Here is a 56383-nt window from a genome sequence, read left to right as displayed (position 1 = left end):
CCAAACGGCTTGAGCTTGTCGGCCAGCGACGGGTCGGCGCTGAGATCGGCCGGCGCCTGCAAGCCGCTCGCCGCGGCCCACGCCTCGGCGCCGACCTTCTGCTCGACGGCGCGGCGCTGCTCCTCGATGCTCTGCGTCACCTCTTCGTCCGGCGTGGCCGACGGGGTGGGCGACGGGGTCGCCGACGGCGTCGGCGTCGGTGCGCCACCACCCTGACCGCCGGCGTCGGGCGACGAGGAGGCTTCGGCGTCCGGCGTGGGGCTCGCGGTGCCCGACGGGGTGGCCTCGGGGCTCGCGGAGCCGGACGGGGTCGCCGAAGGGCTCTCGCTCGGTGCCGGCGAGGGGATGGACCCGCTGCCGTCGGCGATCTTCAGGACCTTCCGGAACCGCAGCTCGGCGGCGCTGCCGACCTCGTTGAGCTCGCGGTTCTCGCCGGGCAGGGAGACGACGATGTTGCGGTCGCCCTCGGTGACCACCTCGGCCTCGGCCACGCCGTACGCGTTGACCCGGCTCTCGATGATCTGGCGGGCCCGCTCCAGGTTCTCCGCCGTGGGGGCGCGGCCGTCGAGGGTGTTTGTGGCCTCCAGCGTGAGCCGCGTGCCGCCGACCAGGTCAAGACCGAGGCGGGGTTCGAGCCGGTCCTTCCAGCCACCGCTGGCGCCGCCCGAGAAGAACACCAAAAGATAGAGGACGACGAAGATGGCCCCGAGCACGGCCAACTGCCGTCCCGGGCGCATCTGTCCCTGAGGTGGTGCCACGGCTGTCCTGTCTCCCTGTGGTCACGCCGCCGCGGGCGCGGCGGCGGGTCGGCCGGAATCCCCCGGCCGACGGTCTGCCTTCCGACGGCGCTCAGGCTGGCGCCGCCGCCTCCGGGGGTCGACGCGGACGCGTGGACCGGGTACGAGTCGGCGCGCCGGCGCCCGGCGTCGGCCTTCTATCCAATTGTCTCAATGCGCAATTAGCGGATGGCACCCACCCGGGGACGCGCGTGGGCACCCTCCCGCCCGAACCGCCGGGGGACCGGCGACCCGGTTGGGACGCGGCGTCAGTCCTTGACGGAGTCGGACTCCTCGACGGGCGACTCGACCGGGCGCTCCGCCGGGGTGACCACCCGGGCGATCGCCGGCCGGGCGTAGCGGGTCTGCACTCCGGGAGCGACCTCCAGCAGGACGCTGTCGTCCTCGACACCGGTGACCGTGCCGTAGAGCCCGCCGATGGTGACCACCTCGTCGCCCACGGAGAGGTTGGACTGCATCGATTCGGCCTCGCGGCGGCGCTTCTGCTGCGGACGGATCATCATGAAGTACATGACGCCGAAGAGCAGAGCGATCATGAGGATCGGCGTGAAGCCTCCCGCTCCGCCGCCTTCTGCTGCGTAGTGCACGGTTGTCGACCTTCCCATTGGCCGCCGGACCGGCGCGTCGGCGCCGCAACGGAGGCGGATTTTCACGTCCTGTACAGACCGCGGCGAGTCTAGTCGCTCTGTCTGGGAACGCCGAATGCGGCACAGATCACGAACAGATCACGGCTCGCCGACGTCCAGCGAGAACAGATCGGGCGCGGGAGGAGCTTCTACCGCAAATGTACCATTCGGTGGCGTACGGCCCAGATGGTGCCAGGCGGCTTCGGTGGCCACCCGGCCTCGGGGCGTACGCGCCAGCAGCCCCGCCCGCACCAGGAACGGCTCGCAGACCTCCTCGACCGTGTCCGGCTGCTCCCCCACCGCCACGGCCAGGGTCGACAGGCCGACCGGACCACCCCGGAACGAGTCCACCAGCGCGGTCAGCACCGCCCGGTCGAGCCGGTCCAGCCCGAGGGCGTCCACGTCGTACACGGTCAGGGCCGCGCGGGCGGTCGCGACGGTGACCACACCGTCGGCGCGTACCTCGGCGAAGTCGCGCACCCGGCGCAGCAGCCGGTTGGCGATCCGGGGCGTGCCCCGGGACCGGCCGGCGATCTCCGCCGCCCCGTCCTCGGTGATCGGCACCCCGAGGATCCGCGCCGAGCGATGCAGCAGCGTCTCCAGGTCGGCCGGCGCGTAGAAGTCCAGATGCGCCACGAAGCCGAACCGGTCCCGCATCGGGCCGGTGAGCAGACCCGACCGGGTGGTCGCGCCGACAAGCGTGAACGGCTCCACGTCGAGCGGGATGGCGGTGGCGCCCGGCCCCTTGCCGACCACCACGTCGACCCGGAAGTCCTCCATCGCGCTGTAGAGCAGCTCCTCCGCCGGCCTGGCGATCCGGTGGATCTCGTCGATGAAGAGCACGTCCCCCTCGGCCAGGCTGGTCAGGATCGCCGCCAGGTCACCGGAGCGTTCGATCGCCGGCCCGCTGGTCACCCGGATCCCGGCACCCAGCTCGGCGGCCACGATGTTGGCGAGGCTGGTCTTACCCAGGCCCGGCGGGCCCGAGAGCAGGATGTGGTCGGGCGGCGAGCCACGCCGCATGGCGCCCTGAAGCAGCAGGTCGAGCTGGTCGCGAACCCGGTCCTGGGCAATGAATTCGGAAAGGCGCCTCGGCCGGACGCTGACCTCCGCGTCCAGCTCCGCGTCGCTGACGTACGCCGAGACCAGGTTCTCGTTGCTCATCGGGTCCGACCCAGCAGTCGGATGGCCTGCTTCAACAGCACCGGCACCGGCGGGGTGGGACCGTCGACGCTCTCGGCGACGGCGGCCACCGCCTGGTCGGCCTGGCCCGCCGTCCAACCGAGCCCGATCAACGCCTGACGGACCTGATCCGGCCAGCTGCCGCCGGTCACCCCGGCCGCGCCGTCGGCACCCACCGGCACCGGGCCGATCCGGTCGCGCAGCTCCAGCACCAGTCGCTCGGCACCCTTCTTGCCGATGCCCGGCACCCGGGTCAGCGCCGCGGTGTCGGCATTGGCGACGGCCTTGCGTACCGCATCGGGCGTGTGCACCGCGAGCACCGCCTGGGCCAGCCGCGGGCCGACCCCGCTGGCGGTCTGCAACAGCTCGAACAGCACCTTGGCGTCGTCGTCGGCGAAGCCGTAGAGGGTGAGCGAGTCCTCCCGGACGACCAGGCTGGTGGCCAGCCGGGCCGGCTGGCCGACCCGCAGGTCGGCGAGCGTGCCGGGGGCGCACTGCACCGCCAGGCCGACCCCGCCGACCTCGATGACCGCGTGGTCCGGGCCGGTGGCGGTCACCACGCCACGCACACTGGCGATCATCTCGCTCCTCCTCGTCTGACCCGGTCCGCCGCGGCGGCCAGTTTCGAGCGGGTGCCGCCGCGCCACACGTGGCAGATGGCCAGCGCGAGGGCGTCCGCGGCGTCCGCCGGCCGGGGCGGCTCGGGCAGCCGCAGCAGCCGGGTGACCATCGCGGTCATCTGGGCCTTGTCCGCCTGGCCGGAACCGGTCACCGCCGCCTTGACCTCGCTCGGGGTGTACGTCTGCACCGGCAGCCCGGCACGCGCCCCGGCCAGCACCGCGATCCCGCTGGCCTGGGCGGTGCCCATCACCGTACGCACGTTGTGCTGGCTGAACACCCGCTCCACGGCCACGCTGTCCGGCCGGTGCTCGGCGACCAGCTCGGTAAGCGAGCGGTCCAGGTGCAGCAGGCGGGTGGGCAACTCGTCGGCCGGGTCGGTGTAGACGACGTAGTAGGCGATGAGCGTGCAGGGCCGACCGGGCACCCCCTCCACCACGCCGACGCCGCACCGGGTCAGCCCCGGGTCGACGCCGAGCACCCGCACGCCGCCTCCCTCCGACCGCCAGCCAGTACGTGTGTTCGACACCCTACCGATGCGTCCGCGACGGCGCGCCACGGGACACGCCCGGCACGCACGCCTGGCGACACACCCGACGCGGCGTTGTGCCGGGCGGGACGCGACCGCCGTGGCGGGCACGGCCGGGATGTAGCGGACGGCCACACAGTACGGCGGGAGTATGTGCCGCCATCCCATGTGCGCCCGACCACACAGCTCGTAACTTCATGCGCCATGACGGCAGAACCCGTGGCGGTCCCCCACGTCGTGAACGTCGACCTGGCCGGTCGTACCGCCCTCGTGACGGGCGGGGGCGGCGGCATCGGCCGGGCCTGCGCCCTGCGGCTGGCCGCGGCCGGCGCCACGGTCGTGGTGGTGGACCGCAACGTCGAGGCGGCCAAGCAGGTGGCCGCCGAGGCCGGCGGCCGGGCCGAGGGGGTGGACCTCGCCGATCCGGCGGCGGTGGACGCGCTCGACGCCGACGTCGACATCGTGGTCAACAACGCCGGGCTACAACACGTCGCACCGCTCCAGGACTTTCCCGTCGAGCGGTTCGAGTACATCCAGCGGGTGATGGTGGAGGCGCCGTTCCTGCTGATCCGGCGGGCACTGCCCCACATGTACGCCCGCGGTTGGGGTCGGATCGTAAACATCTCCTCGGTGCACGGGCTGCGCGCCTCGCCGTACAAGGCCGCCTACGTCTCGGCCAAGCACGCGTTGGAGGGGCTGTCGAAGGTGGTGGCGCTGGAAGGCGCGGCGCACGGGGTGACCGCCAACTGCATCAACCCGGCGTACGTGCGCACCGCGCTGGTGGAGAGCCAGATCGCCGACCAGTCGACCGCCCACGGCATCCCCGAGTCCGAGGTGATCGAGAAGATCATGTTGGCTCGTGCGGCGGTCAAGCGACTGATCGAGCCGGAGGAGGTGGCGGAACTGCTGGCGTACCTCTGCTCGCCGCCGGCCGGGTTCCTCACCGGTGCCTCGATCGCGATCGACGGGGGTTGGACGGCGAACTGACGCCGGCCACCCGCAGAATGTCCGTCATGTCGTCGCCGGTGGAGTTCCTGGAACTGCTCGCCCGGGAGGCGGCCGCGGTCGAGTTCGAGGGACCGCTGGTCGCCGCCCGCTCGGCCGGGCTGCCCGCCGAGCGACTCGCCGAGTTGGAGCAGGCCAAGACGGTGGCGCTGCGGGTGCGGGCGCTGCTGGAGCGCCGCCGCCGCCGGGAGAGCGAGCTGTCCGGCCTGTACGACACCGTCAGTGACCTGGCGGGGCTGCGCGACCTGGACGAGGTGCTGCGGGCAATCGTGCACCGGGCCCGGCACCTGCTCGGCGCGGACGTCGCCTACATGACGCTCGACGACGCCGAGCGCGGCGACACCTACATGCGGGTCACCGACGGCTCGGTCTCCGCCCGGTTCCAGCGGCTGCGGCTGCCCATGGGCGCCGGACTCGGCGGTCTGGTGGCCCAGTCCGGCGCCCCGTACGTCACCGCGAACTACCCGGAGGACGAGCGGTTCCACCACACCCGGGAGATCGACGCCGGGGTGGGCGAGGAAGGGCTGGTGGCCATCCTCGGGGTGCCGCTGCGGCTCGGCTCGACAAGCATCGGCGTGCTCTACGCGGCCAACCGCTCGGCCCGGCCGTTCGCCCGCGAGGAGGTGGCGCTACTGCTCTCGCTGGCGGCCCACGCCGCGGTGGCGATCGACACCGCGCGGCTGTTGGCCGAGACCCGCTCGGCGCTTGAGGAGCTGTCCTCGGCGAACACCACCATCCGCGCGCACAGCAGTTCGGTGGAGCGGGCCGCAGCGGCGCACGACCGCATGACCGCGCTGGTGTTGCGCGGCGGCGGGGTGGAGGACGTGGCCGCGGCGGTCACCGACGTGCTCGGTGGCGCGCTGCTGGCGCTGGACGCCGAGGGGCGGCGGCTGGCCCAGGTCGGCGAGATCGACGAGCCGGACCGGGCGGAGATCGTGGAGGCGGTCGCGGCGTCGCGGACCGAGGGACGCAGCGTACGCCGCGGCAGGTTGTGGTACGCCGCGGTGGTGGCGGGCGCGGAGAACCTGGGCGTGCTGGTGCTGCGTCCCGAGGGCGAACCGGCCGACGCCGACCAGCGGATCCTGGAACGGGCGGCATTGGTGACCGCCCTGCTGCTGCTGTTCCGGCGGACCGTCGCCGAGGCGGAGGGACGGGTCCGGGGCGAGTTGCTCGACGATCTGATCGCCCGGCCGCTGCGCGACACCGACGCGCTGCGCAGCCGGGCGCGGCGGCTGGGCGTGGATCTGGACGCGCCGCACGTGCTGGTGGCCGTCGGCGACGACGCCATCGCGGCGACCGGCTCCGCCCGGCAGCGGGTGCTCTCCTGGGCCACCACGTACGCCTCGACCCGGGGCGGGCTGGCCGCGGCGCGGGACGGCCGGGTGGCGCTGATGCTGCCCGGTCAGGACGCCGGTGGCAGCGCCCGGGCGGTGGCCCGGGACCTGTCCCGGATCACCGGCCGGCCGGTGACCGCGGGCGCGAGCGGCCCGTCGACGGGCCCGGCGTCGCTGGCCGCCGCGTTCCGGGAGGCGGACCGTTGCCTGACCGCGCTGGGCGCGCTGGGCCGGGCCGGGCAGGGGGCGAGCAGCGCCGAGCTGGGTTTCGTCGGACTGCTGCTGGGCGCCGTCGACGACGGCGGCGACGCCGACGTGAGCCGGTTCCTCACCGCGACCATCGGGCCGGTGATCGAATACGACGCCCGGCGGGGCACCGCGTTGATACGGACCCTGGAGGCGTACTTCGGGGTGGGTGGCAGCCTGGCCCGGGCCGCCGAGCAACTGCACGTGCACGTCAACACGGTGACCCAGCGTCTGGAGCGGGTCGGGCAGTTGCTCGGCGCCGACTGGCAGCGGCCGGATCGGGCCCTGGAGGTGCAACTGGCCCTGCGCCTGCACCGGTTGCGTACGCCGGCCGGCTGAGCGACCGTCGGTCACCTTGCGCCGCGCGACGTGTCGGCGGCGGGGGTCAGCGAGCGCGAATACCGGCCAGCACGCCGTCAACCACCTTCTCCGGCAGGGTGGCCTCGTCGAGGTCCGGGTTCCAGTTCAGCACCCGCTGGATGAGCATCGGGCCGGTGAGCATCGCCATCGTCACCTCGATGTCGATGTCGGTGCGCAGTTCGCCCTCGCGGACGCCACGGCGCAGCACCTCCCGCATCGCGGCCCGGCGGGGCTCCACGATGCTCTGGTAGAACGCGTACCGCTCGGGACTGCGCTTCATCTCCGGCACCAGACAGGGCATGATCTGCGCCGCGCGCGGGTCGACGTTGTGACCGATCGCGGTCACCAGCATGATCAGGTCTTCGCGGACGGACGCGCCGGACGGCTGCGGCGGATCGCCCTTGAGCCGGCGCAACGCGTCGCGCAGCAACGCGTCCTTGCCCGACCAGCGGCGGTAGATGGTGGCCTTGCCCACCCCGGCCCGCGCAGCGATCGCCTCGACCGAGATCGTCTCGATGGTGCTGCCCTCCGCGAGCAGATCCAGGGTGGCCTCGATGATCGCCTCGTCCGCGCGGACGCTGCGTGGCCGCCCGGGTGGTCGTGCGGCGTCCGCGGTGCTGGTCATCCCCTCATTGTCCCTGCCCGGGTGCGGCAGCGGCCAACCCGGGTTCGCCGATCGTCGCCGGCCCACCGGGGGCGGCCCGGCCGGGCATGAATCGCAGGGCCACCAGGATGCCGGCCGCGGCGACCAGCGCGGCCAGCGCGGCCGACAGATGCATGGCCGAGACGAAGGAGTCGTTGGCCGCCGCGATCAGTTGCGGGCCCGCCGGACCGAGCTGGCCGGCTGCCGCGTACGCGCCGGCGAGGGACTCACCGACTGCCGCGCCGGCTGCCGGTGGCAGATCCACCAGGGCCGGTTCGATCCCGTTGCGGTAGCCGGCGGCCAGCACCGAGCCGATCACCGCGACGCCGAGCGCGGCGGCCACCTGCCGGATGGTGTTGCTGATCGCGGAACCCACGCCGGCCTTCTCCCGGGGCAGCGCCGACATGATCGACTCCGTGGCCGGCGGCATGATGTTGGCCATCCCGACGCCCTGTAGGAAGAAGGCGACAAGCACCAGCCAGATCGGCGTGTCGGCGTCGACGAAGGCGAACGCGCCCAACGCCACCGAGGTCAGCACCAGCCCCACCACCGACACCGCCCGGCTGCCGTACCTGCGGACCATGGTGGCGCTGCGCGGGGCGAAGACGAGTTGGGCGACCGCGAAGGGCAGGAAGAGCAGGCCGGTCTCGAGCGGGCTGTACCCGCGCACCAGTTGCAGGTAGAACGAGCTGAAGAACATCACGCCCATCGCGGCGAAGAAGACCAGCCCGATCATCGCCACCGGGGCGGCGAACCGGGGCACCCGGAACAGTCGGACGTCCAGCGCCGGGTGGCTGCTGCGTCGCTCGTGCAGGACGAACCAGGCCAGCACCGCGACGCCGCCGAGGATCGAGGCCCAGACCAGGGGTCGACCGAAACCGTGCTCGCCGCCGTCGATGATGCCGTAGGTGAGGGCGCCCAGGCCGACCACCGAGAGCAGCACCCCGAACGCGTCGATGCGGCCCGGTTCCGGGTCGCGCGACTCGGGCACCAGCAACGCGACCAGGGTCACGCCGAGCGCCACCACCGGCACGTTGATCAGGAAGACCGAGCCCCACCAGTAGTGTTCCAGCAGCAGTCCGCCGAGGACCGGCCCGATGGCCACCGCCAGACCGACCGCGCCGGCCCAGATGCCGATGGCGCGTCCTCGTTCCCGGGGGTCGAAGACGTTGGAGATGATCGACAACGTCGCCGGCATGATGGCCGCGCCGCCGACTCCCATCAGCGCCCGGGCGGCGATCAACTGGCCGGGCGTCTGCGCGTACGCCGACAGCAGTGACGCCAGGCCGAAGAGCGCGAGCCCGATCAGCAGCATCCGGCGGCGACCGGCCCGGTCCCCCAACACGCCGAAGGTGAACAGCAGCCCGGCGAAGACCAGGGTGTAGGAGTTGATGGACCACTCCAGCTCGCCCTGGCTGGCCCCGAGCCCGTGCACCGGGTCGGCGAGCGTGCGTAGCGCGACGTTGAGAATTGTGTTGTCGAGGACGACCACGAGCAGGCTGATCACCAGCACCCCGAGGATCGCCCACCTCCTCGGATGTCCGGTGTTCTCGTTCGGCTGCATCCCCGCCCCCGGTTTCGCTCGGTCCCGTCCGCGTCGACTCCTGAGCGTAGGGCATTTACGATACGGTACGGGTCCGTATCGGTATGACCCGCGTCACCATGGGGGCGGCGACTACCGAATGCGTACCCCTTGCCCACAACACCTCGATGGCGGCGGAGAGGGAATCGAGACGCGTCACGGGTGGGGCGAGCGGCTCGACCCAGCCCGGCCCGGCACCGTACACCCGGACCGCCGGGAACTCCCGGGCGAAGCGGCCGATGCGGTACGACCGGCCGGTCACCGGCGACTGGGACCAGACCGCGACGGCGTGTGGCCGGGCCCGACCGACGGCGCTGGCCAACGCCGCCCACGGCAGCGCCGGCCCGACCAGCAGGCAGCCCCGGCCGCGTTCACGCAACGCGGCGGCGAGCGCGTGCAGTCCGAGACCGTGTTCCTCCTGTTCCGCCCCGGCCAGCAGCACACCGTCGGCGGCAGGACCGACGCCCGGATCGCGGCGGAACACGTCCAGGCCGACCCGGACGCCTTCGGACAGGGCGTGCTCGACGGCGATCCCGGCGGCGGTCCGCCCGCTCAGCGCGGCGAGCACCGGCACGCAGACGTCGTCCCACAGCCGCACCACCCCCCACTCCTCGGCCAGCTCGACCACAAGCGCGGCGACCCGGTTGCCGTCGAGTTCCTCGGCGGCGGCCGTCAGGCGCTTGCCCGCGACCTGCACGACCTCGGCGGGTATCGGTACCCCAGACACCAGACTTCCTCCCAGTGGACAGGTCTCCACCGGGGGATTCGTCAGCACGGCCCGCCACGGATGCGCTCGCCACGGCCTTGACCCGGACAGCTACGTTGATGATCAACTCAGCAAGGCCGTTTCCGGAAAGGTCCCGTCATGCCCTTCGGCTTCATCCTGGCGATCGTCGCCGCCGTCATCGCGATCATCGCGGTCGCCGTCGCCCTGTTCAGCTCGCAACGCCAGGTGCGGCAGATCGGCGTCCTGACGGCGGTCGGCGCCCTGGCCGGTACGGCGATCCTCACCGTCGCGTCGAGCGCCCACTCGGTACCGATCCGCTCGGTCGGCATCGTCACCAGCTTCGGCAAGCCGACAGGTGAGGTCACCGGTTCCGGCCTGAAGTGGGTCACCCCGTGGCAGCGGGTCGGCGAGTGGGACGCCGGGCGGCAGAAGTACGACCACATCGGCAGCGACAAGTGCGTGCGGGTGCGTACCGGCACCCTCGCGGACGCGTGCGTGGAGGTGCTTGTCGAGTGGCAGGTCCAGCCCGAGAACGCCCCACAGCAGTTCATGGACTACAAGGGCGACTTCGAGAGCTTCCGGGGGCAGCGGGTCGGCGTCCAACTCGACAGCGCGGTGAACGACGCCTTCGCCACCTACAACCCGTTGGAGCGTATCGACTCGAAGACCGGCAACCTGAACGTCGACCTCAAGCCCTTCTCGGCGAGCATCAAGTCCAACGCCGAGGGAAGGCTGGCCGACGACGTCGAGATCCTGTCGGTCACCATCACCCGGGTCAACCACGACGACAAGACCGAGGGCAACATCAAGGCGTTCCAGGACAAGCTCGCGCAGACCCGCAACCTCGAACAGGACCGTCTCAACGCCGAGATACAGAAGCAGGTCACCGAAACCAACGCGACGGTGGACAAGGTGACCCGCTGCCTGGAGATCGCGGACAAGCACGGCAGCTCGCCGGGTCTGTGCATCAACCCGGGCATCATCACCGGCAAGTGAGCCGGCGGCGCCGTCGCGGACCGGTCCCGCACCCTTCCGGGGCCGGACCCGAGACCGGAACCTAGGGCCCCGGGGGTGGCGGGAGGCCGGCGGACCTGGGCCGAGGGACAGCGCCGCCCGCCCTCACCGGTCAGGTGATGAGGGCGGGCGGCGAGCGCCGGCCGCACACCGGCGAGCCAGCCGGTGCGGCGTTGGACGGCGCGGTCAGGAGGTGAGCGCGTCGAGGGCCAGGTCGACGTCCTCGGTGGTGGAGTAGAGGTGGAACGAGGCCCGGACCCGACCGGCCCGCACCGCCGCGCGTATCCCGGCGCGCGCCAACTTCTCCTGCGCGCCGGGCACCTCGACGGTGACGATCGCGCTGTGCCCGGTCGGCTGCCCCAGACCGGTGAGGAACCGGTTGGCCAGCGCCACGTCGTACGCCCGCACCTGCTCGACGCCGATCTCCAGCAGCAGTTCCAGCGCCGGAGCGGCACCCACCCAGCTGAACCAGGCCGGCGAGAGGTCGAACCGGCGGGCGTCGTCGGCCAGCCGCAGCGGCGGCCCGTAGTAGGAGGCGTGCGGATCGCGACCCGCGTACCAACCGGCGGCGTCCGGTCGCAGCCGATCCCGCAGCTCGGGCGCCAGGTAAGCGAACGCGGTGCCCCGGGGCGCCATCAGCCACTTGTATCCGCCGGTCACCACGACGTCCGCGCGGGCCGCGTCGAACGGCAGCCAACCGCACGCCTGGGTGGCGTCCACCGCGACGAGCGCGCCGTGGGCCCGGGCCGCCGCGACGATCTCGTCGTACGCGGCGATCGTGCCGTCGGCGGACTGCACCAGGCTGAACGCCACCAGATCGGTGTCACCGTCGATGGCGACGGCCAGCTCGTCCAGCGGGACGGTGCGCACCTCGACGCCCCGTTCGGCCTGGACGAGCCAGGGAAACAGGTTGGAGGTGAACTCGACCTCGGGCACCAGCACCCGGGCGCCCGCGGGGAGCGCGGCGGCGACCGGCGCCAGCAACTGGGAGACGGTGGCACCGACCGCGACGTCGGCGACCGGTACCGCGACCAGTTGGGCGAAGGCCGTCCGACACCTGTCGGTGGACGCGCCCCAGTCCTCCCACGATCCCTGCCCCACCCGCCAGGCGGCCAGCGCGTCCTGCAAGGCGTCCCAGGCCGGGTCGGGCGGCAACCCGTAGCTGGCGGTGTTCAGCCAGCCCGGCTGCGGTTGCCACAGCTTCTGCGCCTGCTCCAGATCCACACCCCGACGCTAACCGCCCCGCCGCCCCGCCCCGAAGCGCCAATCCCACCCCAGTGGCCCACTCCCGTCCCCCGCCCCCTTGCGGAGGTGACCGGGGGTACGGGTCAGGTGACGTTGGCGGGGCCTAGGACGCTTTTCAGGTCGGCCATGAGGGCGGTGGTGGCGGCCACCCGGACCGGGCTCAGGCGCAGGGTGGTGGTGCGGGTGCCGTTGAGGAGTTTGACGTGCACCTCGGCGTCGCCGGGGTGCAGCACCAGGGTCTCCTTGAGGCGTTCCACAAGCGGCGGGGTGCAGCGGGTCACCGGGATGGTGAGGGTGACCGGCTTGTTCGCCGTACTGGTGCTGATGTCCGGCAGGGACATGTCCATCGCCATGATGCGCGGGGTGTCGTCGCGCCGGTCGACCCGACCCTTGACCACCACGATCGCGTCCTCGGCGATGTACTGCCCGATCACCTCGTAGGTGTTCGGGAAGAAGAGCGTCTCCACGCCACCGGCGAGATCCTCCAGGGTGGCCGAGGCCCACGCCCGCCCCTGCTTGGTGACCCGTCGCTGCACGCCGGAGAGGATGCCGGCGAGGGTGACCACCGCGCCGTCGGGCACGGTGCCCTCCTCCGAGAGCGCCGCGATGGTGGTGTCGGCCGCCGCGCCGAGAATGTGCTCCAGGCCGAACAGGGGGTGGTCGGAGACGTACAGGCCGAGCATCTCGCGCTCGAAGGCGAGCTTGTCGCGCTTGTCCCATTCTCCCTCGGCGATGACCGGCATGACCGTGGTGTTCGTCGCCACCTCGGCGTCACCGAAGCCCGCGCCGAACAGGTCGTACTGCCCGACGGCCTCCTTGCGCTTGACGTCGGCGTACGCGTCGATGGCGTCGGCGTGCACGGCGAGCAGGCCCTTGCGGGGATGCTTCAGCGAGTCGAACGCCCCCGCCTTGATCAGGGATTCGATGGTCTTCTTGTTGCAGACCACCGCGTCCACCTTGGACAGGAAGTCGTAGAAGTCGGCGTACTCGCCCTTCTCCTCGCGGCAGCGCATGATCGCGGCGACCACGTTCGCGCCGACGTTACGGATCGCGCCGAGGCCGAAGCGGATCTCCCGGCCGACCGGGGTGAACGGGCCGGCCGAGGTGTTCACGTCCGGCGGCAGTACCTGGATGCCCATCCGCCGGCACTCCGACAGGTACATGGCCATCTTGTCCTTGTCGTCACCGACGGAGGTCAGCAACGCCGCCATGTACTCGGCCGGGTAGTTGGCCTTCAGGTAGCCGGTCCAGTACGACACCAGCCCGTAGCCGGCGGTGTGCGCCTTGTTGAAGGCGTAGTCGGCGAACGGGACGAGGATGTCCCACAGGGTCTTGATGGCCTCGTCGGAGTAGCCGTTGCTCTTCATCCCGTCGCGGAACGGGATGAACTCCTTGTCGAGGACCTCCTTCTTCTTCTTGCCCATCGCCCGGCGCAGCAGGTCGGCCTTGCCGAGGCTGTACCCGGCGAGCACCTGGGCGGCGCGCTGCACCTGCTCCTGGTAGACGATCAGACCGTAGGTCGGGCCGAGGATCTCCTCCAGCGGCTCGGCCAGCTCCGGGTGGATCGGGGTGATCTCCTGGAGCCCGTTCTTGCGCAGCGCGTAGTTGGTGTGCGAGTTGGCACCCATCGGGCCGGGGCGGTAGAGCGCCAGGACGGCGGAGATGTCCTCGAAGTTGTCCGGCTTCATCAGCCGCAGCAGCGACCGCATCGGCCCGCCGTCGAGCTGGAACACACCGAGGGTGTCCCCCCGGGCCAGCAGCTCGTACGTCGGCTTGTCGTCCAACGGCAGCTTGAGCAGGTCCACGTTGAGTCCGTGGTTCAGCTCGATGTTCTTCAGCGCGTCGTCGATGATGGTCAGGTTGCGCAGGCCGAGGAAGTCCATCTTCAACAACCCGAGCGACTCACACGTCGGGTAGTCGAACTGGGTGATGATCGCCCCGTCGGCGTCCCGACGCATCAGCGGGATGTGCTCGATGATCGGCTCGGCGGACATGATCACACCGGCGGCGTGCACCCCGGTCTGCCGGATCAGTCCCTCGATGCCCTTGGCGGTGTCGATCACCTTGCGGACGTCGGGGTCGGACTCGTACAGGCCACGGATCTCGCCGGCCTCGGCGTACCGCGGATGCTTCGGGTCGAAGATGCCGGTGAGCGGAATGTCCTTGCCCATCACCGCAGGTGGCATCGCCTTGGTGATCCGGTCGCCGACCGCGTACGGGTAGCCGAGCACCCGGGCCGAGTCCTTGATCGCGGCCTTCGCCTTGATGGTGCCGAAGGTGGCGATCTGGGCGACCTTGTCCTCGCCCCACTTGTCGGTGACGTACTTGATCACCTCTCCGCGCCGACGCTCGTCGAAGTCGATGTCGACATCCGGCATGGAGACCCGCTCGGGGTTGAGGAACCGCTCGAAGATCAGCCCGTGCGGGATCGGATCCAGGTCGGTGATGCCCAGGGCGTACGCGACAAGGGAACCGGCTGCGGAACCACGGCCCGGACCGACGGCGATGCCCTGCGCCTTGGCCCACTGGATGAAGTCGGCCACCACGAGGAAGTACGACGGGAAACCCATCTGGATGATGACGCCCAACTCGTACTCGGCCTGCACGACGTGCCCCTCGGGGATGCCCTCCGGGTACCGGCGGGCCAGGCCGGCGAAGGTCTCCTTGCGGAACCAGGACTCCTCGGTCTCCCCCTCGGGCACCGGGAAGCGCGGCATCAGGTTGTGGAACTCGAACATCCCGGTCGGGTCGACCCGCTCCGCCACCAGCAGCGTGTTGCGGCAACCCTCCAGCCAGGGGTCGGAGTGGTCCACGCCGCGCATCTCGTCGGCCGACTTGATGTAGTAGCCGCTGCCGCCGAACTTGAACCGGTTCGGGTCGGCCACGTTGCTGCCGGTCTGTACGCAGAGCAGCACGTCGTGCGCCTCGGACTGCGCCTCGTGCGTGTAGTGCGAGTCGTTGGTGACCACCGGCGGGATGTTGAGCTTTCGACCGATCTCCAACAGCCCGTCGCGGACCCGCTTCTCGATGTCCAGGCCGTGGTCCATCAACTCCAGGAAGTAGTTCTCCTTGCCGAAGATCTCCTGGTACTTCGCGGCGGCTTCGAGCGCCTGCGCGTCGTGGCCGAGCCGCAGCCGGGTCTGCACCTCGCCGGACGGGCAGCCGGTGGTGGCCATCAGTCCGTCGGCGTACTCGGCCAGCAGTTCGGTGTCCATCCGGGGCCACTTGACGAAGTAGCCCTCGGTGTAAGAGCGCGAGGTCAGCGCGAACAGGTTGTGCAGACCTGTCTTGTTGCGCGCCCAGATCGTCTTGTGGGTGTACCCACCGCTACCGGAGACATCGTCGCTCTTCTGCTCCGGCCGGCCCCACCGCACCCGCTGTTTGTGGAACCGTGACTCCGGCGCCACGTACGCCTCGATGCCCAGGATCGGGGTCACCCCGGCGGCCATCGCCTGCTTGTAGAAGTCGTTCGCGCCGTGCATGTTGCCGTGGTCGGTCATCGCCACAGCCGGCATCCCCTGCCGCTTGACCTCGGCGAACAGGTCCTTGAGCCGGGCCGCCCCGTCGAGCATCGAGTACTCCGTGTGCACGTGCAGATGCGCGAACGAATCGCCCATGCGGAGGCCCCCCGGGTCGGCTGATCGAGTCGGTCGGCGCTAACCCTAACCCCGCCGTCGTCGAAGGCTCCACCGCGCCGCGCCAGGTGCTCGACGACCCGTGCAGCGCGCCTCGGCGGGACGCCTCGGCCGTCGCAGACACCCCCGAGGCGTGTCGGCTGCTGGACTCGGGGCCGGGCCCTGCGGCCCCTCCGGCGTAACCTGAACGCCCACCGCAACACCGGGCGAGTACGGGGACGGCGCGATGACCCTCGCGGACGGAGTCGACGACCTGGCCGGCGCCGCGGCGCGCGGCGACACCGCAGCTCTGGACACCCTGCTGGCGGCGATTCGCCCGGAGGTGCTGCGGCTCTGCGGTCGGTTGCTGCCCAACCGGGAGGACGCGGAGGAGGCCTGCCAGGACGCGCTGCTCGCGGTGGCCCGGGGCATCGGCCGGTTCGAGGGTCGCTCGTCGTTTCACACCTGGCTGTACCGGCTCACCGCCAACCGGGCCCGCTCCACCTACCGGGCGCTGCGCCGACGTTGGCTGATGGAGGCCGCCGGAGCGCCGCTGCCGGACCGGCCCGACCCGCGCCGCACAAGCGTGGTGGCCGGCACCCGACTGGATCTGCTGGAGGCCCTCGACGCGGTCCGCCCCGAACTGGCCGAGGCGCTGACCCTGCGGGACGTGCTCGACCTCGACTATCGCGAGATCGCCGAGTTGCTCGACCTACCCGAGGGCACGGTCAAGTCCCGCCTCCACGAGGCCCGCCGGCAGGTCCGGCAGCGGCTCAGCGGTGCCGGCTGACCCGGCCACCGGGCGCCGTCCGACGGCGCTGGCCCTGGCCGTCGTGCTCGTCGCGGGTGCCGCCGGTTGCGCCGACGAGCCGGTCGCGCCGCTGCCGGTACGCCCACCCGTCCCCACCACCGCGCCGCCGCCGGTACCGACCTCCCCGCCGTCGACCCGGCCGAGCGAGACACCTGTCGTTCCGCCACCGGCGGTCGTGACCCTGCCGTCCGCGCGACCGACTCCGGCGCCTCGGGCACCCACCCCGCAGCGGAGCACCCGCAACCCGTCGCCCACCGCCACCCTGTCCGAGGCATGCCTCGGCGCGGTCCGGTACGAACTGCCCCTGTCCGACCCCGGGCCACTTCCCTCGTCGCTCTGCTTCGCCACCGGCGGGGTGCTGCGGCTGCGGGGCATCGGCCCGGGTGAGGTCACCGTCGACCGCGAGGACCTGGTGGACAGCCAGTACGAGGCCGGCGTGGTCGATCTCCGGTTCGTCCGGAGCGGCACCGTGGACGTGTTCGTACCCCGCGAGGCGGGCACCCACGTGATCACGGTGGTCGTGCGATGACCTGTCGTCGTATCCGTACCCCGTCGAGCAGCGCGTCCACGAACTCGTCGCCGGCACCGGGCGGGGGCACCACCTGCGCGTAGAGCAGCCCGACGCTGCCCCGGGCCGCGGCCTCCATCAGCACCGGCCGCCCGTGCGGGCAGTCGAAACGGGCCACCACCCAGTCCAGGCCACCCCGTCGCACCTGCCGTGGGGGCGTGGGCGCGCAGTCGGCGTGCGGCCGCTCGGCGACGAACGCGCCCGGCTCGGTGTCCCGGGCGACCACCGACAGTCCCAGGAAGGCACCCGGCACACTCGGATCGATGGCCCATCGACGCGGCTCCGGCGAGATCACCAACGCTGGTTCGAGTCGACCTGACGCGTCGTACCGCCCCGCCCACCCGGTGCCGGCCGCCCGCCAGCCGGCCGGCAGCGCCACGGTCAGCGGACCACTCGTCGCCGTGCCGCTCGGCGTCGCCGAGTCCGCCGCCACCGCGCCGGCTGCCGCCACCAGGACCACCGTCAGCGCGACCGCACGCAACCACGGCGAGCGGGACGCACCCGCCGGCACCGGCAGGACGTCGGCGGGGTGGAGGTCGAACGCCGGCCCGGTGCCCGGGTCGATCGGATCTCGGGTCCGACGCGCCGCACTCAGCAGGGCCGTGCGGAACGCCTCGGCGTCCTGGTATCTGTCTGCCGGCCGGGCGGCGGTGGCCCGGCGCAGCACCGCCATCACGACCGGTCCGACGTCGGCGGCCGCAGCGGCGATCGGTTTCCCCACCGGAGACCGTTTCCCCCGGCCCCACCCCGACGGCCGGGGGCGCGAGCAGTCGCAGGCCGAGCTGACCAAGGGCGTACACGTCGGCACGCTCGTCCACGATGGCCAGGGCATCGTCCTGTTCGGGGGCCATGTAACCGGGGGTGCCGGCGCGCATGGTGAGCCCGGACGCGACGGCGAGCGCCTTGGCCAGACCCAGGTCGGCGATGAGCACCCGTTCACCGTCGGCGGTCGAGCGGAACAGGATGTTGCCGGGCGACAGGTCGCGGTGCACCACCCGGTGCCGGTGCAGCACCGCCACCCCGGCAGCGATCTCGGCGAGCAGGTTCAGGGCGGCCGTTACGGGCAGGGGCCCCGCGGCGAGCCGCTCCCGAAGACTGCCCCCGTCGGCCCAGTCCAGCACCGTGTAGGGCCGGCCGTCGGCCAGCTCTCCCACCAGGCGTACCCGGAGCAGCCGGTCGTCCTCCATCCGGCTCAGCAGCCGGGCCTCCTCCAGGAAACGCTCCCGGACGCGTACGTCGTGCTGCCAGTTGTCCGCCAACACCTTGATCGCTACCCGGAGGTCGAGCATCGGGTCGTACGCGAGCCAGACGGTCGCGAACGAGCCCACGCCGAGCAGCCGCTCCACCCGGTACGCCCCGATCCGCTCCGCCCCCACCACCCGCCCCTCCCAGCCCTCCCCACCCTCCCTCTCCCCCACCCCCACAGCAACCTTCCCCCTCCCCACCCCCAACCCCGCGATCATGCAGTTGTGGCACCCGGAGGCAGGTGTGGGGTTGGGCGAACTGCGGGGGTGGGTGGGGAGACGAAGGAAGTAGGAACTCGATGCCGAGGAGGCGATCTCTGTGCACCGTCTCGTGTATGTCGCAGTCGCGACCGTCCTTACCCTCGCCGGGGCAGCTCCGGCCAACGCCGCGCCACTGTCGCGTACGGCCCCCTCGGTGGCGGTGGCCGCGCAGCCGCTGACCACCACCGACGTGTTGAGCGTGTGGGGTGCCGGGCCGTACCGGATCGGAGCCAGCCTCGACCGGCTCGCCGCCGCCGGGATGATCGAATCGCCGGTCGCCACCTGCGACGGTGTGGTCCGAGCCGGCGCCACCGGCACCTGGGCGGGGGTCATCCTGCTGGCCTTCCGGCACGGCCGGCTGGTCGAGGTCAACACCGCCACCGCCCCGCCCTACTCCCCCGCCGGCGCGGGTGTCGGCATGTCCTTCGCCGACCTGGAGACGATCTACGGCCCGCGCGGCAGTCTGATCAGCAACGACGCGGGCACCGCAACGGCCTACCTGGTGCGGGTGGGCACGCGGGTGGAGCTGTTCACCGGGCATCCGATCCGGCCCGGCGTGGGCGCCTTCCAGGTCGGTACGGCGTCCTTCGTGGAACGTGACTTCCGGCAGGGCGGCACCTGCTGAGGCCGACAGGCTCGCCTCCTGGCGGGCCTACGGCCCTCATGAACGTTCGGCGACACGATGTTGGCTGGGCGACATCGTTGGGTGATGGACAACAGTGTGTGTCACACAGTATGGTGTGACGCATGGTCAGCGATGACGTCCTACGGACCCATCTACAGGAGCTACGTCGAGGCACCGTGGTGGTGGCCAGTCTGGTCGCGCTCCGTCGACCCGACTACGGCTACGCGTTGCTGCAACGACTCACCGGGCACGGCTTCCCGGTCGACGCGAACACTCTCTATCCCCTACTGCGGCGGCTGGAGGAGCAGGGGCTCCTGACCAGCGAGTGGAACACCGAGGAGAGCCGGCCCCGCAAGTTCTACCGCACCAGCGACTCCGGCGAGCAGGTGCTGCGGCGCCTGCTCGCCGACCTCGCCGCCGTACAGACCTCCCTCACCGCCCTGATCGAAGGAGCCCCCCGATGACCTCCCTGACCGACCGCTACCTGGACGCCACCCTGCGCTCGGTGCCGACCGGGCGGCGCGAGGAGATCGCCAGCGAACTGCGCGCCTCCATCGGCGACATGGTCGACGGCCGGATCGCCGACGGGATCGACGCCGCCACCGCGGAACGTGACGTCCTCACCGAGCTGGGCAACCCCGCGCAACTGGCCGCCCGATACACCGACCGGCGGCTTCAACTCATCGGCCCCGAGTACTACCTGGCCTGGCAACGGCTGCTGATCGTGCTGCTCAGCACCATTCCCGCCATCGTCGGGGTGCTGATGGGCTTACTCGAGGCCACCGTCGCCGACAACGCGGCGGGCGCGATCGGCGAGGGCATCGTCGCGGCGTTCACCGTCGCCGTGCAGATCGCCTTCTGGGTGACCCTGGTCTTCGCGGTGATGGAACGCCTCGGCACCCCGCTGAACCTGCCCGAATGGAGCGTCGACCAACTGCCCGAGCACCCCACCGAACGGGATATCACGCTCACCGACGTGTGTGCCTCGATCGTGTTCCTGTGCCTGTTCATCGCCTTCCTGCCGTGGCAGCACTTCCAGTCCGTGGTGGGTCCCGACGGCGAGCCCCTGCCGATCCTCGATCCGGCGCTGTGGACGTTCTGGCTGCCGCTGCTGCTCGTCGTCCTGCTCGCCAGCGTCGCACTGGAGATCGCCAAGTACCGCGCCCGCCGCTGGACCTGGTCGCTTGTTGGCGGCAACGCCGTGCTGAACCTGGCGTTCGCGGTGCCGGCGATCTGGCTACTGCTCGACGACCGGCTGCTCAACCCGGAGTTCGTCGACCGCTTCGCCTGGCTGCGCGACGGCGGCCTCGACACGGTTGCCCGCATCAGCGTCGTGGCGATCGTCGCGATCATCCTCTGGGACATCGCCGAGAGCGTGGTCAAGGCGCGTCGATCCGCGCGGTGAGCAGGAGCGGGCCTGGACCAACGAACGTACGATGATCAGCGGAAGAACCGATCCCACCGAGGGAGCAGCCGTGGAACTGATCATCGGACTGGTGTGCCTGGTGTTGATCGTCGTGGCGGTGCTCGGCTTCGGCGTGTCGATCTACAACGGGCTGGTCCGGGCCCGCAACGCGTACCGCAACGCCTTCGCCCAGATCGACGTGCAGCTCGTCCGGCGGCACGACCTGATCCCCAACCTGGTCGAGACCGCCAAGGGCTACCTCAAGCACGAGCGGGAGACCCTTGAGGCAGTGATCAACGCCCGCAACGCCGCCGTCAACGCACAGGCCACCGCCGCCGCAGCCCCCGGCGACCCGGCCGCGATGCAGCAGCTCAGCGGCGCGGAGAACGCACTCACCGCCACCCTGGGTCGGCTGTTCGCGCTCTCCGAGGCGTACCCGGACCTCAAGGCCAACCAGAACATGATGCAACTGTCGGAAGAACTGACCTCGACGGAGAACCGGGTGGCGTTCGCCCGGCAGGCGTACAACGACGCCGTCATGGCCTACAACAACAAGCGCGAGGTGTTCCCGTCCAGCGTGGTGGCGGGGATGTTCTCGTTCGGCCCGGCGGAGCTGTTCCAGCCGGACGACCCGCAGCAGCGCCAGGCGCCGCAGGTCTCGTTCTGATCGGGTTCCGATGAATTTCTTCGAACGACAGCGCCAGGTGCGTCGGCTGTCGACCCGGCTGGTGCTGCTGTTCGTGCTGGCTGTGTTCGGGATCGTGGTGGTGGTGAACATCGCGGCGTTGTTCGCCTTCAACGCCACCGCCGCCGATCCCGCCCAGCTCGCCGGGTTCATCGCCATGGTCACCGTCGCCACCCTCGCCGCGATCGGGCTGGCCGCCCTGGTCCGTACGCTCGCGTTGCGCGGCGGCGGCGGGAAGGTGGCCCGCGAGCTGGGTGGGGTGCCCGTACCGGCGAACACCACCGATCCGGAGCTGCGCCGGCTGCGCAACGTCGTGGAGGAGATGGCGCTTGCCTCCGGCGTACCCGTCCCCGAGGTCTACGTACTGCCGGAGGAGACGGCGATCAACGCCTTCGCCGCCGGGTGGACCCCGTCCGACGCTGCCGTCGCCGTCACCCGGGGCGCCTTGCAGCGCCTCAACCGGGACGAACTCCAGGGGGTGATCGCCCACGAGTTCAGTCACGTCGTCAACGGCGACATGCGGCTCAACATCCGGCTGATGGGCCTGCTGTTCGGCATCCTCTTCCTGACCGTGATCGGTCGTGGGTTGGCCCGCGCCGGGGTCATCGGCGGCGGCCGGTCACGCGGCAACAACAGCGGCGGCAGCGCCGCCCCACTGGCGCTGGTCGGCCTGGCCCTGCTGGTGGCCGGCTACGTCGGCGTGCTCGCCGGGCGGCTCATTCAGGCGTCGGTCTCCCGGCAGCGGGAGTACCTCGCCGACGCCTCGGCCGTGCAGTACACCCGTCAGACCCAGGGCATCGCCGGGGCGCTGAAGAAGATCGGGGGTCTCAGCGCCGGGTCCGAGCTGAAGTCGCCGAAGCGCGACGAGGTGGGGCACATGCTCTTCGGCGAGGCCGCCCGGACGTCCTGGTTCGCCACCCATCCCCCGCTGGCCGACCGGATCAAGGCACTGGAGCCGTCGTTCGACCCGGCCCAGTTGCGACAGTTGTCGCGGCAGTGGGCGGCGGCGCCCCCGTCGGGCCGCCAGGAGGACATCGCCATGGGACTGGCGCCGGGGCGGACGCCGCCGGCTCGGCCCGGGCCGGCGGAACCCGGGGAGCGGGTACGCGTCGCGCCGGAGGAGGTGTTGGGCCGGGTGGCCGCGCCGACCGACAGCGCCTACGCCCACGCCGCGGCGATCCTCGACCGGATCCCGGATCCGCTGCTCGACCGGGCCCGCGATCGGCAGGCGGCCGTACCGCTGCTGCTCGGTCTGCTGCTCAGCGCCGAGCCGACGGTCCAGCAGCACCAGTACGCCGCAGTGGCCCAGCGGCACGGCCAGGAACTGGCCGACGCCGCCCGGCGGGCGGCGGACGACCTGGTCGAGTTCCCCGCCGAGCTGCGGTTGCCGCTGGCCGAGCTGGCCTTCCCGGCGCTGCGCGAGCGTCCGGACGCCGAGCTGGAGTCACTGCTGGCGGCCGTGTTCACGTTGATCCAGGCGGACGGCGCGATCAACGTGACCGAGTACTGCCTCTCCCGGCTGCTGCTGGCCGAGTTGGAGGAGTCGCTGCGGCCGGACTCCCGCTGGCGTACCGACCGGCGCAAACTCATCGACGCGCGGTCGGCGGCGGCCACCCTGCTGGCCATTCTCGCGCAGGTCGGGCACCCGGACCGCCCCGAAGCGGAACGGGCCTTCCAGGCCGGAGTCGGCGCGCTGCTGCCCGGCGCGAACCTGCCGTACGCGCCGCCGGAGAACGGCGTGCTCGCCCTGGAGACCGCGTGGCCGGTGCTGGACGGGTTGCGACCGGCCGACAAGGAACGGCTGGTGGCAGCCACCGTCGCGGTGATCAGCCACGACGGGACGATGACCGTACCCGAGATCGAGTTGCTGCGAACGGTCTGCGGTCTGCTGCACTGTCCGCTGCCGCCGATGGTCGGCCCCGTCATTGGTTGACCCCGCCCCCGCTGGTGCTCCGCCGTGCTCCGCTTCAAGGTTGGCGCCACCGGAAACTACACAGAGCGTGGTTTTCACTGTGCGCAACAACAACGGGACCTACCCCTACTCCACTGCACACGCTTTGCTCTGCTTCAACCCACGCACTAGCGCTTGAGCAGGCAGGCTGCGTCCGCCCTCGGCCCCACATGCCACATCCGTTGATACTTTCCGTGAGTGTTGCGTCGGTTGAAGCAGAGCAAAGGGAGCGCGGGTCGATGGTTGGGGGAGGCCGGGCAGCACTGTCCGTGAGGTCGCGGTACGGCGGCGGGGATGGCCTGCGGTGAGCGGACCGGCCACCCGGGCTCACCCGACACGACGGGCGGGCGGCGAGGGGATGGCATGCTGCCCAGGGTGAGCACCGAGACCGCTGACGAGTGGCGACGGCCGGGGCCGACGCCGGAGCAGCGACGGCTGGATCTGTTCGCCGGCCTGGCGGCGACGGTCCTCGCCCTGCTCAGCCTGACGTTGGCCCGCAGCACCGGGGCATTCTTGCTGGGCCCACCGCCGTCCGGTGTCGAGCAGCTCTTCTGGACCGTCGCAGTGCCGCTGCCGTTGATCTGGCGACGTCGCTTCCCCGTCGCCGCCACGCTGGCCGTGTCGGCCGCGTTCATCGGTTCGCAGGTGCGCGCCGTCCCCGAGTGGCAGCTCTCCACCTGGGCGCTGTTCATCGCCATCTACACGCTGGGTGCCTGGGGCCGGGACCGCCGGTTGTCCCGCCGACTACGGATCGGCGTGATCGTTGCGATGTTCACCTGGATGGGGATCGCCCTGTCGATCAACTACCGCACGCTCACCACGGAGGACTTTGCCGACGCGGTCGGCCCGGTCCCCCCGGTGCTCGCCGCGATCGTCACCGGTGTCCTGGTCAACGCGCTGTACTTCGGGTTCGCGTACTTCTTCGGCGAGACCGCCTGGGTGGCCGCCCGCCGTGAGCACCAGCTGGCCGAGCAGGCGGAACGGCTGCGCCGGTCACAGGCCGAGGTACGCGAGCACGCGGTGGTCGGCGAGCGGGTCAGGATAGCCCGTGAGCTGCACGACGTGGTCGCCCACCACGTGTCGGTGATGGGGGTGCAGGCAGCGGCCTGTCGCCGGGTCTTCGACAAGGATCCGGCGAAGGCCCGCACCGCCCTCGTCTCCATCGAGGAGACCGCCCGGCGAGCCGTCGACGAGTTGCGCCGGATGCTCGGCGTGCTGCGGGCCCGCGACGGCGACGCCGAGAACACCCGGCAGCCGGCCGGAATCGACCGGATAGCCGCCCTGGTGGACCGGGCCGGCGAGGCCGGGCTACGCGCCACCCTGGGCGTTTACGGCGATCCGCTGCCGTTGCCGGAATCGGTCTCCCTGGCCGCGTACCGGGTGGTGCAGGAGGCCGTGACGAACGTGTTGAAGCACGCCACCGGGGCGAGTCTGCTCGACGTCCGGATCCGTTATCTGGCGCAGGAGATGGAGGTCGAGGTGAGCGACGACGGCCGGGCCAGCCGCTCGGCGAACGCCGACGGGCTGGGACTGATCGGGATGCGGGAACGGGTCGCGACTCACGGCGGCGAACTGGAGGTGGGTCCGCGTACCGGCGGTGGTTGGCGGGTGCGGGTCCGCTTCCCGCTACCGGCGGGGAGTCCGGCGTGAATCCGATCCGAGTGCTTCTCGCCGACGACCACCATCTGGTGCGTACCGGCTTCCGGGTCATTCTGGAGATCGAGGACGACATCGAGGTGGTCGGCGAGGCCGCCGACGGGGAGCGGGCAGTCGGCATGACCCGGGCGCTGCGTCCGGACGTGGTGCTGATGGACGTGGAGATGCCCGGCGTGGACGGGTTGGAAGCCACCCGGCGGATCAGCGCCGGCGACGACGAGCCGGGCGGGCCGGCCGTGCTGATGCTGACCACGTTCGACCGCGACGACTACCTGTTCGCCGCGCTACGCGCCGGGGCGAGTGGCTTCCTGCTCAAGAACGGCACACCGGAGGCACTTGTCGACGCGATCCGGGTGGTGGCCCGCGGCGACGGCCTGCTCGCGCCGGAACTCACCCGGCGGGTGATCGCCACCTTCGCCCGCCCGGGCAGCCAACCCGGTGACGACGTGGCATCGGAGGCGGCGCTGGACAGCTTGACACCCCGGGAACGCGAGGTCCTGGTGCTCGTCGCCGGGGGCGCCAGCAATGCCGAGATCGCCGCCAGCCTGCACCTGGGCGAGGCGACGGTGAAGTCACACGTCAGCCGGGTGCTGGCCAAGCTGGGTCTGCGCGACCGGGTGCAGGCGGTGGTCTTCGCGTACGAGCACGGGGTGGTCCGGCCCGGCGGGTGAGCGACCTCCGCCGCGAGGGGGAGTCATGATCTCCGTCCGCGGGCGGACGGCGACCAGCTTCCGAAGACCTACCGTTACGCCATGACCAGCGTGCTCCGCCTCGACGGCGTCGACCGCAGCTTCGGCGGTCGCCAGGTACTCAAGGACGTCTCCTTCGACGTCGTCGCCGGCCGGATGACCGGCTTCGTCGGCGGCAACGGCGCCGGCAAGACCACCACGATGCGGATCATCCTCGGGGTGCTCGCCGCGGACGCCGGCCAGGTGACGTGGCAGGGTGAACCGCTGAGCCGGGACGCTCGGCGACGCTTCGGGTACATGCCCGAGGAGCGCGGCCTGTACCCGAAGATGAGCGTCCGTGAGCAGGTCACCTACCTGGGTCAGCTGCACGGGTTGACCGCCGACGCCGCTCGGCGCGCCACCGACGGGCTGCTGGAGCGGGTCGGACTCGCCGAGCGGGGGAACGACCTGCTTGAGACGCTGTCGCTGGGCAACCAGCAGCGCGCGCAGATCGCCGCCGCGCTTGTGCACGACCCCGAGGTGCTGGTCCTCGACGAGCCGTTCTCCGGCCTCGATCCGCTGGCCGTCGACACGGTTGTCGGCGTGCTGCGGGAGCGGGCGGCGGCCGGGGCTCCGGTGCTCTTCTCCAGCCACCAGCTCGACGTGGTCGAACGGCTCTGCGACGACCTGGTGATCATCGCGGACGGCTCGATCCGCGCCGCCGGCAGCCGGGAGCAGCTGCGCTCGGCGTACACCACGCCCCGTTTTGAGCTGGTGGTGGAGACCGACGCCGGCTGGCTGCGCGACCACCCAGGGGTGAGCCTGGTGGACCTCGACGGCGCGCGCGCCGTGTTCGACCTGGCCGCCGGCACCGACGAACAGCCCGTGCTGCGTGCCGCGCTGGAGCGCGGCCCGGTCCGCGCGTTCCGCCCGGTCACCCCCTCCCTCGCCGAGATCTTCCGAGAGGTCGCCAAGTGAACGTCATGCAGGCCACCCGCCTCGTCGCCGCCCGGGAGATCCGGGTCAAGCTGCGCGACCGTACCTTCCTGATCAGCACCGTCGTCTTCCTGCTGATCGCGGCGGCGGCGACGATCCTGCCGCCGCTGCTGTCCGGCGGACCGTCCACCGTGGCGGTGACCGAGGCGGCGGCGGGCCCGTTGCGGGCGGCCGGGCTGGAGGTGCTCGCCGTACCCGACGACGCCGCCGCCGAGCAGGCGGTCCGCGACGGCGACGCGGACGCCGCGGTGGTCGCCGGCCCGGCCGTGCTCGCCATGGACGACGCCCCGGGCGACGTTGTCTCCGCGTTGAGCACCGAGCCCCCGGTCCGCCTGCTGAATCCGGACGCGGTGGACCCGGTGGTGGCCTTCCTGGTGCCGTTCGCCTTCGCCTTCATCTTCTTCATCACCTCCCAGACCTTCGGGGTGCAGATCGCGCAAAGCATCATCGAGGAGAAGCAGACCCGGATCGTGGAGATCCTCGTCGCCGCGGTGCCGGTCCGCGCCCTGCTGGCTGGGAAGATGCTCGCCGGTACGATCCTGGCGCTCGGGCAGATCGGCCTGGTGGCCGTGGTCGCGGTGGCCGGCATGGCGTTCGGGGACAGCGGTGGGCTGCTGTCGCTGCTCGGGCCGGCGATCGGCTGGTTCGTGCCGTTCTTCCTGCTCGGCTTCGTGCTGATCGCGTCGATGTGGGCGGCGGCCGGCGCGCTTGTCAACCGGCTGGAGGACATCGGTGGAGTGTCGATGCCGGTACAGCTCGCGGTGATGCTGCCGTTCTTCGCGGTGATCTTCCTCAACGACAACGTCACCGCCATGCGGGTGCTGTCCTACCTGCCGTTCTCCGCACCGACGGCGATGCCGCTGCGGCTGTTCAACGGCGACGCCGCCGGCTGGGAACTTGTCGTCTCGCTGGCCCTGCTCCTGGTCGCGGCGGCCGGTTTCCTGCTCGCCGGAGCCCGGGTGTACGAGGGTTCGCTGCTGCGCACCAACGGCCGCACCTCGATCCGCACCGCCTGGCGCGAGCGCGAAACCCTCAGCTGAGGTCGCCGCCTCAGCGCGACGCTCAGGCAGCAGTTTCCCCGAAGTTGCCGCCTGAGCACCGCGCGATGCAGCAGTATCCCCGAACTTGCTGCCGCAGAGCCGCGCGATGCGGCAGTTTCCCTGAAGTTGGCGCCGGCGGGTGCAGACGGTCAGCGGTGGGGTGGGATGGCTGCCCAGTTGGCGGGGAGGTGGGGGACGGGCCAGGCGGGGTCGGGTCGCCAGGTCGACCAGGACTCGTCCCACCAGCGCTCACCGGCGTCGAGTAGGGCAGCGATCCGGTCGCCCTCGGCGCGGATCGCCTCGCCCATGCCCGGGTAGCGGCCCTCGACCAGCCGCTGGGCGAACATCTCCACATCCTTGAAGACGTACCGGTCGGCGTCCGCCGCCCACCACAGGTCAAGCTCGTGGTCGAGGGTGTCCACCCCGATCGGCGTACGCCGGCACGGATCCTGGAGGTTGAAGTACCAGCCGGCGAAGGTGCGCTCCGGGCCGGACCAGAACACGTCGACCGAGTGCGCCTCGCCGGGCCGTTGCAGCATCAGCTTGCCGTGACCGGTCCAGGCGGTGTGCCCGGCGAGCTGCCACGGGTGCCGGCCACACGGGAACTCACCCCACTCCGGGAAACCGAACTCGGCACCGGTCGGCAGGTAGAGCGCGAGCAGGTCAGGCGAATCCTCAACGCAGATCGTCGGGCAGCCGAACCACACCTCACCGAGCAGGATCTCCCGCCGCACCACCACGTCACCCGGTGCGAAGCGTTCGGTCACCGGCTCGGGTGTCGGGGTCACTCCCCCGCCAGTTCCGGCCGATGCTCCCGGATCCACGCCTGCACATCCGCCTTCCGCCACACCTTGCCCATCGCCAGCACGGCGATCGGCTCCGGGAAGTTCCGCTGGTTGGCGATGACGGACGCGCGCTGTCTGGAGACGTTGCCCAGCATCTCGCGAATCTCCGACACGCCCACCAACTCCATGTGTTGACAATGACAGCGCCGATCATACTCGACTCCGACAACTACGCTATCTGTTGACAGCGTAAACGGGCGCGGTCACCATGGCCAGATGAGCGCGTCGCCTCCCTCTTCCCAGCTGAGCCAGCCGCTGAGTCGGTTGCATCGGGTGCACCGGCACCTGCCCCGGCGGCCCGACTGGTCCTGCGCGGCGTGTACCGCCGCTTGGCCGTGCCCGACCGCCCGGATGCTGCTGCGCCACGAGTACGGCCCGGACCGGGTCGGCCTCTCGATCTACCTGGCCGGTCAGCTTTTCGACGCCACCGGGGATCTGCTGTGGCTGGCCGGAGGTCGGCCGCCGACGCCCGCTGAGCTGTTCGAGCGCTTCCTGGGCTGGGCCGCGCCCCGGCTCAGCGGGACGACGCGTGCGCGAATGTCACCGGCTGACGGTAGACATTCACCGTCCCCAGACACGAGGAGCACGATCATGGACGTACGAGATGCCGCCCGACGGTGGGCGGACGCCTGGTCGCAGGGCTGGCCCGCCCGGGATGCGGCGAGGATCGTCGAACTCCAGGCGGAGGACGGTGACCACTGGGCGTCGATGTTCCGCCCGTACCGGGGCCGCGCCGGGCTACGCGCCTATGTCGAGGAGTGTTTCGGCGAGGAGACCCGCCCGGCGGAGGTCTGGTTCGGCGGACCACGGGTCGACGGCGACACGGCCACCATCGAGTACTGGGCGGTCACCTACCCGTACGACGAGCCGGTCACCATCTCCGGCTGCACGGTTGTCCGCTTCAACGCCGACGGTCTGGTCGCCGAGTCCCGCGACTACTCCCACAGCACCGAGGGCAGACACCTCCCACCCACCGCCCTCTTCCCCTGAACCGCCCTCAGGTTCCCCTCAGCCAATCCCCCTCCACCGAGCCTGACCTGCGGATACTCTGCCGACAGGTACCTTCGGAAGGTTCCCGGTCCAGCCGAACCCGATGGCGGCGCGGGAGGAATTCGTGTGCGGCAAGGACTGGCGCGAGCGCCTCGATTTCGAGCCCGACGACCGCGAATGGCGAATGCTCAACCAGGTGGCTGAGGGCAAGCCAGCTGAGCCTGCTGCGCAGTTAGGCAATGAGGTTGGCGCTCACGCGGTCCGCTATCTCTGTGCCCGCGTCGGTGAACCGGTCCAGGATCGCGTGGTCGTCACCCATGCCCGGGTACGGGGGCGGTTGGACCTGTCCGGACTGCACCTGAAGCACGGCCTGTCGTTTCGGAACTGTGAGTTCGACGAAGGTGTCGACCTGTCCGGGGCGCGCTGCGACGAGACGATCGAGTTCATCAGTTGTCGGCTCAACGGCTTCGCCGCCGACAGTCTCCACGGATGCAAGGAGATCAGCGCCGTCGACTGCGACATCACAGCGGCCAGTTTCGCCAACGTCCACCTGAAGCACGACCTGAGGCTCAGTCGCAGCCAACTGAGGAGCCGGCCCAGTTACGCGGCCTTCCATGGGCCCGACATGGTCATCGAGGGCGGGCTGTTCCTGGACGAGGTACGAGTGACCGGCGGCGTGACGCTCGACTCCAGTTACGTCGGGCACGATCTCGACTGCCGGGGCGGCCAGTTCAGCAACACGCCGGCACCGGCCATCGACGGGACCTGGGTGAACGTGGGCCGGGAACTGCGCTGCGACGAAGGGTTTCACGCCGACGGCGAGGTCCGGCTCTGCTGGGCACGGGCCGACCTCATCTCATTCCGCAACGGCACCCTGCACAACCCCAACGGGCTGGCGCTACGCGCCGACTCGCTCCGGGCCACCACGGGCTGCTACCTCGATCAGAACTTCCACGCCAACGGCACCGTACGCATCGTCGGCGCGCAGATCGCTGGCGAGTTGAGCTGTAGCGGTGGCCAGTTCGACGGCCGCGGCGGTGTCGCGATCGAGGCGGTACGGCTGGCCGCCGAGGACGTGTATCTCGACCGGGGTTTCGCGGCACAGGGCGCGGTGCGGCTGGTCGGTGCAATACTGGAACGCCAGCTCACCTGCACCGGGGGCCACTTCGACAACCCGTCCGGCAGCGCCTTGGACGCCACCGGGCTGCTCTGTCGCGGCGGCGTCTACCTCGACCAGGATCCCGATCTCGGACGGGGTTTCACCGCGAACGGCCAGGTCTGGTTGTGCGGTGCCAGTGTCACCGAGGCGGTCGTCTGCACCGGCGGACTGTTCAACCACGAGGCAGACATCGCCCTCGACGCCGACGGCCTGACCACCGAGGGAAACGTCATGCTCAACGACGGCTTTCGGGCGGTCGGTGGCGTTCGCCTGGCACGGGCCACCGTTGGGCGGCAGCTCGACTGCAGCGGTGGCGTCTTCCACGCACTGGGACGTGTCGCTCTCGACCTGACCGGCATGGTCGGGCGCGGCGACGTACTGCTCACCAGCGGCTTCCGGGCGACCGGCGAAGTGTCGCTCCGGGACGTGGACATCACCCGGGACGTGGACCTGCGCGGGGGCCATCTCAGCGAGGTCGGCGACAGATCACTCGACGCGTACGGGTTACGGGCGGGCGGTTCGCTCATCCTGCTGCCGGCCGGCACGCCCACACAACTCGTCGATCTGCGGTACGCGACCGTGGCGAGACTTCAGGACAGCGTGACCAGCTACCCGGTGGATCGCGTCGAACTCGAAGGCTTCACCTATCAGACCATCGAGAGCGAAGGCGAAAGCGCAATCTCGTACGAAGAGCGCGTCGAGATTCTCCGCCGTATGCGTAGCTACTCGCGCCAGCCCTACCTGCAACTCAGCAAGGTGTACCGGACAGCTGGGAAGGAGATCGAAGAGCGCGAGGTGGCGGTCGCCGGCTTGAAGCAGCTCCGGAAGGAAGACAAACTCCCTCGTCACTCAAAGGCGTGGAACTTCTTCATGTGGGCCACGGTCAGGTACGGCTACCGCCTCTACCAGCCGCTCCTCATCGCACTCCCGTTCGTGGCGCTCAACATAGTCTTTTACCACACGGCTGAGCATCACAACCTCATGGAGCCGGTCGGCGCGAAGACCTCCGGTGAACCGCATGCCAATCAAGATCGATGCCCCGAGAACCACCCGTGCTTCAATCCGGTCGCATACTCGGTCCAGTTGCTGATCCCCGCCGTCAACCTGTTTCAGATCGACAAATGGATACCCGATGCCAGCAAGAACTGGGGCAGCCCGCTGCTCTTCTGGACTTGGGCCATGATCCTGCTCGGATGGGTTCTCGGGTTCTCCTTCGTCGCCGCCATCAACCGGTGCCTCCGCCGGGAGTAGGCAGTGCGCGCATGGTGCGCAGTGGGGAGAAGAAGACCCAGAGCACCCCGAGGAGGGCACCGAGGCTGGCGAACCAGAGGGCGGGCCTTACCCCGATGGCCGCGCCGAGCGTTCCGCCGAGCACGGCACCGATCGGTCGGATGCCGTAGTTGACGGTGCGGCGGAAACCGGAGACCACGGCGAGCATCGCCACAGGCGTGGCCGCGATCTGCACCGACCCGACGGCGATGTCGAGGACCATGACGCCCAGCGCGGAGACGAATTCGGCGGCGAACAGCAGGGCGAGCACCAGCGGCTGCGGCCCCGTGGCCAGGGGCACGAGGACCATGGGGGCCGGGAAGGCGACGAAACCGAGGAGCACCGCGGGGCCGATGCCGATCCGGCGACTGATCGCGCCGGTGACCGCCGCGCCGAGCAGTCCACCAACCGCGCCGGCCCCGATGATCAGGCCGAGCAGTCCCGGGGAGACACCCAGCTCGGTGGTCACGTACAGCACGAACAACGCGGCGAACATGTAGTTGAACAGGTTGAGCGTGGTGGTGCCGAGCAACGTCGACCGCAGGACCGCCGAGCGGGCCACGTACCGCACCCCGGCGGCCATCCCTCGGCCGGAGCCCTTCGGTACGGGACTCTCGGTGACCTGCGTCCGGGCCAGGAAGGCCGCCGAGATCAGGTAGGTGAGCACGCCGGAGAGGAGCGCGAACGGAGCGGTGAGCACCTGCACCAGCACGCCGCCGATGCTCGGGCCGGCCACGTGCGACATGGCCCTGCTGCCGTTGACCAGACTGTTGGCCTCCACGTAGTCCGCCCGTCGGACCAGGGCTGCAAAGAGGCTGATGTGCGCCACCTCGAAGAACATCGAGTGAACGCCGATCAGAAAGGTGATGGCACAGAGCAGCGGTAGGTTCAGCACGTCCGCCCACCACAGCAGCGGCACGGTCAGCAGCAGACCCGCCCGACCTACGTCGGCGATGATCATCACTTGGCGTCGGCGGGGGTACCGGTCCACCAGGGCGCCGGCCGGCAGCGAGAAGAACAGGTTCGGCAGCAGCGCGGCGGCGGTCAGGTAACCCATCTCGGCGGGCCCGGCACCGAAAGCGAGCACGGCCAGCAGCGGCACAGCGAGCACGGTGATCTGGTCGCCGAAGAGCGAGACGGTCTGCGCTGACCAGTAGCGACGGAAGGCCGCCTGCCGCAGCAGTCGTGGGATGCGCGGTCGGCGCGGCGGTGCCGGGTCGGCCAGGACGAGGGATCCGGTCACGGCCCGTCTCCGCTCGCCGTCGCTGGCGGGGGTACGACGCCACGCGGCAGCGCCATCTGGACGATCGTCACCGGGCGCGAGCCGGGCGGCCGTTTCGACGCGTCGGCAATCCGTTCGTCGTACCGGGCCAACAGCGCGTCGATCTGTTCGGTGACCTCACGCAGCTCAGCGGCGGTGACGTGCAGCAACGCGTCACCGAAGCCGGCGGCGGCCCGCCACTCGGCCGGTTCGTCGGCGCGGATCGCCAGGTAGTCCTGCGCCCGTTGCAGGTAGATGCCGACCATCACGCTGTTGATCTGGTCCGTGGCCTCCCGCATGGCCGGGTCGTCGGAGTCGTCGTCCCAGGACGTGTACTGCGTGGTGGCCCGCCAGGGCCGTTCCCGACCGTCCGCACCGGGAACCCGTTCGGCGAACCCGTACTTGGCGAGTTGCCGCAGATGGAACGAGCAGTTCGGCACGTTGTCGTCGAGCCGAGCGGCTGCCTGCGTCGCGGTCATCGGCCCTTCGCCGCGCAGCAGCCCGATCAGCCGCATCCGCAGTGGGTGGGCGTACGCCCGCAGGGCACGCGGGTCGGTCACCTTGATCGCGCGCCGAGGCACCTCGTCAGCCATACAGTAGAGGATGCTTTAGAAAGATATCTCTAGCAACCCCAAGTGCCGATTCGCACTTGAACCAATCGCGGCAAGCGATCTGCTGCGCTCGACACGCCGGTGGGGGCGACTGAAGGCGGCAAATGAAGAAGGCGCCGACCCGGCGGGGTCAGCGCCTTCGACTCGTACGCGGGGTCAGCCGACGGCGGCCATGACCTCGTCGGAGACGTCGAAGTTGGCGTAGACGTTCTGCACGTCGTCGCAGTCCTCCAGGACGTCGATCAGCTTGAAGACCTTGCGCGCGCCCTCCTCGTCCAGCGGCACGTTGACGCTGGGGATCAGGGAGGATTCGGCCGACTCGTACTCGATGCCGGCGTCCTGCAACGCGGTCCGCACGGCGAGCAGGTCACCCGGCTCGGAGACCACCTCGAACGCCTCGTCGAGGTCGTTGACCTCCTCGGCGCCGGCGTCGAGGACGGCCATCATCACGTCGTCCTCGGTGGTGCCGGCCTTGGGCACGATCACCACGCCCTTGCGGGAGAACATGTACGACACCGAGCCGGCGTCGGCGAACGAGCCGCCGTTGCGGGTCAGCGCGGTGCGTACCTCGGTGGCGGCGCGGTTGCGGTTGTCGGTCAGGCACTCGATCAGCAGCGCGACACCGTTCGGGCCGTACCCCTCGTACATGATCGTCTGGTAGTCGGCGCCGCCGGCCTCCAGGCCGGAGCCGCGCTTGACGGCCCGGTCGATGTTGTCGTTGGGGACCGAGTTCTTCTTGGCCTTCTGGATCGCGTCGTAGAGCGTCGGGTTACCGGCCGGATCACCGCCACCGGTACGCGCCGCGACCTCCACGTTCTTGATCAGCTTGGCGAACATCTTGCCGCGCTTGGCGTCGATGACCGCCTTCTTGTGCTTGGTCGTCGCCCACTTTGAGTGGCCGGACATCTGTTACCTCCGTTGCTACCCGCCGTCTGCCTCGACCGCACCGAGCGCCCCGCTCCGCACCGGCGCACACGGTGGTGCCGGTCAGCTCTGGTGGAAGCAGTGGCGGCCAGATGGCCCTGCCGAATCTCGACAATCCTACCGACGTGCGGCGGGTGGTCGTCACCCGCCGCACGTCAGCCGTCGGCCCGCTCTCCCCCGGTCGACACAAAGCGGACGAAGTCACCCGCCCATGCCGTACGACCCCAGGACTGTGAAACCGGCGGTGCTCCGCTGCTCGCACCGCTCCTCCAGCCCGGCCCGGAAACGGCCGAAGGATTCCAGCGACGGAAGCGGTTGGGGTAGTTCCGGGCCCATGACGACGTCGACGAAGCTGAGCCCGTCGTCGAGCCGCAGGGTCAGATAGCGGAATCCGGGCGCATCCAGCCGGGCCAGGTCGCGGTGCACCGCGTCGAGCAGGGTCAGATGCTCGTCGAGGCGGTCCGGGCGGACGCGATACGTGATCAGAAGCGTCTCCATGGCCAGCTCACCGGCCACCAGCCGGGACCGCGTCCCGATCCGCAGTCCGGACCGCAGCGAGGAGTTCGGTGAGCATCGCCGTGATCGTCGCCGCCCTGTCTTCGCCGGGCGAGATCCGACCGTCGGCGGTCGGGTCCGACCGATCCGCACCGGTCCAGTCGAAGTCCGTGAACAGCCCCAATTCGACATGGGCCGGTAGGACCTCCATGCCCACCTCGGCGAGAATCGGTCGCAGGTGCTCGGCTGCCCGCCCGCCCCCGCGTACGCCGTAGGTGAGCACCCCGGCCGGCTTGCCGCGCCACTCGGCGTCGAGATAGTCGATGGCGTTCTTGAGGACCGCCGGGACCGAGCTGTTGTACTCCGGGGTGACGAAGACGTACGCGTCGTATGCCGCCACCACCGTCGACCAGCGGCGGGTGTGATCGTGACGGTAGTCGCCGAACCTCGCCGGCACCGGTTCGTCGAGCATCGGCAACCGCTGCTCGGCGAGATCGACAAGTTCGACGGTCACCTCACCCGCTCGCGCCGCCGGATGCCGGGCCGTCGTCTCGGCCACCCATCCCGCCACCGCCGGGCCACGTCGCCCCGGGCGACTGCTGCCGACGACCAGGCCCACCTTGATCGGTCCGTGCTGTCGTGTTCTGTTCATGAGCCGATCCCACCGCCGTCAGAAGCACTCGGGGAGACCGGCGGGAGGGTAGCCCTGGCGGGGACATGCTCCCGGGCCACGGGCGCGGCAGACTGGACGCGTGATGGACGGCGAGTTGGGCGCGTTCCTCCGCAGCCGACGGGAGGCGCTACGGCCCGAGCAGGTGGGGCTACCCACCAACGGCCGGCGGCGTACGCCCGGCCTGCGGCGTGCGGAGTTGGCCACGTTGGCCCAGGTCAGCGTGGAATACCTGACCCGGCTCGAACAGGGCCGGGACACCCGTCCGTCACCGGGCATCCTCGCCGCCCTGGCCGAGGCGCTACGCCTCGACGACGCCGACCGGCGGCACCTTCAGCAACTCGCGTCGGTCGACCACCGCCGGCAACTGTGCGCGGGTGGGCGGCCGACCGTGTCGCGTACCGTCCGCCCACAGGTCCGGACGCTGCTGGAGGCGCTACGGGACCGGCCGGCGTACCTGATCAACCGGATCGGCGACGTGCTGGCCTGGAACGGGCCGTTCGACAGGTTGGCCCGGCCGCTGGGCCTGCTCGATGACGAGCGGCCCAACCTCGTATGGTTCGTTTTCGCCGACGAACGCGCCCCGGAGCACTTTCCCGACTGGGCCGACCTCGCCGACCAGCAGGTCGCCGACCTGCACCGGCTGCGCGGAGGCGACCCCGCCGCCGACGCGTTCGCCCAACGGCTCGACCGTACCGTCGGGGAGCCGTTCCAGTCCCGGTGGCAGCGCCGACCGGTCGCCGTGCAGCCGAGCGGGGTGCGCTGGCTGCGGCATCCGGAGGTGGGGCCACTGCGACTGTCGTACGAGACCCTGGAACTCGCCGACGACCAGCAGCGACTGGTGGTGCAGCAGCCCACCGACGCGGAGAGCACCGCGGCACTGGACCGCCTCCTCGGCCGCCGCCCCGGCAGCCTCCGCTCCGTCGCCGGCTGAGGGCTGAGACACAACCACCGCCCCGCCACCGCCGCCGCCCACCGCCGCCGCCACCGTCACCGCGAAGATCCGAGCAGTTTCAGGGATGTTGCTGCCTCGAAGCGAGTCGAGCCAGCAGCATCCCCGATGTTGCTGCCTCACGTGCCGGGCGGGCGGCGCGCAGGGTCGGGCGGGCGGCGCGGGTCAGGGGGCGGTGCGGACCAGGTCTATGAAGTAGGCGTGCAGGCGGGGATCGCCGGTGAGTTCCGGGTGGAAGGAGGTGGCCAGCAGGTTGTGCTGGCGTACGGCGACGATCCGGCCGGCGGCCGGGCCGGCGGTAACCGTGCCGAGCACCTCCACGCCCTCGCCGACCCGCTCGACCCAGGGCGCGCGGATGAAGACCGCGTGCAGCGGCCCACCCGGTACGCCGGTGATCTCCACCGGCGCCTCGAAGGAGTCGACCTGCCGACCGAACGCGTTGCGGCGGACGGTCATCGCGATGCCGTCGAAGCCGCGCTGATCCGGCCGGCCGTCGAGCACCTCGGTGGCCAACATGATCATCCCGGCGCAGGAGCCGTAGACCGGCATGCCGGCGGCGATCCGCTTGTCGATCGGGTCGCGCAGCTCGAAGATGTCGACCAGCTTGCTGATCGTGGTGGACTCCCCGCCCGGGATGACCAGTCCGTCAACCGCGTCCAGTTCCGCCGGTCGGCGTACCGGACGGGCCTGCGCGCCCGCCGCGGTCACCGCCGTGACGTGTTCGCGGACGTCGCCCTGGAGGGCGAGCACACCGATCACGGGTGCCGCCACGTCACCAGCCGCGTTCGGCGAGGCGGTGCGGCTGCGGGATGTCGTCGACGTTGATGCCGACCATCGCCTCGCCGAGCCCACGGGACACCTTGGCCAGCACGTCCGGGTCGTCGTGGAAGGTGGTCGCCTTGACGATCGCGGCGGCCCGCTGGGCCGGGTTGCCGGACTTGAAGATGCCGGAGCCGACGAAGACCCCCTCGGCGCCGAGCTGCATCATCATCGCCGCGTCGGCCGGGGTGGCGATGCCACCGGCGGTGAAGAGCACCACCGGCAGCTTGCCGGTCTCGGCGATCTCCTTGACCAGCTCGTACGGCGCCTGCAACTCCTTCGCCGCGACGAACAGCTCGTCGGCCGGCAGGGACGTCAGGCGGCGGATCTCCTGGCGGATCTTCCGCATGTGGGTGGTGGCGTTGGAGACGTCGCCGGTGCCGGCCTCGCCCTTGGAGCGGATCATCGCGGCCCCCTCGGTGATCCGACGCAGCGCCTCGCCGAGGTTGGTCGCGCCGCAGACGAACGGCACGGTGAACGCCCACTTGTCGATGTGGTTGGCGTAGTCCGCCGGGGTGAGCACCTCGGACTCGTCGACGTAGTCGACCCCGAGGGACTGGAGGATCTGCGCCTCGACGAAGTGGCCGATGCGGGCCTTGGCCATCACCGGGATGGAGACCGCGTTGATGATGCCGTCGATCATGTCGGGGTCGCTCATCCGGGACACCCCGCCCTGGGCACGGATGTCCGCGGGTACCCGCTCCAGCGCCATCACCGCGACCGCGCCGGCATCCTCGGCGATCTTGGCCTGCTCGGGGGTGACCACATCCATGATCACACCACCCTTGAGCATCTCGGCCATGCCGCGCTTCACGCGCGCGGTGCCGACGACCGGGGTGGCGGTGTTCGGGGAAGTCGTCTCGGACACGTCGTCGCTCCTCAGGCGTCCTCGGGAGGTGGCAGCGCAGATGCTACGCCCGGGCCAACGCCACTCCGACAGCCAATCAGCCCCGTGGTGGCCTGCTGTGTGTCCGCCGTCACCCCGGGCCACCCCGGCCGGCTGGGCGGAGCGGTTCAGCGGCTGGACACGTCGGCGGCGGGCAGGGTGAGGGTCGGATCGTCGATGTCGAAGTAGCGCGGCCAGGTGTGCCGGTGTCCCATCCGTAACAGCCGCACCAGCGGCCGGCTGCGCGCCGACCGGGCGTCACGGACCAGGTCGGTGTGCACCTGGCGGGCCAGGGCGAGCCGCCGGCTGGCGGCGATCACCGCCTCACAGTCGGCATCGGTGGGATCGAGTTGCACCGACCGCAGCTGCCGGGTCAGGTCGTTCTCGGCCGCCTCCCGCTCCTCCGGCTGGGCGTCGAGGGCGATGCGCGCCGCCGCGTACAACTCGACGCCGTAACGGCGCTCGGCCAGCACCGCCGCGGCGGCGGCCCGACGCAGCAGGTGGGCGTCGAGGGCGCGGGCGGCGAGCTGGGCGCGGTCCTGGAGCCGCTCGACCCGGCCGGCGGTCCAGATCAGGTATACCGCCACCAGGGCGACGACCACCGTCGCGCCCACCACCCACCACATGCCCGGCATCGTAGTGCTGCTCCCGTTCCTCCCGATCAGGTCAACCCCACCCACTCCTGGTCGATCACCCGGCCGTCGGTGGCCTCGATCGCCGCTGCGTATACCTCCAGAACCCGCCGGGCAACCACGGGCCAGTCGAAATTCGCCACCACCTGGTCACCGCAGGCGGTCAGCTCCGCCCGCTGAGCCGGGTCGTCGAGCAGCTGCGACAGCGTCGCACGCAGGGTCACCGCGTCGCCGGTCGGGAACAGCCGGCCGGCCCGGCCGCCGTCGAGCACCCGGCGGAAGGCGTCCAGGTCGCTGGCCACGACCGTGGTGCCGGCCGCGAGCGCCTCGGTGAGGATCATGCCGAACGACTCGCCGCCGGTGTTCGGCGCGACGTAGAGGTGCGCACTGCGCAGCATCCGCGCCTTCTCCTCCTCGGAGACCAGGCCGAGGAAGGTGACCCGGTCCCGCAGGTCAGCCGGAAACCGGGCGAACAGGTCGTCCGGGTCGCCGGGACCGGCGACCAGCAGGCGCAGGCCGGGACGCTGCCGGGCCAGCTCGACGAAGGCGTCGCGCAGGATCGGGAACCCCTTGCGTGACTCGGTGAAGCGGCCGAGGAAGCCGAGCGTGCCGCCGGTGCCCGGCCCGCACTCCCCCGGCCAGCCGGGCAGCGGCTCGATCCCGGCGAACTTGGCCACCGCCACCCCGTTGGGGATCTCCACCGCCCCGCCGTCCAGGTGCTCGACCTGCACCTTGCGGGCCAGGGCGCTCACCGCGATCCGCGCGGTGATCCGCTCCAGCACGATCTGGAGCACCCCCTGGGCGGCGGCGAGCATCCGGGAGCGGGTCATCGCGGTGTGGAAGGTGGCCACCACCGGCCCCCGGGCGGAGAGCACGGCGAGCATGGACAGGCTCAGCGCGAGCGGCTCGTGCACGTGCAGCACGTCGAAGTCGCCCCGGGTGATCCAGCGGCGTACCCGGGCGGTCGAGACCGGGCCGAACGCGATCCGGGCCACCGAGCCGTTGTACGGCAGCGGCACCGACCTGCCGGCCGACACCACGTACGGCGGCAGCGGCGAGTCCTCGTCGGCCGGGGCGAGGACGCTCACCTCGTGCCCGAGCCCGATCAGCGCCTCCGCCAGGTCCATGACATGGTTCTGCACCCCGCCGGGTACGTCGAAGGAGTACGGGCAGACGATGCCGATCCGCATTGCGCCCGTCCCCTCAGTCCAGCCACATCCGTTGCAGCATGTGCCAGTCTTCCGGATGCCGGGCGATGCCCGCCGCGAGACCGTCGGCGATCAGCTGGGTCAGCGACCGGACCCGCACGTCGAGGGTGCCCGCCTCGGGCCCCGGCACCGGCAGCGGGCCCACCAGCGAGGCGCACGCCGCATCCGGTTCGTACCACATCGACGCCACATACAGCGGCGCGCCGGTGCGCAGCGCGAGCAACGCCGGACCGGCCGGCATCCGGGTCCGGCCGCCGAAGAAGTCCACCTCCACGCCACGGGTGGAGAGATCCCGGTCGGCCAGCAGGGGCACCACCGTCCCGGCGGCCAGCCGGTCGGTCAGCACGTCGATCGCCGGCCGGGCACCGCCGTTGGTGGGCAGGATCTCCATGCCCAGGCCCTGCCGGAAGGCGACGAAGCGCTCGAAGACGCCCTCCGGCTTGAGCCGCTCGGCGACGGTGGACAGCGGCCAGCCGTTGGCGGCGACCCAGGCGCCGGCCGTGTCCCAGTTGCCGGCGTGTGGCAGCGCCACCACCGCGCCGCGCCCGGCGGCCACGTCCGCGGCGAGCACGTCGGCGCGGTCCAGCCGGAATCCGGCGAGGAGCTGCTCGCGGCTCAGGGCGGGCAGCCGGAACGCCTCCATCCAGTAGCGGGCGTACGAGCGCAGCCCCCGGCGGACCAGGTCGTCGAGTTCGGCCTCGGGCAGTTCCGGGCCAACCACGCGGCGCAGGTTTGCCCGTAGCCGGGTGGCGCCCGGGCCCCGGCGGCGGTGGGCATTGTCGGCCACGGCGTCGAACGCGGCGGCGGCGACCGACCGGGGCAGCACGCGGACCAGCCGCCAGGCGGCGGCGAACCCCAACTCGGTGAGGTTCACCGGATGCTCCGCCCGGCTGTGCCGCTCACCCGTGACCGCCCGGCACGTCGACCTGCTGGGCCTGCCGGTAGACGTGTCGCATCCGCTGGCCGACGGTGAACAGGGACACCGCCGCGAGCAGCCAGAGCGCGATCGGCAGCGCCACCGCCAGGCCGAGCCCGGCGAGCAGGCCGCCGACACCGACGATCAGCAGTCGCTCCGTACGCTCGGCGATGCCCACGTTGCAGGTCATCCCGAGCCCTTCGGCGCGGGCCTTGACGTACGACACGAGCCCGCCCGCGGCCAGGCAGATCAGCGCGGCGGCCACGCCCGCGTGGTTGCCCTCGGTGGCCAGGTAGAAGGCGACCGCGCCGAACACCGCGCTGTCGGCGACCCGGTCCATGCTGGAGTCGAGGAAGGCTCCGAACCGGGTCGACCCGCCGCTCATCCGGGCCATCGTCCCGTCGAGCAGGTCGGTGAGCGCGAAGACCGTCACGATCAGCGCACCGGCGACCAGATGGCCGCGGGCACCGAGGCCGAGCGCGCCGACGAGCACGCCCAGGGTGCCCGCGACGGTGACCGCGTTGGGAGTTACGCCCGCGCGCAGCAGGCTGCGGGCGATCGGCTCGACGACGCGGGTCATCCCCGCGCGGGCCGACACTTGGAAGATCTTCGCCATGGCGGTCCCACGATAACGGTCGGCCCTCGACCGGCGACACCGCCCGTCTGACCAGCCACGCTCAGCCGGCGCGGCGGCCCGCCCGGAGAGGGTTGTGTCGGCCCCCCATCGGGTGTGAGATCGAGCCAGAAGGTGACCCGGCTCACCCCGCCGCCTGTTGACTGCCCGGCTCCCAGCGAATCACCGGAGGATATCGCCGCAGCACCCCGCCCGGGCCATCCCCGTCGCGTGCGGCGGTCGCCACCCACCACCACCGGCTGAGGGAGGTGCGCCCGATGGCGCAGAGGAGTCAGGACAAGGGGGCCGCCGGCGTACCGGCGGTGACCGACCCCGCCAGGATCCGCAACGTGGTGCTCGTCGGGCATTCCGGGGCGGGCAAGACGACGCTTGTCGAGGCGCTGCTCGCGGCGTCCGGGACGATCCCGCGAGCCGGCTCGGTCACCGACGGCACCACCGTCTGCGATCACGATCCGGCGGCCGTACGCCAGCAGCGTTCGGTCGCCCTGGCCTGCGCGCCGCTGGTGCACGACGGGATCAAGGTCAACCTGCTGGACACGCCGGGCTATGCCGACTTCGTCGGTGAGCTGCGCGCCGGGCTGCGGGCCGCCGACGCCGCGCTCTTCGTGGTCTCCGCCGTCGACGGGATGGACGCGGCCACCGCGGCGCTCTGGGAGGAGTGCGCGGCGGTGGACATGCCCCGGGCGGTCGCGGTGGCCCGACTGGACCATCCGCGCGCCGACTTCGACGAGACGGTGGCGCTGTGCCAGCGGGTCTTCGGCGACAACGTGCTCCCGCTCTACCTGCCGATGCTCGGTGACGACGGCGAATCCACAGTCGGCTTGCTGGGGCTGATCACGCGGCGGGTCTTCGACTACACGGGCGGGCTGCCGTCACAGGTACGCGAACCCGACCCGGAGCACCTGCCGGCCATCGTCGAGTCCCGCAACGAGCTGATCGAGGGGATCATCGCCGAGAGCGAGGACGAGACCCTGATGGACCGGTACCTCGAAGGTGAGGAGATCGACGCCGGCATCCTGGTGGAGGACCTGGAGAAGGCGGTCGCCCGCGGTCACTTCTATCCGGTGGTACCGGTCTGCGCGGCGACCGGGGTCGGCCTGGACGCGTTGCTGGAGGTGCTCACCGCCGGTTTTCCCGCCCCGCCGGAGCACGCGCTGCCCGCGGTCACCGGGGTGGACGGCGCCCCACGGCCGCCGCTGACCTGCGACCCGGACGGCCCGCTGGTGGCCGAGGTGGTCCGGACCACCATCGACCGGCATGTCGGGCGGGTCTGCGTGGTCCGGGTCTTCTCCGGCACGCTGCGTCCCGAGCAGACCGTGCACGTGTCCGGGCACGGCCTGGCCGAACGCGGGCACCCCGACCACGACGCCGATGAGCGGATCGCCCATCTCTACAGCCCGCTCGGCGCCACCCTCCGGGAGGTCGGCGTGGCGGTGGCCGGTGACATCTGCGCGATCACCAAGTCCGGCAGCGCCGAGACCGGCGACACCATCTCCGCCAAGGACAATCCGCTGCTGATCGCGCCGTGGGAGATGCCGGAGCCGTTGCTGCCGGTGGCGATCGTGGCGAAGTCCCGATCCGACGAGGACGCCCTGGCCCGCAACCTCGGCCGGCTGGTGGCCGGCGACCCGACGATGCGGCTGGAGCGCAACCCGGAGACCCACCAACTGGTGCTGTGGTGCATGGGCGAGGCGCACGCCGACGTGGTCCTCGACCGGCTGCGCGCGGGCGGGGTGGAGTTGGACACCGAGCCGGTGCGGGTGGCGCTACGGGAGACGCTTACCGTGCCGGCCCGGGGGCACGGCCGGCACGTCAAGCAGTCCGGAGGCCATGGTCAGTACGCCGTCTGCGACATCGAGGTGGAGCCGCTGCCGCGCGGTGGCGGCTTCGAGTTCGTCGACCGGGTGGTCGGCGGCGCGGTGCCGCACAACTACATCCCCTCGGTGGAGAAGGGGGTACGCGCCCAGATGGAACGCGGCCTGGTCGCCGGCCACCCGGTGATGGACCTGCGGGTCACCCTGGTCGACGGCAAGGCGCACAGCGTGGACTCCTCCGACGCGGCGTTCCAGACCGCCGGGGCGCTGGCCCTGCGCGACGCCGCCGACCGGGGGCAGCCGGCGCTGCTGGAGCCGGTCGACGAGGTGACGGTGCGGGTGCCCGACGTCAACGTGGGCGCGGTGATGGGCGACCTGTCCGGGCGACGCGGCCGGGTGCTCGGCACCGAACCGGACCCGGCCACGGAGGGCCGCACCCTGGTACGCGCCGAGGTGCCCGCCACGGAGTTGCTGCGCTACGCCGTGGAGTTGCGGGCGATGACCTCCGGCGCCGGCACCTTCCGGCGCCACTTCGTCCGCTACGACCCGATGCCCGTCCACCTGGCCGACCAGATCCGCAAGGAGCACACCTGACCCGGACGGTGTCCGGTCGGGCCCGAGGCGACTCCGGTCAGGGACGGGCGGTGGGAAGCATGGGGCTGGGCCAGTAGGGGCGGTCGGCCTCCCGTAGCGCGGCGGCCCGCACGGCGGCGAGCTGCCGTTCCACCTCGGCGAAGTGGTCGGGGGCGAGCGGGCCGAGAGCGAGCGCGGCGGCGTTCTCCTCGACCTGGGCGACGGTACGGCAGCCGGGGATCGGGATGGCCCGGTCGCTGCGCGCCCAGATCCAGCCCAGCGCCCCCTGGGCCAGGGTGCGTCCGTCGGCGGTCAACGTGGCCCGGACCGCGTGCACCCGGCGCAGCCACTCCGGCGCCGGCCGCCCGCCCCGGAACCACTCCAGCCAACCCGAGGTCATCCCCCGCACGTCGTCGCGGGGCAGCACCGACTCGGGGCGGTACTTGCCGGTGAGCAGCCCCATGCCGAGCGGGCCACGGTTGATGCTGGCCAGGTCGTACTTCTCGCAGACGGCGAGCAGGTCGGGTGCGTCCCGCAGCACCGACAGGCTGTGCTGCACGGCGGCGGCGTGCGGGGCATCGTGCCCGAAGGCCGCCGCCCGGTCGACCCGGTCGGTGCTCCAGCCGTACGCGCGGACCAGACCGTCGGCCACCAGGTCCTCCAACGCGCCGATCAGCTCGTGAGCCTGTGGCATGGGCAGGTCGGCCAGGTGCAGCTGGTAGAGGTCGATCCGGTCGGTACCGAGGCGGCGCAGCGAGTCGCACACGGCCCGCCGCAGGTACGCCGGTGAGGCGTCGGGACCGATGGCCTGCCGGGTCCGCTCGTCGAACGTGTATCCCCACTTGGTGGCGATCACCGCCTCGTCACGGCGGCCGGCCAGGGCCCGTCCGAGGACCCGTTCGCCGTGTCCCGCGCCGTAGCTGTCGGCGGTGTCGAAGAGGGTCACCCCGAGGTCGACCGCGCGCCGGATCGCCCGCACCGACTCCTCGTCGTCGACGGCGCCCCAGCCCAGCGGCATGCGCCCCTCGGCCCACGGGCCGGCGATCGCCCAGCAGCCCATGCCCAGGGCGCTGACCTCGATGCCGCTGCGGCCCAACGTCCGCGTCGACTCCACCACCGGCGCATCGTGCCATCTTTCGGACAGACGTTGACGAAGATCCAGCACGATCATCCGTACGGGTCCGGTGTGCGTACGGATCACCCGGCTGGAGGCGGGATCCGGGCCGTTTCGTCCACTCCCGCGCCACGCCGCGAGCGACCTGCGGATGGCCCCGGGAAGCCGCTGTCCGACGTATCCCCTTCGCTCTGCTTACTGATACGCATCGACTTCACTGCGTAACCTCCGCGTGGGTTGAAGCAGAGCAAAGGGCGCGAACCAAGGGCTGCCACCGCCGGGGCGACACGGCGCGAAACACGAGCGGGAGACGGCGCGGCGCCGGAACGGCGAGGGTGGCGCGGCGCGGACGGGAGGTGGGCTGTGGTCAGGAGGGCCAGGCGCGGGCGAGCAGGTCGCGGGTGTCGCCCAGCAGCTGCGGCAGGACCTTGGTACGCCCGATCACCGGCATGAAGTTGGCGTCACCACCCCACCGGGGCACCACGTGCTGGTGCAGGTGGGCGGCGATGCCGGCACCGGCCACCCCGCCCTGGTTCATGCCCAGGTTGAAACCGTGGGCGCTGCTCACCTTGCGGATGACCCGCATGGCGGCCTGGGTGAACGACGCCAGCTCGGCGGTCTCCGGCCCGTCCAGGTCGGTGTAGTCGGCCACGTGCCGGTACGGGCAGACCAGCAGGTGCCCCGGGTTGTACGGGTACAGGTTGAGCACCACGAAGACGTGCCCGCCACGCGCCACCACGAGGCTCTCCTCCGGGGGCCGGGCCGGGGCCAGGCAGAACGGGCACCCGGAGGGTCGCTCGTAACCACCCTCGGGCCGGTCCTCGCCGGAGATGTACGTCATCCGGTGGGGCGTCCAGAGCCGGTCCAGCCCGTCGGCCATGTCCCTGTCGGTGTGCTCCTCCGCCCCAGTCACACCGGCGATCCTACGGCCCCGCCCGGCCGTCACATCTCGGCGGAGGGGCCCGTGTTGCTCCGGGAGGTGACCACGTCCAGGACGTGGCTGACCGCCTCGGCCAGTGGCACCCCGTTGCGCTGGGAGCCGTCCCGGTAACGGAAGGAGACGGTGCCGGCGGCCACGTCGTCGTCGCCGGCGATCACCATGAAGGGGATCTTCTGCTGCTGCGCGGTACGGATCTTCTTCTGCATCCGCTCGTCACCGGCGTCGACCTGGGCCCGGATGCCCTCGGCGCGCAGCGCGGCGACGAAGCCGTGCAGATAGTCGGCGTGGTCGTCGCGGATCGGGATGCCGACCACCTGCACCGGGGCCAGCCAGGCCGGGAACGCCCCCGCGTAGTGCTCGGTGAGCACGCCGAAGAACCGCTCGATCGAACCGAAGAGCGCCCGGTGGATCATGACGGGCCGCTGCCGGGTGCCGTCGGCGGCCTGGTACTCCAGGCCGAACCGCTCCGGCTGGTTGAAGTCGACCTGGATGGTGGACATCTGCCAGGTCCGGCCGATGGCGTCCTTGGCCTGCACGGAGATCTTGGGACCGTAGAACGCGGCGCCACCCGGATCCGGCACCAGTTCCAGGCCGGAGGTCTCGGCGGCGGTGCGCAGCGCCTCGGTGGCCTCGGCCCAGTCCGCGTCGGAGCCGATGAACTTCGGCGAGTCGTCGCGGGTGGACAGCTCCAGGTAGAAGTCGTCCAGGCCGTAGTCACGCAGCAGGTCCAGCACGAACGACAGCAGGGTGGTCAGCTCGCCGGGCATCTGCTCCCGGGTGCAGTAGATGTGCGAGTCGTCCTGGGTCAGCCCGCGTACCCGGGTGAGGCCGTGCACCACACCCGACTTCTCGTAGCGGTAGACGGTGCCGAACTCGAACAGCCGCAGCGGCAGTTCGCGGTAGGACCGTCCGCGCGACCGGAAGATCAGGTTGTGCATCGGGCAGTTCATCGCCTTGAGGTAGTACTCCGCCCCCTCCAACTGCATGGGCGGGAACATCGTGTCGGCGTAGTACGGCAGGTGGCCCGAGGTCTGGAAGAGCTGCGCCTTGGTGATGTGCGGGCTGTTGACGAACTCGTACCCCGCCTCCTCGTGCCGGCGACGCGAGTAGTCCTCCAGTTCCCGGCGGATGATGCCGCCCTTGGGGTGGAAGACCGCGAGGCCCGAGCCGATCTCGTCGGGGAAGCTGAACAGGTCGAGGTCCGCGCCGAGCTTGCGGTGGTCGCGGCGGGCGGCCTCCTCCAGCAGCTTCAGGTACGCCTTCAACCCATCGCGGGTCGGCCACGCGGTGCCGTACACCCGCTGCAACTGCGGGTTCTTCTCCGACCCACGCCAGTACGCGGCGGCCGAGCGCATCAGCTTGAACGCGCCGATCAGCCGGGTGTTGGGCAGGTGCGGCCCCCGGCACAGATCCGACCAGCAGACCTTGTCCTCGTCGGCGGCGAGGTTGTCGTAGATGGTCAGCTCGCCGCCGCCGACCTCCATCACCTCGGAGGAATCCAGTCCTTCGCCCTTGACGTCGATCAGCTCCAGCTTGAACGGCTCGGCCGCCAGCTCGGTCTTCGCCTCGTCCAGGCTGTCGAAGCGGCGACGCCGGAACCGCTGCCCCGACTTGATGATCTCCTGCATCCGCTTTTCCAGCTTGGCCAGGTCGTCGGGCTGGAACGGCTTGTCCACCGCGAAGTCGTAGTAGAAGCCGTTGTCGATCGGCGGGCCGATGCCGAGCTTCGCCTCGGGGAAGATGTCCTGCACCGCCTGGGCCAGCACGTGTGCCGTGGAGTGGCGCAGCACGTTCAGCCCGTCCGGGGAGTCCAGCGCGACCGGCTCGACGGTCGTCTCCTCGGCCGGTCGCCAGTCCAGGTCGCGCAGCACGCCGTGCGGGTCGCGGACCACCACGATCGCCCGGGGGCCGTTGGTGGGCAGCCCGGCCGCGGCCACCGCGTCGGCCGCCGTGGTCCCGGCGGCGACGACGACGGGGTCGGCCACGGCGGGGGTACGGGGTGCGGACACGGATGACTCCTCGCAGCAGACGTGACGGATGGTGCCGATGCCGGCGCACTGATGCTATCGGGCGCCCCGGGCGTCGCCGTCGTCGACACCGACAGCAGACGATTGCCGGCACCGTTGAACCTTTCCGGCCCGGGATCCGAACTACCAGGTGTGGCCGGAGCCGGTTCCGGCCGCGTGGACACGGATGGGAACCCAGATGGCGATGACGCACGGCCGCAGCCGTCGACGCCGGGGCGTGCTGGTGGCCGCCCTGGCCACGGCCGTGGTGCTGCTCTGGCCCGCCACGGCGTGGGCCGACGGGGTGACGTTCACCCCGGCCGAGGCTCAGCAGGGCAACGCGGTGAAACTCGAATTCGTGGTGCCCGACGAACGGCCCGGTGTCCGGACCGAACAGATCGAAATCAAGATCCCCGAGAACCCGCCGATCGCCGAGGTGTACCCGCTGTCGGTCGAGGGCTGGGCACCGACGATCACCACCCGGAAGCTGGACCGGCCGGTGTCCGGCATGCACGGCCCGGCCACCGACGTGGTGACCGCCTCGCTGATCTGGTCGCGGGCGAAGGACCAGGCGGGCGAGGGGCCGGCCCGGCTGGTGTTCTCGATGGCCCCGCTGCCGCAGACCGAACGGCTGACCTTCGAGCTGGTGCAGACGTACGCCGACGGCCTCCAGGTGCGCTGGGGCGGCGGCCCCGGCCAACGGCCGTTGCCGGCGCTGACGCTGCTGCCGGGCGATCCGGCCTACCCGGGTGCGCACGGTGGGCACGGTGCGGCCCCCGGCGGCGCAGCGCCCGCCGAGGCTCCGCCCACCACCACCGCCACCTCCGATGGTGGTCCGAACGCCAACAGCCTGCTCGCCGCCGGGCTGGTCGCCGGCCTCGGCGGCGGCGCGGTGGTGGGTTGGCTGATCAGCCGCCGACGGCGCGCGACGACCGAGGAGATCGACCGTTCGGTGCTCGACGAGGAGCGGCCCGGCGAGCAGCCGGCAGCCAGCGCCGAGGCGGACGACTCCGGTGCGGCGGGAACGCCCACGGGTGCCGGTTCCGAGACGGTCGAGGCGGGCGCCCGGCGGTGAACGGCGGGCGCGGCACGTCCGGGTCAGCCGACCCAGTCGGGTAGCGGCTCCCGGGCGGCCAGCCAGTCGGCGGGCACCCCGCCGTCGGTGGCGACCCCGGTGTACGCGGCGACGATCCCCCCGGCGATGGCGGCGGTGGTGTCCACGTCACCACCCGCCTCGACGCAGGCGCGTACCGCGGCCGGGTAGTCGTCCAGGTGGGTGGCGGCGACCCAGCAGGTGAAGGCGACGGTGTCCGGCGCGGTGACGCGGGACCCGTTGCCGAGCGTGTCCACCGCCTCCGGCAGCGGACGGCCGAGCAGCCCCGCCGCCCGGCGTACCCCCCGGTGCACCTCGGTCGCCGGGTCGACCGCGGCGGCGACGCTGGCGAGCAGGCGCTCCGGGTCCGGCCGGTCGCCCTCCAGCCGGGCCCGGGCGGCTCGGGCGGCGGCCACCGCCACCGCCACGGCACCGGCGATCCCCTCCGGGTGGGCGTGGGTCACCTCGGCCGATGCCTGTGCCTGCGCGACCACCCGGCTGGTCGAGTCGGCGAAGTACGCACCCAACGGGGCGACCCGCATCGCCGCCCCGTTGCCGCAGGAGCCCTGCCCGTCGAACGCGGACGCGGCAGCGACCGGCCACGGGGTGCCGGTCCGGATCAGGCGCAGGATGCGCACCGCTCCGGGGCCATAGCCGCGGTAGGGCTCGCAGCGTCCGGCGAAGTCGAGGGCCAGGCTGTCCCGGTCGATCCGGCCGGCCGCGGCCAACTGGGCCAGCACCGAGCAGGCCATCTCGGTGTCGTCGGTCCACTGCCAGGGCGGTGGCGGGAGCCGGTCGGCGGCCAGGTCGGCGGGGTGCCGGCCGGGTACGAAGAACTGGGAGCCGAGGGCGTCGCCGACGGACAGGCCGGCGAGGCTGTCCCGGGCCAGGGCCAGGCGGGTGTCTGGATAGAGGGTGAACGTCATGGTCGCACCAGCTTGGCGGGTACCCGGGGTGGGCCGCAATGACGCCACACTTGCCGCCCCGAGTACCGTGCTTGGGTGGCCACCGTCCTCCTGGTCGAAGACGATCACGTCGTACGCGGCGCGATGCTTCGCTCCCTCACCGACCGGGGTCACGCCGTACACGCGGTGGGCACCGCCCTGGACGCGCTGCGCCGGGTTGCCGCCGAGACACCGGACCTGGTGGTGCTCGACCTCGGCCTGCCGGATCTGGACGGCTCAGACGCGTTGCGGATGCTCCGGGGCATCACCGACGTGCCGATCATCATCGCCACCGCCCGCGACGACGAGCAGTCCGTGGTCAAGCTGCTCCGGGCCGGCGCGGACGACTACATGATCAAGCCGTTCACCGGCGCGCACCTGGACGCCCGAATCACCACCGTGCTGCGCCGCGCGGGCCGGGCCAGCCGCTCCGCCCAGCCGGCCGTGCACAGCGTCGGCGGGCTGAAGGTGGACGTCGGCGAGCGCAGCGCCCACCTCGACGGTGCGGCGCTGGCGCTGACCCGCAAGGAATTCGACCTGCTGGCGTATCTCGCCGCCCGCCCTGGCCGGGTAGTGTCCCGGCGGGAACTCTTGGAGGAGGTATGGCGGCAGCCATCGGTCGGCGAGGATCAGACCATCGACGTTCACCTGTACTGGCTACGGCGCAAAATGGGCGAGTCCGCGGCGAAGCCGCGCTACCTGCGCACCGTGCGGGGGGTGGGCTTCCGGCTGGTGGCGCCGGACTGAGAAGGGCGCTGGCCCTCTGGACGGCCGGTGTGGGCACTCTGCTGGCGCTGGCTTTCCTGGTGCCGCTCGGGCTGACCCTCGGCGGGCAGGCACGCGAGGAAGCGATCGCCGACGCGGCCCGGCGCAGCGCGCTGGTGACCGGGGCCCTGGCGATCAGCACCGACGCGAAGGTGGTCACCCGGGCGATCGAGGCCAGCGGCGGCGACCCGGCCACCCGGCCCGTCGTGCACGGGCTCGACGTGGACTCCTCCGCCGGACGGGCCGACGCGGCGCACCTGGCGCAGGCCCGGGAGCAGGGCCGATCGTTGGTCGTCGACGTCGACGGCGGGGTGTTGCGGCTGGATCCGGTGGTGCTTGGCGAGCAGACCGCCGTGGTGGAGGTCTTCGTCCCGGATGCCGCGCTCGACGCCGGTGGCGGCCGGTGGTTGCTGCTGGCCGGGGTGGCCGTCGCGTTGGTGGGTGCCGCGATGCTGGTGGTGGACCGGCTCGCCGCCCGGGCGGCCGACGCGAGCCGGGCCCTGGTCAAGGCGTCGCTCGCCATCGGCGACGGCGACCTGGGGGTACGCGTGGAGCCGCATGGCCCGCGCGAGCTGGTCCAGGCCGGCCACGCGTTCAACCGGATGGCGGAACGGTTGGTGGCGGCGCGCACCGAGGAGCGGGAACTGGTGGCGGACCTGTCCCACCGGCTGCGTACCCCGTTGACCGTGCTGCGGCTGGACGCCGAGGCGCTGGAGTCCGACGACACGAGTGTCGGCTCGTTCAGTCAGGCAGAGTTGGACTACCGGCGCGGCATCCGACGCATCCGGCAGGCGATCGTCACCCTGGAGGGTGAGATCGACGTACTGATCAAGACCACCCGTAAGGCGGTGGCGACCGAGGCCGCGCCACCGGCGATGTGCGACGTGAGCGAGGTCGTCCGGGACCGGATGGTGTTCTGGGCCGCCCTCGCCGGTGACCAGAACCGTCCGCACCGGGTCTCCGGCGCCCAGTTGCGTATTCCCGCGCCGGTCCCCCGCGCCGAGCTGGCTGCCGCCCTGGACGCCGTGATCGGCAACGTGTTCCGCTACACCCCACAGGGCACCGCGTTCGAGGTGGCGGTGTCGCGCCGCGACGGATACGTGGCCATCCGGATCGACGATGCCGGTCCCGGTATCGCCAACCCGGACCGGGCGCTGCGACGCGGCGCCAGCGACCAGGGCTCCACCGGGTTGGGGCTGGACATCGCCAAGCGGGTGGCGTTGCAGGCCAACGGCTCGGTCAGCATCGACCGGGCCCACCTGGGCGGGGCGAGTGTGGTGATGCTGCTGGCCGACCCGGAGGCTACGCCGCGCCAGGTCAGCCGGTTCGGCCTGGTGGGCCGGATGGCGCGGGAGAGTCGGGACCAGAAGGCCCGTGGACGCCGCTGGCCCCGGCAGCGCCCGACGGACGGCTGACCGTCAGGCGCTCCGGGTAGGGAGCCGATCGCCTCGGGCTGTGCGACGGCACAAGTCTTTCTTAGATCCGAATTAACCAGGTTCCGCCCGACCGGTCCGGCTGACAGGATCGCTGCGAACCGAGCAGTTCCACCGGCCTATCGCTCCCAGCGCATTCGGCCGGTGGAGCCGTGCGCGCGGCGGGAGACACGGTCCCCCCACACCTCCTCCCGCCGCGCGCCACCTGGCCGGACGCGGTCGAGCTGACCGTCGGGGGGCACCGACCCCGCACCCGCCGCAGGGTGCGGCGGCGTCAGCCGCGCCGGTTGGCGAGGTAGGTGTCGATCTCGGCGAGGATCCGCTGCTTGCCGGTCCCGTCGAGGAAGGACGCGGTCACCGCGTTACGGGCCAGCGCGGCCACCCCGTCCGGGCCGATGTCGAGCAGCCGGGCCGCGACCGCGTACTCGTCGTCCAGGGTGGTGCCGAACATCGGCGGGTCGTCGGAGTTGATGGTCACCAGCACTCCCGCGTCGACCAGCCGGCGCAGCGGGTGCTCGTCGAGGTCGGCCACGGCCCGGGTACGCACGTTCGACGTCGGGCAGACCTCCAGCGCGATCTGTTGCTCGGCCAGGTACGCGAGCAGTCGCGGATCCTGCGCGGCGGAGATGCCGTGGCCGATGCGTTCGGCGCCCAGCTCGTGCAGCGCGTCCCAGATCGTCTGCGGGCCGGTGGTCTCCCCGGCGTGCGGCACCGACCGCAGCCCGGCCGCGCGGGCCTGGTCGAAGTAGGGCTTGAACTGCGGCCTCGGCACACCGATCTCCGGGCCGCCGAGGCCGAAGCTGATCAACCCGTCGGGGCGCTCGTCGAGCGCGATCCGCAGGGTCTCCTCGGCGGCCGGCAGGCCCGCTTCGCCGGGAATGTCGAAGCACCAGCGCAGCTCGATGCCGAAGTCGGCGGCGGCCCGTTTGCGGGCGTCCTCGATCGCCTCGCAGAACGCCGGCGCCGCAATGCCGCGCCGTACGTGGGAGTAGGGCGTCACGGTCAGCTCGGCGTAGCGGACCTGCTGGCGGGCCAGTTCCCGGGCCACCTCGTGGGTGAGGATCCAGACGTCCTCCGGGTCGCGAATCAGGTCGACCACGCTGAGGTACAGATCGATGAAGTGGGCGAAGTCGCGGAAGACGAAGTAGTCGGCAAGCAGTTGCGGGTCCGCCGGGACGGGGCTGCGTCCCTCGTGCCGGGCGGCCAGCTCGGCCACGATGCGGGGCGAGGCGGAGCCGACGTGGTGCACGTGCAGCTCCACCTTGGGCAGTCCGGCGATGAAGGAACGCAGGTCGGTCACGAGTTCTCCTGGGCGGAACCGGTACGGGCGACGAGAAAGATCCGTCGGAACGGGAAGTACACCTGGCCGTGCCGCACCGGGTACGCCTCGCTCAGGCGTACCGCCAGCGCGGCCCGGAAGGCGGACCAGCCGGCCGGGTCGAGCGCCGCCCGGACCGGGCGCAGGGCGGTGCCCTCCAGCCAGGTCAGCACGGGGTGGGCCGAGTCGGGACCGGCCGCCAGCAGGTGCACGTAGGTAGTCTCCCAGGCGTCGACGGTGCAGCCGACGGCGACCAGCGACTCGGCGTAGTCGGCCGGGTCGGCGACCGGCGCTTCGCGCAGCAGCGGGGTCAACGCCGCCCGCCACGGCGGGTGGCCGGCGACCTCGCGCAGCGCCCGGTGCGAGGGCGCGTCGAAGTTTCCCGGCACCTGCACCGCCAGCCAGGCGCCGGCCGGCAGCTCGGTGGCCCAGCGGACGAGCAGGTCACGGTGGCCGGGGACCCACTGGAGCACCGCGTTGCTGAGCACCACGTCGTTGTCCGGGTCGGGACGCCAGTCGCGGACGTCAGCCACCTGGAAGCTGACCGGGACGTCAAGCGCGGTGGCCCGCGCGATCATCTCCGGCGAGGAGTCCAGGCCGACGACCCGGCTGTCCGGCCAGCGGGCGGCGAGCACGGCGGTGAGGGTGCCGGGACCGCAGCCGAGGTCGACCACCCGCCGGGGGTGGTCGGCGTCCACCCGGGCCAGCAGGTCGTGGAAGGGCCGGGACCGTTCGTCGCCGTAGCGCAGGTATGCCGTCGGATCCCACATGACCGCCCCACCCCCATCGCAAACCGTACGTCCGTCTTGTTGACCGTACGGCCCGGCCCGTGCCGGAGGCAAGCCGGGTCACTAGGCTCACCTCATGGAGCAACGCACGTTCCCCCGAATGGATCGCCAGGTCGGTGTGGTCGGGCTCGGCGCCTGGCAGCTCGGCGCCGACTGGGGCACGGTGACCGAGGACGACGCGATCGCGGTGCTGACCGCCGCGGTCGAGGCCGGGGTCACCTTCCTGGACACCGCCGACGTCTACGGCGACGGGCGCAGCGAACAGCTGATCGGACGCTTCCTGGCGGCGCACCCCGACGCCGGGCTGACGGTGGCGACCAAGATGGGCCGACGGGTGGCACAGACGCCCGAGGCGTACACCCTGGACAACTTCCGCCGGTGGACCGACAGGTCCCGGACCAACCTCGGCATGGACACGCTGGACCTGGTGCAGCTGCACTGCCCGCCGACGGCCGTCTTCGCCACCGACGAGGTCTTCGACGCCCTCGACACCCTGGTGGCCGAGAAGCGGATCGCCGCGTACGGCGTCAGCGTGGAGACCTGCGACGAGGCGCTCACCGCGATCGCCCGGCCCGGGGTGGCCAGCGTGCAGATCATTCTCAACGCGCTGCGCCACAAGCCGCTCGAACGCGTGCTGCCGGCCGCCTCGGCCGCCGGGGTCGGCATCATCGCCCGCGTCCCGCTGGCCAGTGGCCTGCTCTCCGGCCGGTACGACGAGCACACCACCTTCGCCGCCGACGACCACCGCAACTACAACCGGCACGGCGAGGCGTTCGACGTCGGCGAGACGTTCTCCGGGGTGGACTTCACCACCGGCCTGGCCGCCGTGCGACGGATCGCCCCGCTGGTCGGCGAGGACCGCACGATGGCCCAGTTCGCGCTGCGCTGGGTGCTCGACCAACCGGGCGTCACCGTGGTCATTCCGGGCGCCCGCGACGCCACTCAGGCCCGCGGCAACGCCGCCGTGGCCGGCCAGCCAGCACTGTCCTCTGAGGAACTTGCCGAGGTGGCGGCGGTCTACGACGACCTGATCCGACCCCAGGTGCACCACCGATGGTGAGCGGCGCGCCCGGCGGCGGCCCGTCCGGCGGCCCCGCCGGTGCGCCCGGCGGCGGCCCGTCCGGCGGCCCCACCGGTGCGCAGCCAGGTGGCGGGCCACAGCAGAGGGAGACCGCGATGAACGGTTGGCTCCGACTCACACTCGGTCTGCTGGCCGTGGTCGTGGGTGCGGTGTGGACGGTGCAGGGCCTCGGTTACGTCGAGGGCAGCGTGATGACCGGCCAGCGGATCTGGGCGGTACTCGGTCCGTTGCTGATCCTTGTCGGTCTGGCCCTGCTCTGGCTCGGCGTACGCGCCCGCAACCGCCGTTGAGGCCAACGCACCAATCATGCGGAAAGCCCCGCGTCCATCCGGGACGCGGGGCTTCGCACTGATTCGGGACTGCCTCGCCACTGGCCGGCGGTCGCCGACCGGTGCCTCAGAGGGGGCGGACCTGCTCGGCCTGCGGACCCTTCTGGCCCTGGGCGATTTCGAACTCCACCCGCTGGTTCTCCTCCAGCGTGCGGTAGCCGCTGGTCTGGATGGCCGAGAAGTGGACGAACACGTCAGCACCCCCGCCGTCGACGGTGATGAAGCCGAAGCCCTTGTCAGCGTTGAACCACTTCACGGTTCCCTGCGCCATGTGTATCTCCTTCTAAAACTGGCGGCCGAGCACACCGTGCGGCCGGTTGGCCGTTTTTGAGCAGCGGTGCCTGAGGCGGCCCCCAATGAAGGAGACTTCTCTCAACCCACGCCATCTCTCAACAGCGTGGAACAGCTTAACCACGTACGCAAAAACTCTGCACAGCCTAACCGACGAAATTCTCCGACATGTGACCTGAGGGATGCGTGAG

Annotated in this window: 53 protein-coding genes and 2 pseudogenes (1 of these 55 cut by a window edge); 23 read left to right on the top strand and 32 right to left on the bottom strand. The window is 71.5% G+C overall.

The annotated features are described in order from the left end of the window. The 5 genes from secD to ruvC all read right to left on the bottom strand — a co-directional run. On the bottom strand, positions 1 to 758 hold the 5' portion of the coding sequence (gene secD / locus ACN26Z_RS12040) for a protein translocase subunit SecD (RefSeq protein WP_421461212.1). 1132 nt of this gene lie to the left of the window's left edge; 758 of the gene's 1890 nt are visible here — the first part of the coding sequence; it begins with the start codon at positions 756 to 758; its stop codon lies off the left edge, out of view. 287 nt (positions 759 to 1045) lie between these two features. Further along, entirely contained in the window at positions 1046 to 1384 is a 339-nt protein-coding gene (gene yajC, locus ACN26Z_RS12035) for a preprotein translocase subunit YajC (protein WP_170863428.1), read from the bottom strand. Positions 1385 to 1522: 138 nt separating this feature from the next. Continuing rightward, on the bottom strand, positions 1523 to 2587 hold the full coding sequence (gene ruvB / locus ACN26Z_RS12030; RefSeq protein ID WP_093404452.1) for a Holliday junction branch migration DNA helicase RuvB: 1065 nt from the start codon (positions 2585 to 2587) through the stop codon (positions 1523 to 1525). Beyond that, on the bottom strand, positions 2584 to 3186 hold the full coding sequence (gene ruvA / locus ACN26Z_RS12025) for a Holliday junction branch migration protein RuvA (protein ID WP_093404455.1): 603 nt from the start codon (positions 3184 to 3186) through the stop codon (positions 2584 to 2586). Before ruvA ends, ruvB begins: the two co-directional genes overlap by 4 nt. Further along, positions 3183 to 3710: a crossover junction endodeoxyribonuclease RuvC gene (gene ruvC / locus ACN26Z_RS12020; RefSeq protein ID WP_269738820.1), complete on the bottom strand. Its 528-nt coding sequence runs from the start codon at positions 3708 to 3710 to the stop codon at positions 3183 to 3185. Before ruvC ends, ruvA begins: the two co-directional genes overlap by 4 nt. 246 nt (positions 3711 to 3956) lie before the next feature. Between ruvC and ACN26Z_RS12015 the strand changes: the two genes are divergently transcribed. Together ACN26Z_RS12015 and ACN26Z_RS12010 are read left to right on the top strand one after the other, a co-directional pair. Then, a complete protein-coding gene (locus ACN26Z_RS12015; RefSeq protein ID WP_421461207.1) occupies positions 3957 to 4739 on the top strand; it encodes a 3-hydroxybutyrate dehydrogenase in 783 nt (260 codons plus the stop codon). Between the two features lie 17 nt (positions 4740 to 4756). Further along, positions 4757 to 6676: a helix-turn-helix domain-containing protein gene (locus tag ACN26Z_RS12010; RefSeq protein ID WP_421464628.1), complete on the top strand. Its 1920-nt coding sequence runs from the start codon at positions 4757 to 4759 to the stop codon at positions 6674 to 6676. A 46-nt stretch (positions 6677 to 6722) separates the two neighbouring features. On the opposite strand, the gene ACN26Z_RS12005 is transcribed toward ACN26Z_RS12010, so the two are convergent. From ACN26Z_RS12005 to ACN26Z_RS11995, 3 genes are read right to left on the bottom strand one after another with little or no spacing between them, the layout of a single operon-like run. Further along, positions 6723 to 7322 (bottom strand): TetR/AcrR family transcriptional regulator, encoded by a 600-nt coding sequence (locus ACN26Z_RS12005; protein WP_282239178.1) that lies wholly within the window; start codon positions 7320 to 7322, stop codon positions 6723 to 6725. Positions 7323 to 7326: 4 nt separating this feature from the next. After that, on the bottom strand, positions 7327 to 8904 hold the full coding sequence (locus tag ACN26Z_RS12000) for an MFS transporter (protein WP_421461203.1): 1578 nt from the start codon (positions 8902 to 8904) through the stop codon (positions 7327 to 7329). Between the two features lie 55 nt (positions 8905 to 8959). Next, positions 8960 to 9649 carry a transcriptional regulator gene (locus tag ACN26Z_RS11995; RefSeq protein WP_421461201.1) on the bottom strand — a complete coding sequence of 230 codons (690 nt, stop codon included), beginning with the start codon at positions 9647 to 9649 and terminating at the stop codon, positions 8960 to 8962. A gap of 138 nt (positions 9650 to 9787) precedes the next feature. Here ACN26Z_RS11995 and ACN26Z_RS11990 point away from each other — a divergent pair, with 138 nt between their 5' ends. Then, the gene (locus ACN26Z_RS11990) at positions 9788 to 10645 is read left to right on the top strand and encodes an SPFH domain-containing protein (protein WP_421461199.1); all 858 of its coding nucleotides are present in this window, start codon (positions 9788 to 9790) and stop codon (positions 10643 to 10645) included. A gap of 204 nt (positions 10646 to 10849) precedes the next feature. On the opposite strand, the gene ACN26Z_RS11985 is transcribed toward ACN26Z_RS11990, so the two are convergent. Further along, positions 10850 to 11887, bottom strand: coding sequence for an aminotransferase class V-fold PLP-dependent enzyme (locus ACN26Z_RS11985; RefSeq protein WP_282239182.1), 1038 nt, complete (start codon positions 11885 to 11887; stop codon positions 10850 to 10852). Positions 11888 to 11991: 104 nt separating this feature from the next. Beyond that, complete coding sequence (gene dnaE / locus ACN26Z_RS11980) at positions 11992 to 15525, bottom strand: DNA polymerase III subunit alpha (protein ID WP_282239183.1); 3534 nt, start codon at positions 15523 to 15525, stop codon at positions 11992 to 11994. Positions 15526 to 15769: 244 nt separating this feature from the next. On the opposite strand from dnaE, the gene ACN26Z_RS11975 reads away from it, so the two are divergent. Both ACN26Z_RS11975 and ACN26Z_RS11970 read left to right on the top strand, forming a co-directional pair. Continuing rightward, on the top strand, positions 15770 to 16312 hold the full coding sequence (locus tag ACN26Z_RS11975; protein WP_421461195.1) for an RNA polymerase sigma factor: 543 nt from the start codon (positions 15770 to 15772) through the stop codon (positions 16310 to 16312). Further along, positions 16302 to 16862, top strand: coding sequence for a hypothetical protein (locus tag ACN26Z_RS11970; protein WP_421461193.1), 561 nt, complete (start codon positions 16302 to 16304; stop codon positions 16860 to 16862). The genes ACN26Z_RS11975 and ACN26Z_RS11970 overlap by 11 nt, the downstream gene beginning before the upstream one ends. Here ACN26Z_RS11970 and ACN26Z_RS11965 read toward each other — a convergent pair. Further along, complete coding sequence (locus ACN26Z_RS11965; protein ID WP_421461192.1) at positions 16843 to 17622, bottom strand: hypothetical protein; 780 nt, start codon at positions 17620 to 17622, stop codon at positions 16843 to 16845. The genes ACN26Z_RS11970 and ACN26Z_RS11965 overlap by 20 nt on opposite strands. 103 nt (positions 17623 to 17725) lie before the next feature. Next, a pseudogene (locus ACN26Z_RS11960) lies at positions 17726 to 18364 on the bottom strand (serine/threonine-protein kinase); the annotation flags it as partial. 100 nt (positions 18365 to 18464) lie between these two features. On the opposite strand from ACN26Z_RS11960, the gene ACN26Z_RS11955 reads away from it, so the two are divergent. The 9 genes from ACN26Z_RS11955 to ACN26Z_RS11915 all read left to right on the top strand — a co-directional run bounded on the left by ACN26Z_RS11955 (position 18465) and on the right by ACN26Z_RS11915 (position 27432). Further along, complete coding sequence (locus ACN26Z_RS11955; RefSeq protein WP_421461191.1) at positions 18465 to 19031, top strand: hypothetical protein; 567 nt, start codon at positions 18465 to 18467, stop codon at positions 19029 to 19031. 122 nt (positions 19032 to 19153) lie between these two features. Further along, a complete protein-coding gene (locus ACN26Z_RS11950; protein WP_421461188.1) occupies positions 19154 to 19495 on the top strand; it encodes a PadR family transcriptional regulator in 342 nt (113 codons plus the stop codon). Continuing rightward, entirely contained in the window at positions 19492 to 20436 is a 945-nt protein-coding gene (locus ACN26Z_RS11945) for a permease prefix domain 1-containing protein (protein WP_421461187.1), read from the top strand. The genes ACN26Z_RS11950 and ACN26Z_RS11945 overlap by 4 nt, the downstream gene beginning before the upstream one ends. 31 nt (positions 20437 to 20467) lie before the next feature. After that, on the top strand, positions 20468 to 21103 hold the full coding sequence (locus tag ACN26Z_RS11940) for a LemA family protein (RefSeq protein ID WP_170863429.1): 636 nt from the start codon (positions 20468 to 20470) through the stop codon (positions 21101 to 21103). 10 nt (positions 21104 to 21113) lie between these two features. Next, entirely contained in the window at positions 21114 to 23054 is a 1941-nt protein-coding gene (locus ACN26Z_RS11935; protein ID WP_421461185.1) for a M48 family metallopeptidase, read from the top strand. Positions 23055 to 23447: 393 nt separating this feature from the next. Continuing rightward, positions 23448 to 24722, top strand: a complete 1275-nt coding sequence (locus ACN26Z_RS11930) for a sensor histidine kinase (protein ID WP_282239190.1) — start codon at positions 23448 to 23450, stop codon at positions 24720 to 24722. Continuing rightward, on the top strand, positions 24719 to 25399 hold the full coding sequence (locus tag ACN26Z_RS11925) for a response regulator (RefSeq protein ID WP_093404501.1): 681 nt from the start codon (positions 24719 to 24721) through the stop codon (positions 25397 to 25399). The genes ACN26Z_RS11930 and ACN26Z_RS11925 overlap by 4 nt, the downstream gene beginning before the upstream one ends. Positions 25400 to 25480: 81 nt before the next feature. Beyond that, the gene (locus ACN26Z_RS11920; protein ID WP_282239192.1) at positions 25481 to 26374 is read left to right on the top strand and encodes an ABC transporter ATP-binding protein; all 894 of its coding nucleotides are present in this window, start codon (positions 25481 to 25483) and stop codon (positions 26372 to 26374) included. Then, the gene (locus ACN26Z_RS11915; RefSeq protein ID WP_282239193.1) at positions 26371 to 27432 is read left to right on the top strand and encodes an ABC transporter permease; all 1062 of its coding nucleotides are present in this window, start codon (positions 26371 to 26373) and stop codon (positions 27430 to 27432) included. Before ACN26Z_RS11920 ends, ACN26Z_RS11915 begins: the two co-directional genes overlap by 4 nt. 149 nt (positions 27433 to 27581) lie before the next feature. Here ACN26Z_RS11915 and ACN26Z_RS11910 read toward each other — a convergent pair whose 3' ends face one another. Continuing rightward, positions 27582 to 28199: a DUF402 domain-containing protein gene (locus tag ACN26Z_RS11910; protein WP_421461184.1), complete on the bottom strand. Its 618-nt coding sequence runs from the start codon at positions 28197 to 28199 to the stop codon at positions 27582 to 27584. 17 nt (positions 28200 to 28216) lie between these two features. Continuing rightward, the gene (locus tag ACN26Z_RS11905; protein ID WP_421461183.1) at positions 28217 to 28405 is read right to left on the bottom strand and encodes a hypothetical protein; all 189 of its coding nucleotides are present in this window, start codon (positions 28403 to 28405) and stop codon (positions 28217 to 28219) included. A gap of 88 nt (positions 28406 to 28493) precedes the next feature. On the opposite strand from ACN26Z_RS11905, the gene ACN26Z_RS11900 reads away from it, so the two are divergent. After that, positions 28494 to 29267: a nuclear transport factor 2 family protein gene (locus ACN26Z_RS11900; RefSeq protein ID WP_421461182.1), complete on the top strand. Its 774-nt coding sequence runs from the start codon at positions 28494 to 28496 to the stop codon at positions 29265 to 29267. 103 nt (positions 29268 to 29370) lie between these two features. Continuing rightward, the gene (locus ACN26Z_RS11895; protein WP_421461181.1) at positions 29371 to 31677 is read left to right on the top strand and encodes a hypothetical protein; all 2307 of its coding nucleotides are present in this window, start codon (positions 29371 to 29373) and stop codon (positions 31675 to 31677) included. On the opposite strand, the gene ACN26Z_RS11890 is transcribed toward ACN26Z_RS11895, so the two are convergent. The 5 genes and pseudogenes from ACN26Z_RS11890 to ACN26Z_RS11870 all read right to left on the bottom strand — a co-directional run bounded on the left by ACN26Z_RS11890 (position 31652) and on the right by ACN26Z_RS11870 (position 35638). Continuing rightward, positions 31652 to 32938: an MFS transporter gene (locus ACN26Z_RS11890; protein WP_421461180.1), complete on the bottom strand. Its 1287-nt coding sequence runs from the start codon at positions 32936 to 32938 to the stop codon at positions 31652 to 31654. The genes ACN26Z_RS11895 and ACN26Z_RS11890 overlap by 26 nt on opposite strands. After that, positions 32934 to 33549: pseudogene (locus ACN26Z_RS11885) on the bottom strand (winged helix-turn-helix domain-containing protein); the annotation flags it as partial. The pseudogene ACN26Z_RS11885 and the gene ACN26Z_RS11890, both read right to left, overlap by 5 nt. 174 nt (positions 33550 to 33723) lie before the next feature. Further along, positions 33724 to 34473, bottom strand: a complete 750-nt coding sequence (locus tag ACN26Z_RS11880) for a YebC/PmpR family DNA-binding transcriptional regulator (RefSeq protein WP_093404509.1) — start codon at positions 34471 to 34473, stop codon at positions 33724 to 33726. Positions 34474 to 34692: 219 nt separating this feature from the next. After that, complete coding sequence (locus ACN26Z_RS11875) at positions 34693 to 34989, bottom strand: hypothetical protein (RefSeq protein ID WP_139233142.1); 297 nt, start codon at positions 34987 to 34989, stop codon at positions 34693 to 34695. Positions 34990 to 34996: 7 nt separating this feature from the next. Further along, positions 34997 to 35638 (bottom strand): NADPH-dependent FMN reductase, encoded by a 642-nt coding sequence (locus tag ACN26Z_RS11870; RefSeq protein WP_421461178.1) that lies wholly within the window; start codon positions 35636 to 35638, stop codon positions 34997 to 34999. Between the two features lie 103 nt (positions 35639 to 35741). Here ACN26Z_RS11870 and ACN26Z_RS11865 point away from each other — a divergent pair, with 103 nt between their 5' ends. After that, on the top strand, positions 35742 to 36590 hold the full coding sequence (locus ACN26Z_RS11865) for a helix-turn-helix transcriptional regulator (protein ID WP_232511254.1): 849 nt from the start codon (positions 35742 to 35744) through the stop codon (positions 36588 to 36590). A gap of 183 nt (positions 36591 to 36773) precedes the next feature. Here the strand turns inward: ACN26Z_RS11865 and pdxT are convergent, their stop codons facing one another. From pdxT to pgsA, 6 genes are all read right to left on the bottom strand, one after another. Further along, positions 36774 to 37379: a pyridoxal 5'-phosphate synthase glutaminase subunit PdxT gene (gene pdxT / locus ACN26Z_RS11860; RefSeq protein ID WP_421461176.1), complete on the bottom strand. Its 606-nt coding sequence runs from the start codon at positions 37377 to 37379 to the stop codon at positions 36774 to 36776. A gap of 1 nt (position 37380) precedes the next feature. Further along, positions 37381 to 38295 (bottom strand): pyridoxal 5'-phosphate synthase lyase subunit PdxS, encoded by a 915-nt coding sequence (gene pdxS, locus ACN26Z_RS11855; protein WP_093404522.1) that lies wholly within the window; start codon positions 38293 to 38295, stop codon positions 37381 to 37383. Positions 38296 to 38441: 146 nt separating this feature from the next. After that, the gene (locus ACN26Z_RS11850; protein ID WP_421461173.1) at positions 38442 to 38939 is read right to left on the bottom strand and encodes a hypothetical protein; all 498 of its coding nucleotides are present in this window, start codon (positions 38937 to 38939) and stop codon (positions 38442 to 38444) included. A 35-nt stretch (positions 38940 to 38974) separates the two neighbouring features. Next, complete coding sequence (locus ACN26Z_RS11845) at positions 38975 to 40135, bottom strand: glycosyltransferase family 4 protein (RefSeq protein ID WP_282239198.1); 1161 nt, start codon at positions 40133 to 40135, stop codon at positions 38975 to 38977. 13 nt (positions 40136 to 40148) lie between these two features. Further along, the gene (locus ACN26Z_RS11840; protein WP_282239199.1) at positions 40149 to 41027 is read right to left on the bottom strand and encodes a phosphatidylinositol mannoside acyltransferase; all 879 of its coding nucleotides are present in this window, start codon (positions 41025 to 41027) and stop codon (positions 40149 to 40151) included. Positions 41028 to 41052: 25 nt separating this feature from the next. Further along, a complete protein-coding gene (gene pgsA, locus ACN26Z_RS11835; protein WP_210935171.1) occupies positions 41053 to 41685 on the bottom strand; it encodes a phosphatidylinositol phosphate synthase in 633 nt (210 codons plus the stop codon). Between the two features lie 275 nt (positions 41686 to 41960). Here pgsA and ACN26Z_RS11830 point away from each other — a divergent pair, with 275 nt between their 5' ends. After that, positions 41961 to 44111 (top strand): elongation factor G-like protein EF-G2, encoded by a 2151-nt coding sequence (locus ACN26Z_RS11830; protein ID WP_421461170.1) that lies wholly within the window; start codon positions 41961 to 41963, stop codon positions 44109 to 44111. A gap of 37 nt (positions 44112 to 44148) precedes the next feature. On the opposite strand, the gene ACN26Z_RS11825 is transcribed toward ACN26Z_RS11830, so the two are convergent. The 3 genes from ACN26Z_RS11825 to thrS all read right to left on the bottom strand — a co-directional run bounded on the left by ACN26Z_RS11825 (position 44149) and on the right by thrS (position 48153). Beyond that, positions 44149 to 45150: an aldo/keto reductase gene (locus tag ACN26Z_RS11825; protein WP_373870674.1), complete on the bottom strand. Its 1002-nt coding sequence runs from the start codon at positions 45148 to 45150 to the stop codon at positions 44149 to 44151. Between the two features lie 421 nt (positions 45151 to 45571). After that, positions 45572 to 46084, bottom strand: coding sequence for an HIT family protein (locus tag ACN26Z_RS11820; protein ID WP_170863440.1), 513 nt, complete (start codon positions 46082 to 46084; stop codon positions 45572 to 45574). A gap of 62 nt (positions 46085 to 46146) precedes the next feature. Continuing rightward, positions 46147 to 48153: a threonine--tRNA ligase gene (gene thrS, locus ACN26Z_RS11815; protein ID WP_093404541.1), complete on the bottom strand. Its 2007-nt coding sequence runs from the start codon at positions 48151 to 48153 to the stop codon at positions 46147 to 46149. Positions 48154 to 48349: 196 nt separating this feature from the next. Between thrS and ACN26Z_RS11810 the strand changes: the two genes are divergently transcribed. Beyond that, positions 48350 to 49225, top strand: coding sequence for a DUF1775 domain-containing protein (locus ACN26Z_RS11810; protein ID WP_396886627.1), 876 nt, complete (start codon positions 48350 to 48352; stop codon positions 49223 to 49225). A gap of 23 nt (positions 49226 to 49248) precedes the next feature. On the opposite strand, the gene ACN26Z_RS11805 is transcribed toward ACN26Z_RS11810, so the two are convergent. Beyond that, entirely contained in the window at positions 49249 to 50169 is a 921-nt protein-coding gene (locus ACN26Z_RS11805; protein ID WP_093404546.1) for an ADP-ribosylglycohydrolase family protein, read from the bottom strand. Between the two features lie 75 nt (positions 50170 to 50244). Between ACN26Z_RS11805 and ACN26Z_RS11800 the strand changes: the two genes are divergently transcribed. Together ACN26Z_RS11800 and ACN26Z_RS11795 are read left to right on the top strand one after the other, a co-directional pair. Then, on the top strand, positions 50245 to 50934 hold the full coding sequence (locus tag ACN26Z_RS11800) for a response regulator transcription factor (protein WP_093404550.1): 690 nt from the start codon (positions 50245 to 50247) through the stop codon (positions 50932 to 50934). Positions 50935 to 50963: 29 nt separating this feature from the next. After that, positions 50964 to 52367: a HAMP domain-containing sensor histidine kinase gene (locus tag ACN26Z_RS11795; RefSeq protein ID WP_170863431.1), complete on the top strand. Its 1404-nt coding sequence runs from the start codon at positions 50964 to 50966 to the stop codon at positions 52365 to 52367. 292 nt (positions 52368 to 52659) lie between these two features. Here the strand turns inward: ACN26Z_RS11795 and ACN26Z_RS11790 are convergent, their stop codons facing one another. Next, positions 52660 to 53685 carry an adenosine deaminase gene (locus ACN26Z_RS11790; protein WP_396886626.1) on the bottom strand — a complete coding sequence of 342 codons (1026 nt, stop codon included), beginning with the start codon at positions 53683 to 53685 and terminating at the stop codon, positions 52660 to 52662. After that, the gene (locus ACN26Z_RS11785) at positions 53682 to 54473 is read right to left on the bottom strand and encodes a trans-aconitate 2-methyltransferase (RefSeq protein WP_421461166.1); all 792 of its coding nucleotides are present in this window, start codon (positions 54471 to 54473) and stop codon (positions 53682 to 53684) included. The genes ACN26Z_RS11790 and ACN26Z_RS11785 overlap by 4 nt, the downstream gene beginning before the upstream one ends. A 94-nt stretch (positions 54474 to 54567) precedes the next feature. On the opposite strand from ACN26Z_RS11785, the gene ACN26Z_RS11780 reads away from it, so the two are divergent. Next, positions 54568 to 55551 carry an aldo/keto reductase gene (locus tag ACN26Z_RS11780; RefSeq protein ID WP_093404558.1) on the top strand — a complete coding sequence of 328 codons (984 nt, stop codon included), beginning with the start codon at positions 54568 to 54570 and terminating at the stop codon, positions 55549 to 55551. A gap of 116 nt (positions 55552 to 55667) precedes the next feature. Continuing rightward, positions 55668 to 55862 (top strand): hypothetical protein, encoded by a 195-nt coding sequence (locus ACN26Z_RS11775; protein ID WP_093404560.1) that lies wholly within the window; start codon positions 55668 to 55670, stop codon positions 55860 to 55862. 106 nt (positions 55863 to 55968) lie between these two features. Here the strand turns inward: ACN26Z_RS11775 and ACN26Z_RS11770 are convergent, their stop codons facing one another. Beyond that, on the bottom strand, positions 55969 to 56172 hold the full coding sequence (locus ACN26Z_RS11770; RefSeq protein ID WP_011905669.1) for a cold-shock protein: 204 nt from the start codon (positions 56170 to 56172) through the stop codon (positions 55969 to 55971). Positions 56173 to 56383 lie beyond the last annotated feature (211 nt).

The organism is Verrucosispora sp. WMMD703 (genome assembly GCF_049178935.1).
GTDB lineage: Bacteria > Actinomycetota > Actinomycetes > Mycobacteriales > Micromonosporaceae > Micromonospora > Micromonospora sediminimaris.
This window is presented reverse-complemented; position numbering and strand designations above follow the sequence as displayed.

Bases quoted from the DNA above. Each gene is read 5' to 3' on its own strand.
- ruvB (WP_093404452.1), bottom strand. From the start codon at position 2,587: ATGAGCAACGAGAACCTGGTCTCGGCGTACGTCAGCGACGCGGAGCTG.
- ruvA (WP_093404455.1), bottom strand. From the start codon at position 3,186: ATGATCGCCAGTGTGCGTGGCGTGGTGACCGCCACCGGCCCGGACCAC.
- ACN26Z_RS12015 (WP_421461207.1), top strand. From the start codon at position 3,957: ATGACGGCAGAACCCGTGGCGGTCCCCCACGTCGTGAACGTCGACCTG.
- ACN26Z_RS12010 (WP_421464628.1), top strand. From the start codon at position 4,757: ATGTCCGTCATGTCGTCGCCGGTGGAGTTCCTGGAACTGCTCGCCCGG.
- ACN26Z_RS12005 (WP_282239178.1), bottom strand. From the start codon at position 7,322: ATGACCAGCACCGCGGACGCCGCACGACCACCCGGGCGGCCACGCAGC.
- ACN26Z_RS12000 (WP_421461203.1), bottom strand. From the start codon at position 8,904: ATGCAGCCGAACGAGAACACCGGACATCCGAGGAGGTGGGCGATCCTC.
- ACN26Z_RS11990 (WP_421461199.1), top strand. From the start codon at position 9,788: ATGCCCTTCGGCTTCATCCTGGCGATCGTCGCCGCCGTCATCGCGATC.
- dnaE (WP_282239183.1), bottom strand. From the start codon at position 15,525: ATGGGCGATTCGTTCGCGCATCTGCACGTGCACACGGAGTACTCGATG.
- ACN26Z_RS11975 (WP_421461195.1), top strand. From the start codon at position 15,770: ATGACCCTCGCGGACGGAGTCGACGACCTGGCCGGCGCCGCGGCGCGC.
- ACN26Z_RS11950 (WP_421461188.1), top strand. From the start codon at position 19,154: ATGGTCAGCGATGACGTCCTACGGACCCATCTACAGGAGCTACGTCGA.
- ACN26Z_RS11945 (WP_421461187.1), top strand. From the start codon at position 19,492: ATGACCTCCCTGACCGACCGCTACCTGGACGCCACCCTGCGCTCGGTG.
- ACN26Z_RS11940 (WP_170863429.1), top strand. From the start codon at position 20,468: ATGATCAGCGGAAGAACCGATCCCACCGAGGGAGCAGCCGTGGAACTG.
- ACN26Z_RS11935 (WP_421461185.1), top strand. From the start codon at position 21,114: ATGAATTTCTTCGAACGACAGCGCCAGGTGCGTCGGCTGTCGACCCGG.
- ACN26Z_RS11920 (WP_282239192.1), top strand. From the start codon at position 25,481: ATGACCAGCGTGCTCCGCCTCGACGGCGTCGACCGCAGCTTCGGCGGT.
- ACN26Z_RS11905 (WP_421461183.1), bottom strand. From the start codon at position 28,405: ATGGAGTTGGTGGGCGTGTCGGAGATTCGCGAGATGCTGGGCAACGTC.
- ACN26Z_RS11900 (WP_421461182.1), top strand. From the start codon at position 28,494: ATGAGCGCGTCGCCTCCCTCTTCCCAGCTGAGCCAGCCGCTGAGTCGG.
- ACN26Z_RS11895 (WP_421461181.1), top strand. From the start codon at position 29,371: ATGGCGGCGCGGGAGGAATTCGTGTGCGGCAAGGACTGGCGCGAGCGC.
- ACN26Z_RS11880 (WP_093404509.1), bottom strand. From the start codon at position 34,473: ATGTCCGGCCACTCAAAGTGGGCGACGACCAAGCACAAGAAGGCGGTC.
- ACN26Z_RS11875 (WP_139233142.1), bottom strand. From the start codon at position 34,989: ATGGAGACGCTTCTGATCACGTATCGCGTCCGCCCGGACCGCCTCGAC.
- ACN26Z_RS11870 (WP_421461178.1), bottom strand. From the start codon at position 35,638: ATGAACAGAACACGACAGCACGGACCGATCAAGGTGGGCCTGGTCGTC.
- ACN26Z_RS11865 (WP_232511254.1), top strand. From the start codon at position 35,742: ATGGACGGCGAGTTGGGCGCGTTCCTCCGCAGCCGACGGGAGGCGCTA.
- ACN26Z_RS11850 (WP_421461173.1), bottom strand. From the start codon at position 38,939: ATGTGGTGGGTGGTGGGCGCGACGGTGGTCGTCGCCCTGGTGGCGGTA.
- ACN26Z_RS11845 (WP_282239198.1), bottom strand. From the start codon at position 40,135: ATGCGGATCGGCATCGTCTGCCCGTACTCCTTCGACGTACCCGGCGGG.
- pgsA (WP_210935171.1), bottom strand. From the start codon at position 41,685: ATGGCGAAGATCTTCCAAGTGTCGGCCCGCGCGGGGATGACCCGCGTC.
- ACN26Z_RS11830 (WP_421461170.1), top strand. From the start codon at position 41,961: ATGGCGCAGAGGAGTCAGGACAAGGGGGCCGCCGGCGTACCGGCGGTG.
- ACN26Z_RS11825 (WP_373870674.1), bottom strand. From the start codon at position 45,150: ATGGGCTGCTGGGCGATCGCCGGCCCGTGGGCCGAGGGGCGCATGCCG.
- ACN26Z_RS11820 (WP_170863440.1), bottom strand. From the start codon at position 46,084: ATGGCCGACGGGCTGGACCGGCTCTGGACGCCCCACCGGATGACGTAC.
- ACN26Z_RS11810 (WP_396886627.1), top strand. From the start codon at position 48,350: ATGGCGATGACGCACGGCCGCAGCCGTCGACGCCGGGGCGTGCTGGTG.
- ACN26Z_RS11805 (WP_093404546.1), bottom strand. From the start codon at position 50,169: ATGACGTTCACCCTCTATCCAGACACCCGCCTGGCCCTGGCCCGGGAC.
- ACN26Z_RS11785 (WP_421461166.1), bottom strand. From the start codon at position 54,473: ATGTGGGATCCGACGGCATACCTGCGCTACGGCGACGAACGGTCCCGG.
- ACN26Z_RS11780 (WP_093404558.1), top strand. From the start codon at position 54,568: ATGGAGCAACGCACGTTCCCCCGAATGGATCGCCAGGTCGGTGTGGTC.
- ACN26Z_RS11775 (WP_093404560.1), top strand. From the start codon at position 55,668: ATGAACGGTTGGCTCCGACTCACACTCGGTCTGCTGGCCGTGGTCGTG.
- ACN26Z_RS11770 (WP_011905669.1), bottom strand. From the start codon at position 56,172: ATGGCGCAGGGAACCGTGAAGTGGTTCAACGCTGACAAGGGCTTCGGC.